Below are 57,671 nucleotides of genomic sequence, written 5' to 3'. Positions count from 1 at the left end.
GCTAAAAAAAGCGGAGTGAAGCAGTAATTCCATGTCGTAATACTAACCCGATAGGATTAGTACGTCTTACATTTATCCGCTATTAGGTAGTGCACCTATAAGCAATACATCCAACCCTTTACACTTATCTGATCTACCAATTATTGGTTTATAGGTTGTGGCATCACTAATGCCTTAATCATTTCCTGTACAATTTCTTCCTGCAAAATCTTATAGGTATAAAATCAATTGAATTTACATTTATACTTCTTTTCTGACACCTCAGGCAACCCGTAAGGCCTGACCCGCATCTTTAACCATATAGAAGAAAGCCGGTTTATATTTTAACTTAAAAAAGACGTACGCCAACTAAAAAGCCTGTGCAGCCAAGCTGGTTACAGCGTGTTTTAGTCGATAAGTATAAGCTATAAGTCGATAAACAGGCGTTGTAAGTATAAGATTTTTAAATAACCATCTATTGTATAGTACCTTGTATTGCAATATAGCGTAAACTATAGTTGCCTCACTCATAATCTCAGCGCCTATGATCAAGCTAAATAACATTCATAAATATTATGCGGTTGGCCATAACAAACTGCATGTGCTTAAAGGCATAGATATGCATGTGCGCGAAGGGGAGTTGGTATCTATTATGGGTTCGTCCGGCTCGGGCAAATCAACGCTGCTGAATATACTTGGTATCCTGGATGATTATGATGCTGGTGAGTATACTTTAGCAGGCACTTCTATTAAAAACCTGTCGGCTACAAAGGCTGCTTATTACCGCAATAAGTTTCTTGGTTTTGTATTCCAGTCGTTTAATCTGCTCTCTTTTAAAAACGCCATGGAAAACGTAGCACTGCCACTATACTACCAAAAGGTGGGCCGCAAGCAACGCAACAAACTGGCACTGGAATACCTGGATATGGTAGGGCTGAAAGACTGGGCAGAGCATGCGCCAAATGAGCTTTCAGGCGGGCAGAAACAGCGTGTAGCCATTGCCCGCGCACTTATTTCGCAACCCAAACTTATACTTGCCGATGAGCCTACAGGTGCCCTGGATACACAGACTTCCTATGAGGTAATGGACATATTTAAGGAAGTTAACCGCAAAGGCATGACCGTGGTAATTGTTACGCACGAAAACGACATAGCACAACAAACACACCGCGTTATCCGCCTGAAAGATGGCCTGATTGTGAATGATGACCAAGGCGTTTTGGAAGTTGCTGTTGCGGAGAGGGAAGTTCTGAATAAATAAATTTCGAATCAGTGAATGTACGAAGCCATGCTTCGTTTGCTAAAACCTCCATTCCAAAAGAATTCAGAAAGTATAAGAGTTATTAACAACCAGCAATATGTTTGATGTAGATAAATGGCAGGAAATACTGGCAACAATGCAGAAAAACAAGCTGCGCACTTTCCTGACAGCCTTTGGTGTGTTCTGGGGCATTTTTATGCTGGTGCTGTTGCTGGGTGCGGGCAAAGGCCTGGAGAATGGTGTGTATAACCGCTTTGGTGCCGGCGCCAAAAACAGTGTGTATGTTTTTACAGGCAAAACAGCTCTGGCTTACCGCGGTATGGTGCCCGGCCGCGAAATAAAATTTACCAATGCCGACCTGGGTGCTATACAAAGCGATGTTGATAACATAGATGTGCTGGCCCCCCGAAACCGCGTGATGGGTGAGTATACAATTAACTATAAAAAGCAGAATGGTTCTTTCCAGGTGTTTGGCGCAGAGCCCGGTTTCCTGAAACTGAATGGCGAGCTTCCGTTCCGTGGCCGCTTACTGAATGAGTATGATGAGCGCGAAAAACGCAAAGTGGTGATTATAGGCGAGCAGGCAAGCAAGATTATATTTGGTGAGGCGGACCCGGTTGGCGAATATGTTAACATCAGAGGCATCTACTTTAAAGTGGTAGGTACTTTTAAGATGAAGGGCAACAACGGCAGCCGACGCGAGGAGAGGGCTTACATACCTTTCTCTACGCTGCAAACTACTTTTAACCAGCCAAACCAGGTACAGATGATGGCGATGGTTGCGGAGCCCGGTGTTAGTGCCGAAACCATTGAAAACAGCGTCAGAGATTTGCTGGCCCAACGGCACCTGTTTTCTGCAGAAGATAAAATGGCCGTTGGCATCGAAAATACCGAAACAGAATACCTGAAGGTGATGGGCTTATTCAATGGCATCCGGATGTTTGTCTGGATTGTAGGCATCGGCACTTTAATAGCAGGCATAGTGGGAGTTAGTAATATCATGCTGATTATAGTGAAGGAACGCACCCGCGAAATAGGTGTTCGCAAAGCTCTGGGAGCAACGCCTTTTTCCATCATCAGTCTTATACTTCAGGAATCTATCGTTATCACTGCTTTTTCAGGTTACCTGGGCCTGCTAACAGCTACAGCTATACTTGCCGGGCTGGAATATATGATGGAATCGTCGGGAGGTGAGGCGCCGTTTTTTGCCAACCCGGAAGTGGACCCTGGCGTGGCCTTTTCGGCAACACTGGTGTTGGTGGTGGCAGGAGCTTTGGCAGGTTTAATGCCGGCACTTAAAGCAGCCAGTATTAAACCTATAGAAGCACTCAGGGCAGACTAAGTATAAATTGTTGGTTGTTAATTGCTGATTGTTGAAAATTTTCAATCGGGCAGTATGAGCAACCTTAGTAACTGATAAAGCAACAATAGCCGGTGTAGCATAAAACAATTAACAATAAGCGATCAGCAATTAAATGATAGACATCGATAAATGGACGGAGATTTATAAAACGGTGAAGAAGCACAAGCTTCGCACTGCGCTCACAGCCTTTGGTGTGTTCTGGGGCATTTTTATGCTGGTGTTGTTGCTGGGTGCAGGCAAAGGCCTGGAAACCGGTATTATGACTGAATTTAACATTGCAAAAAATGCCGTTTTCTTCTGGACACAGCGCACCAGCGTACCTTATATGGGGCTGAAAGCAGGGCGCTTTATTAAAATGACAAACGACGATATTGCAGCCATCCGTGCCAATGTGCCTGAAGTAGCGGTAATAGCGCCCAGTAACCAGTTGCAGGGCGATTTTGCAGTAACTTATGGTACAAAAAGCTCCTCTTTTACTGTAAACGGCGAAACTCCCGAAGTACTGCAGGTAAAACCAACCAAGATTAAAACAGGCCGCTTTATTAACCAGAAAGATATTGACGAAAGGCGCAAAGTAGCTGTTGTGGGGCCACGCATACTGGAGCTACTGTTCGAGAAAGAGAAAAACCCGCTGGGCAGGTATATCAACATAAAAGGCAATCATTTTATGGTTGTGGGCACTTTTGAGCCCGTTGGCAAAGACGAAGATGTGGTACAGGACGCCCAGACCATTTACATACCCAACACCACACTGCAGCAGACTTTTAACCAGGTTAACCAGGTTGGCTTTTTTGCCATGACGCCAAAGCCAGGTATACCTGCCGAAGTAGTGGAACAGAAAGTGAAAACCCTACTTATGAAACGCCACGATGTAGCACCCACCGACCTGAAAGCGTTTGGGTCGGCCAACGTGGAAAAAGAATATCAGGATGTGCAGGGCATGTTTGCAGGTATAGCCGGTTTTAGCTGGCTGGTAAGTATAGGCACCATAATAGCCGGAATTATCGGAGTAGGTAATATTATGCTGATTGTAGTAAAAGAGCGGACAAAAGAGATTGGGGTTCGCAAAGCTTTGGGCGCTACGCCAATTTCTATCATCAGCCTCATTATCCAGGAATCTATTGTGATAACCGGCCTGGCGGGCTACATTGGCTTGCTGGCAGGTACAGGGCTGGTGGCATTAATAGAAAGCCTGATGATCAAATTTGAGGTAAAGGCCGGCTTTTTTGGCCCTCCGGAAGTTAACCTGGGTATTGCCATTACGGCTACCCTGCTGCTGGTTTTTGCAGGCGCACTGGCCGGGCTTATACCCGCCACAAAAGCTGCACGGGTTAACCCGGTGGTAGCACTGCAGGAAGAATAATTTTAGAAAAGCATCCATAACATTTAACAGATCATACCACTATGAAAAAGGTTTTTATCGGGCTGTTCATACTTGCTTTCCTGGCCGCGTCGGGTTGGTTGGGCATGTATTTTTACAAAAAGTCTAACACCGATCCGGTTGTATATAAAACCGAAGCACCCATTACCACCGATATCGTGAAGAAAACGGTAGCTACAGGCTCTATTGTGCCGCGCAAAGAGGTGCAGGTAAAATCGCAGGTGTCAGGCATTATTGAAGAGCTTTATGTGGAGGCCGGGCAGATAGTGAAGAAAGGCCAATTGCTGGCTAAGGTAAAAATTGTGCCCAATATCGTAAACGTGAACAACGCCGAAAGCGAATTACAGACTGCCCGCATTAATTTTGATGAAGCCAAACGTGAACTGGCCCGCTACGAGCAACTATACCAGCAAAAAGTAGTGCCGGAGCAGGAATACCGCAAGTATAAAGCAGAATATAACCTTAACCGCCAGGCCCTGCAGTCGGCAGAGAACAACCTGCAACTGGTGCGCGAGGGCGCCTCTAAGCGCAGTGGGCAGGCATCCAACTTAATTTACTCTACCATTGATGGCATGCTGCTGGATGTGCCGGTTAAAGCAGGTACTTCTATTATTGAGCGCAATAACTTTAACGAAGGCACCACCATTGCATCGGTGGCCGATATGCGCAGCCTGGTTTTTGAAGGCGAAATAGACGAATCGGAAGTAGGTAAGCTAAAAGAGAACATGGATCTGCTGCTAACTATCGGTGCTATAGAAGGACGCGTATTTAATGCCAAACTCGAGTACATTGCACCGAAAGGCACCGAAGTAGAAGGCTCTATAAAATTCCCGATCAGGGCTAAAGTGTTGCTGGATGAGAAGGACTTTATCAGGGCGGGCTACAGCGCAAACGCTGATATTGTGTTGGATAAGCGCGAAAAGGTACTGGCTATAAAGGAAAGTATGCTGAAGTTCGAAAAGAACAAGCCATACATAGAAGTTGAGAAAGCACCTCAGATTTTCGAGAAGCGAGAGATAAAAACCGGTATTTCGGATGGTATAAACATAGAAGTGGTTTCCGGATTGAAGAGCTCGGAGAAAGTAAAAGTGCCGGATGCTGTTGCTATTGCGCAAAACAGCTAACGCAAGTATAAGATCAGTATAACCTAAGAGAGCGGCCATCAGCCGCTCTCTTAGGTTATACCTATACCAGTTGTCTGGCAAATTATACTATTATAAAACAGGGGTTTGTGTAAAGCCAATAGCAGCTCACGGAATAGTAGCCTTAACAGTTAACAACCGTTTGCACGGAATAGTAGGAATAAGTAATTGATTTAACTTTTTAATCTTACTGCTTATGAAAACTTATACTTATGCGCAAAACAAGCTTATTCTGTTATGCCTTCTGATTTTGTGTGCCCTGGCATCCGGATGCGGTGAAGACGATGACTCAGATAATCAGATATTCAAGGACATTAATTTCAACAACATTGAATTGTTAGGAATAAACGAGCGCCCGCCTATTAACACTACCGGTTATGGTATTATGGATGTCAAATTCAACGACGATAACAATACACTGGATTATACTATTAGCTGGAGCCTTGGCAACCAGAACGATCGTACAACAGACATGCATTTTCATGGGCCTGCCAATGCCAATTCAAGCGCCCTGCGGGTAATCGATATCACTGGTTTTGATACAGATAATAGCGGCACAGTTACCGGCAGCACCCGCGAGCTGACCCAGCAGGAAGAAGATGACCTGAGAGCCGGTTTATGGTATGTAAACATCCATAGCACTACGCACCCCGATGGCGAACTCAGAGGCCAGCTTGTAGATTAAATTTCGCAACTACTTTAATCCGAAGCACTGAAAGTATGGTGCAGGCTATTTGTTTGTAAGAGTGTTTGCCTTCGCGTAATTTTACGCCTTTCGCATTAAACACAACATGGCACAGCACTTCAATACTCCGTCTGCAATCCAGATCGTAGATTTTAACCCGTTTTACGCAAAAGCTTTTTACGACCTAAACCACGAGTGGATCTCGAAATATTTTGTGATGGAGGATGCCGATAATAAATCGCTCTCAGACCCGCAGGGGTATATTATCAGCAAAGGCGGCCATATTCTGATTGCGCTTTTTAATGGGGAGCCCGTAGGTACCTGTGCCTTAATAAACGATGGCGATGGCGTGTATGAACTTGCTAAGATGGCGGTTGCTCCTAAAATGCAGGGTATGAAGATTGGAAAAATGCTGGGCGAAGCTGCCTTGGACCGCGCCAAACGCGCAGGTGCGCATAAAGTATACCTGGTATCTAACAGGCGCTTAGAAACTGCCCTTAACCTGTATCGCCGCCTGGGTTTTGTAGAAGTGCCTATGCCACCCAGCATTTACGAGCGAGCCGATATTAAAATGGAGCTGGCGCTCTAAAGTGGAAATTACAGATAATAGCTCTGTGGTTCTGGTTGCATGCAGGCCACGCCTTCGGTCATCCAGCAGTCTTTGTAGGGGCCGCGTTTCTGTTTGGTAAGTATAAAAAGGTAAGCTGCCTGTTGCCCGTCCTGCCCTTTAATTACCACCATCTGGTAAGCTGAGTTATCGGCTATAACCATCTTTCCGGGTTTGTAAGATTTAAAGTTGAGTATAGTACTGTAAGCCGGGTCGCGCACCATCATCCTGAAATGGTTAAGTGGCCCAAGCCGTACCCGGTTTGCAGGCGATGAGAAATTGAAAACGGTAATGATGCCGCTGTCGCTTTTATCGTTTTGCTGCAGGGCTTTTAATTGTATGTGAATTACCTCGCGTGGCGATAAGGTTTTGTCAGGGCGCAGGTAAGTCCATTTAGAAGTAGAAGCTGTTTCGGCAGATGGCGAAGTATAAACTGCATAATGATGCACATCGCGCGAGGGAGCTGCCGGAATATGTACCCACAGCACAGCTAACAAAATTACCCCTACACCAAGCAGGAGCTTATCGTACATCTGCTCAAGCCGCCTCATAACTTTATGTACTTTGTTTAGGTAGCTGTAGTTGCCTGAAAACAAGAATAAAAGCATGCTGTCCGGCGTGATGATCAACATACTTATTTGTGTTTTAGCGTATAGGCAAAATACCTGAGCTGCACCTGACCGATTTTATGAAAAACATTCTGGCCTATAACATACAGGAACTATACTTATGGCTATCACGACTACCGGTTATACTTTGGCTGGGCAAGCGTTTTCCGCGCCTGACGGCTTTTATACTTAACCGCTTTAACACCGCTACATTTGTAGGCCTGCCACTTACCATGCTGTTGCTTGTGTTCTGGGTTAATGCCTCTATGCTGTCTGAGCTTACCGAAGAGATTATAGAATCGCGGGGAGTAGTGGCTTTGGACCTGGATTTTACACAAATGCTGTATGAGGCCCGCTCCAGCCAGCTTAGCCTGGTGCTGTATGTTTTTTCTTATCTGGGTACACGCGAGGCTGTATTTGTAGTAGGCGCGCTGGCTACTTTTATACTCCTGTACCATAAAAAGTATGTGGCTATTCTTGTTTTCTGGTTGGTAATGAGCGGGGTTGGGCTATCGGTGCAGTATGGTAAAAAGTACATCAGCCGCAACCGCCCCTCAGAGGTAGGCTATTACCAGGAACACAACCATTCTTTTCCGAGCGGGCATGCCACCACCAGTATGGCACTTTATGGTTTGCTCACTTACTTTTTAGCACGTCATTACACCAAACAAAAACAGCGGCTGGCACTTATCTGGCTGGCTGGGTTTATCATACTTATAGTTGGTTTCAGCAGGATATACTTGGGAGTGCATTTCCTGACGGATGTGCTGGCGGGTTTCCTTTTGGGCGCGCTCTGGATTTTAGTGGGCGTTAGCCTGGTAGAGATGATGAATTACCATCGTAACATGCGGCAATCACAGTAAATGCAGCCTTTATGCGTGTTAAACGTAAAGCAGGGCATGAACCCGAAAACCTACCGCAGTATTTTCTGCACCACCCTTGTTATACTTCTGTTTTTGCTGAAGGCCCCTGTAGCCTCGGCTTATGGTGTGCTTACGCACCAGGCAGTAGTTGATGCCTCCTGGCAGACATCCTTACAGCCACTGCTTAAAAAACGCTTTCCGAAAGCCACTGAACAAGAACTGCGCAAAGCCCACGCCCATGCATATGGCGGCTCTATTATGCAGGATATGGGCTATTACCCCTTTGGTAGTGTTTTTTTTACTGACCTGGTACATTATGTGCGTAGCGGCGATTTTGTCGAAAACCTGATAAAGAATTCTCAGACCTTGGATGAATATGCTTTTGCCCTTGGTGCACTGGCGCATTATAACGCTGATATTTACGGCCATCAGTTGGGGACTAACAAAGCAGTGGCGCTGGTATACCCAAAGGCAAAGCAAGAGCATGGTGCTGTTGTAACGTATGCCGAAGACCCTGTTTCGCATGTAAAAACAGAGTTCGGGTTTGATGTATTGCAGGTTGCCCGCGGTAACTATGCAACCGAGAATTACCAGGATTTTATTGGCTTTGAGGTATCAAAGGAGGTGCTGGAAAAAGCTTTTCTGCAAACCTATGGCTTAGAGCTTGGGGAAGTTTTTGTGAGTTTGCCGCTTGCAATTGGCAGCTACCGTTATACTATCCGCAATATTTTTCCGGACCTTACCAAGGCAGCCTGGCAGGCCAAAAAAAGCGATATTCGCAAAGCACGGCCAAGTATAACCCGCCGCCAGTTTATGTACCGTATGAGCAAAGCCAGCTTCCATAAGAACTATGGCCAGGAGTACGAAAAGCCGAATCTGATCGCTCAGTTCTTGGCCTGGGTTATGCGCATTGCGCCTAAAGTTGGCCCACTGCGGCCGCTTGCCTTTAAGCCACCTACACCAGAAGCCGAAAAGCTGTTTATGGAAAGCTTTAACACCACCCTGCTCAACTATAATGCGATGCTGCAGAAAATGCTACAACATAATGAGTTACAGCTACGCAACATGCAGCTTGATACAGGAAAGCCAACGCGCGCCGGCGACTATAAGCTGACCGATAAAACCTATTCTGAATTACTGGTAAAACTGGAGAAAAACGAATTCAAGCAAATGCCAACAGATCTGCAGCAAAATATTCTGCTCTTTTACAGGAACACAAAAGCCCCCAATGCCGCAAAACAGGATAATGAAGAATGGCAGCAAACTATTGCAGCTTTAGAAAAATTAAAAGCGATAAATCTGTAATTGTACTTAGAAAATCATTGCATTTAAAAAAGGCGTTTAATTATTTAGGTTTTGATAATCAGTTGTTTGTGTGAATGTAATAGGACCTGGATTGTAATATGATTTTTGTAAGAGATGTTTGTGAATAAGCGGAAATAAAGAAATAAACGAAACTATATACAGCATTTCGCGATAAAATAAGTCTGATGCTTCTGAAGCGAAAGGTAAAATACCCGGGCAGATATAAGTGAAGCATCTATTTAATTCAGACTTAATAATTTACATTACTATGGAAAACAAGGAGAATAGAACAACTCAGTCAAGTGTTAACCAGACACCACAAAGCAGAACACAAAGCAATACTTCAACTTCAGGCATCAGCAGCCAGTCGCAGTCTGGTACTTCCGGAATTGCCGGCCTGAATAATATTACAGATAAGCTACAGCAGTTTAGCAACACTACTTTAAATAAAGTAAGCTCGCTGAGCACTACACAAAAAGTTGTAGGCGGTAGCTTATTAGCGCTTGGTGCTGGCTGGGTAGCCATGAATTCTATGAAAAAAGGCAAAAACAAAACTGCTTCTAATAAGAACCAGAACAGAAGCTAAGTGTAGTTTCTTGTATTAAAGTATAAAGCCGGGCATTATTTGTCCGGCTTTTCTTATTTAGCGGAAGTATAAAATTATACCTGATGTACTTTCAGGTCAGGCTTTTTCAGCACACTAGAATTAGCAGCGGGCTTTATACTTTAGCAATGTCTCTTAAACGTTATTTATACTTGTAATTCAATTTATACTTCGCTTTGCCGCTTAAAACATCGATACAAAACTCAATGGAAAAGAAAGTTATACTTCAGTTTAACCCGGAACGCAGTTTAAACGCCGCAGATAAACACGTGCGCGATGGCCTGTCTACCGTGTTGCGCACCGGCGATAACCTGTGGCTGAGCTGCGACGAGCGCACCACTATAGAGCGCCTTACCCTTACCTCTGAAAATACTTTTGCCGATCATCATACTTTCTGCCTGACCGATTACCTGGAGCTGCCCGATAAGAATAAAAGCGAAATAGATATAGAAGGTATGGGCCTGTCTGAAAATTACCTTTGGATAATTGGTTCGCACAGCCTGAAGCGTAAAAAGCCACGCAAACACGATTCGCACCCGGATCAGATGAAACGTCTGGCAAAAATTAAAACCGATCCTAACCGTTACCTGCTCGCCCGCATTCCGGTACTACACGACAAAGAAACGGGACTTTACAAGCTGTGCAAAGAGTGCCCGGACCCTGATAACCCTGCTCATACGTTGCATGCTGCCCGCCTGCAAGGAGGTAAAGAAAGCAGTTTACTAACCGATGTTTTAAAGCATGATGAGCATCTTGGTCCTTTTCTGAGCATTCCGGGAAAAGACAATGGATTTGATATTGAAGGCTTGGCCATAAGCGGGAAGCGTATTTTTATTGGCTTGCGCGGGCCGGTTTTAAGAGGCTGGGCAATTGTGCTGGAAATTGAGGTAGAAGAGGATGAAAAAGGCTTTCTGAAGCTAAAACAACTCACAAAAAAGCGCCCGTACAAAAAGCACTTTCTGCAACTGAAAGGTAAAGGCATACGCGAATTACGCATACTCGGAGATGATATGTATATTCTGGCTGGCCCCACCATGGACCTAGATGGCGTTATTGCTATTTACCGCTGGCGCAATGCCATGCAGGAGCAAAACCAGGAAGTGATGGTGCATAACGATGAACTGGAGCGCTTATACGAAGTACCGCATGGCCACGGAAAGGAATCTGGTAAAGACAAAGCAGAAGGCTTAGCCATTTTTGATGAAAACAGTTTGCTGGTTGTATTTGACAGCCCTACAGATGCACGAAAGCAAGGCGAGGACAACGTAATAGCAGACCTTTTTCCGATTACCTGATACGCTTATACTTTAGCAAACTATAAACTGCCTTTGCGCCGTATACACACCACATACTATAACCTGAAAACTATGAAAGCAACAAATGCACTGACAGCCGGCCTGGCAGGAGCCTGTATTGTAACAGCCATGCACGAAACCCTGCGCCGCGTAGTACCTGATGCCCCTCGTATGGATTTACTGGGGATGCGTGCCATAGCCAAATTAATGCGTAAAGCTGGTGAAGAGCCACCCCAGGACGATGAACTGCATAACTGGGCCTTAGGCGGCGACATAGTATCGAATGCGTTATACTATAGCTTAGTAGGCACAGATAAAAATGCCTGGCTGCGTGGCGCTTTTTTAGGAGCCGTTGCCGGAATTGGAGGCGTTGTGTTACCCGGCCCTTTAGGTTTAGGCGAAGCACCAAGTAACCGTACTCCGCAAACCAAAGCCATGACTATAGGTTTATACTTCCTGGGTGGGTTGGCCGCAGCTGCAGTAGCCCGCATGCTAAAGAAGAAGTAATCCAAGTATAAGTTTTGTACCTGCAGCCATTTGTTTAAACTATTGGGTGGCGCAGGTGCAAAGCACTTCGCGGGTGGGTATGGCTACTTTATAGTCTGGCAAAGATGGCTCTTTCATATATATTACCTGCAGGTCTTTAATAGCTTGCTTCGGGTGTGCTTCGTTCCAGCGGCGCATGAGATAGTTGCAGTAATAAGGCCGCATGTAAGCATTGTGCACAAACAGGTAATTTTCAGAGTATTTCCGCCACCTGTCATTTTTAAACAGCGCTACCACTGAAGCTGGTTTTGTGTAGTCTGCCGCTTTGCCTTGCTGGTTCAGGTCTATTGCTGCTCCGTTAGTAGTTCTTCCTTCTAGTACATACCAGCCATCATCTTTAAAAACTACGGGCGCAAACATGCCCCAGTACTGGTCTATGCGTAGCAGGTGTCCAACCCAGCGGGCGTTATCTGCCAGGCGCGGTACTTTCAAACCTGTGTCGCTCAGGTTCCACCAGATACAGTATAACAACAAGGCTGAAACTGCAACCTCGCGCACTACTTTTTGCCAGCTTAAAGATAATGCAGGGCTATGCAGTTTGAACTTCACCTGTATAGAAGCCGGGCTTTTAAAGCCATTGAAAATGCGTTTGAACTGACCCGTAAACGGCCGCCGGAAAGAAGCCAGGAAACGGCGCTCGGCCCAGTCCATGGCGGCAGGTGGCAGCAGCCCAACTATAGAAGCAATGTTTATAAGGTAAAAAAGCCCCACAAATAACGTCAGGCTAATGCCGATGTGGAAGCCAAGTAATACACCTGCCACTACAAGCCGGAATACGCTGTTGTAAAATGGAATCAGCAGCAGGAAAGGGAGCAGCAGCTCTGTATAAAAAGTAGTTAAAGTAAGAAAGCGCAACAGCTCCGGGTAGGGGTAAATAAGTTTGCCTCCCGGCATCAGTATCTGGTCTAAGCTTAGTGCATAGTATAAGGCAGTGCCTTCGGTGCTCCACTCCGGCGAGTGCTTTAAAAGTGCAGTGGCAAAGTATACCAGGAAAATCTGCATGATATACGCTACCGTGGCAGCACTGAAGTAGGTAGTAGTTTGGGGTATCGAAGAAGGTTTTATTTTGGCAGCATCATAGGAATAGAATTTGCCCCACGGCAGAAAAATGGCCCAGAACAAAAGCATGCGCAGCAGGTCATCGCCTCCCTGCGATATAAGCGTATTACGGTTTTGCAACGATAGCAGCAGCAGCCAGCTGGCTACAGTAACAAAGCGGGTCTGGTAACCTACCAGCAAACAGACAGCAAGAACTGCCTGCACTACAAACAGCATTGCCTCAAACTGCCATAATCCGCTCAGGGTATGAAACGAAAAGTGATACGGGTTCCAGGCATATTGGAAGAGCACATGCAAAGGCAACACGCCCATGTTTGAATAATGTGCTTCCAGATCAGTTGCCCGAATAGCCAGATCGGTAAGTATGATGCCAGCTACCCAGATGCGCATAACAGCCAGCGCCCGCAGGTCTACTGTAAAAACGTCACGAAGATAGCGCTCCAGGTAAGTCATGGTATAGATTGTTGCTGTTATCTGAAGTATAAAACAAAAAGGCAAAAACCTGTTGGTGCTTGCCTTTTTGTGTGGTGTATGTTACGTGCTTTACGTTATCTGCCGGAAGTTGTAGTGCCCGATGTGGTTGTTCCTGTAGTTGTTCCGGTTGTGGTGCCAGAAGTAGTGCCACTTGTGGTTCCAGAAGTAGTACCAGTTGTCGTGCCAGTAGTGGTTGTACCGGTTGTGGTTCCTGAGGTAGTTCCCATTGTTGTTGTTCCGGTAGTAGTGCCGGTAGTTGTAGTACCGGTTGTGGTTCCTGTGGTAGTACCGCTGGTTGTGCCCATTGTAGTGGTTCCGGTTGTTGTACCTGTTGTAGTGCCAGTTGTAGTTCCCATTGTTGTTGTTCCGGTAGTGGTACCCATAGTATCACCTTCGGTTGTAGTATCCGGTGTGTCGCTTTCCGTGCCGGTGGTGCTGTTAGAAGAGCATGCCGACATGATCGAGGCTGCGAAAAAAGTTGATGCCAATAAAGTTACATAAGTTCGTTTCATAGTTTTTGAATAATTAAACAGTAATTGATTTAAACTCCAGTATCTCTTTTACGGCACATTCAAAAAATAGATGAAAAGTTTAGTGCAAGTAGTCTAAACAAATTCATACCCAGAGGATTTTTATTAGCATATTTTAAGATTTGTATTGCTTTGATAACCATATTTTTAAGCGGATTATGTTGTGTAGGTTTTTGTGTTTAAAGACGTTGGCTGGAGAGCGATGGAGTGGTTTAAGTCCTATTGCAGGCGCCGCCGGGCTATCTGAAAGTATGTTTGGCAGGTAGTGTTGCCCGCTAAAAAGAACATCCTTAAACTATAGCTTTCCATGTGGTTTGCGCTAGTTTAAGGATGTTGATAATGGCTGGTGCAGTTATTTATCTTGCCAGCACCACCTTGCTGTTAACAGTTGCTGAGCCTGTAATAACCCTGCCAAAGTAAATGCCATTTGGTAAGGCTCGCGTATCTGCTTCAAAAGTATAGTGCTGCCCTTTCACAACCTTGCCACTGTACACCTGCCGAACAACCGCCCCGGTGTTGTTATAAAGTATAAACTGAGCAGTACCCGATTCTTTTGCTAAATAATCTATATGCAGCTTGTCCTGGAATGGGTTAGGGTATAGCAAAAGCGATTTTTCTTCAGGGGTTTGCAGGCCAGTGATAGCGGCGTTGGAAGTAGCTGTTTGCTCATAAGGAGAAATTCTGTTCCCGCCAATAGGTCTTTCCAGGGTTCCGTTTGGCATTCGCCAGCCTACAGCTACATGGTCGCCGCCGGTTGCTTCCTTGTGCAGCACTTCGATGTAGTAGCGCTTGTTTGCCTCCAGGGCCACCAAACCCGACTGCTGCTCGGGGTATTTGGTCCATTCGCGGCTGAGCGTGGAGCCTGTAAAAGCAATGATGCGGCGCTTGTTGGCCGGGCTGGCATCGGTGCTGATCCATACTTCCACGGTATTATCGCCGGCAGCCCAGAAAGTATAATTGCCTGTGGCCGGGGCACATAAATACCCCCGCATGCGGCTGCCATAGTTATCGCCCACGTGCAGCGGCGAGGCCAGTGAGGTCAGTTCCAGGGTGCTGTTTGGCGCAGAATTAACCGGGATAGACGATATGCTGGAGCCTGAAATACCCGTCCATATTTCGCGTACGATGGTGCCGGAGGCTGTGCAATTGTCTGTTGGTGGTGGCGTGCTGCCTGCATTCCATACTTCTATACCTGATAAGTTGGCCGTGCCACCTGAAGTAGTTACGTTAATGCTGCCATTGCTTATAGTTGTAGTCCAGGGGCCTAGTTTTTTCCAGGTGCCGGCCGCGCCACTGTTGTAATTACTTTGTACCACACTGCCGTTTAAAGAGACGCTGAAAGTCTGTGCATTATTATCTTCCCATACATACAGGTATACATTGTAAGTGCCGTTTGGTACCGAGGTAAGTGTAACGCGGGCGCTGGAACTATAAATGCTGGAACGGATCATGGTAGCACGGTTTGCATCGGTAGTTGGGTTAAGCGTTACGGCCTGGTTACTGAATGAATTACCATTGAAAGTATAATTTGCTGATGTGCTGCCTCCCCAGGAATTATTATCAATGGTGATGGCGCTGCCATTCAGGTTAATAGCCCTGTAGAAAGTGCCGGGCGTAGTAGTGCCGGTTTGTACAGTTACACCAATGGTTGCAGAAGTGGTGGTAGCGCCAGAGTTGTCGGTGGCACGGGCTGTAAGGCTTACATTTCCGGAAGTACCCGGCGTCCAGGAGATGCTGTAAGGGCTGGTAACATCTTCGCCTAATTTGCTGCCGTTGGCAAAAAACTCCACCTTGCTTACAGTGCCATCCGGGTCAGAGGCTGTAGCGCTTATAGTAGTGGCCGAGCCTTGCGTGAGCGTGGCCCCTGCAGTTGGTGCCGTTATACTTACGGTTGGCGCTTTGTTCGTAGTTCCGGATTCAACTTTCCATACTTCTATACCGGATAAATTGGCCATACCTCCAGTTGTAGTTACGCTAATACTACCTCCCGTGCCCACGGTTGTATTCCATGGGCCAAGCTTTTTCCAGGTTCCTGCCGAGCCGCTGTTATAGTTGTCCAGTACCTGCTGCCCGTTTAGCGCTATACTATAGGTTTCGGGGTTGTTATCCTCCCATACATACAAGTATACCTGGTACTGCGCCTGTGGCACGGCTGTTAACGTAACGCGTGCAGAGCGGCTGTAGATGAACGAGCGAATCATGGCTGTCCGGTCTGCATCGGTGGTTGGGGTAAGCGTGGTGGTGGTATTTACAGCACTGGAGCCGCTGAAAGTATAATTAGTAGCAGCCTTGCCTCCCCATTGTTTGCCGTCAAGTAAAACCGGGTCGCCGTTCAGGTTTATGGCTCTGTAAAATGAGGTTGAGGAAGCAGCGCAATCTGGGTAAACATCGACATACGATGTGTTGGCAAGCCCAAGCGCATCTGTAACTGTCAGGTGTATGCGTGCCCAATACGTTTCGCCATCGTTGCAATCTCCTTCCGGGGCAACAGTAACGGTAGTTTCCCTGGCATAAACAGGCTCTTCGGGATGTGTGTGCGTGTTATGGTGCATCACTACCTGCCATTTATACTCAAGTTCCGAATCGGCGTGTTCCTTGTCGGTAACGGTTGCTTTCAGGCCAATGGTAGTATTGCCTGCTGTAGAGTATCTGAAATCGGCAGAAGGGCTGGTTATGTTAATGGACGGCGGTGTGTTGTTTACATAAATGGGCAACGTTGTAGTACCGGTCGCGCCTTTGTTATCTTTTACTGTCAGTTTTACATCGTAACGTTTGGGTACTCCTGTTGTGCCTGCAAAAGTATGGGATGGGTTGGCCGCCGTGCTTGCGGTGGAGCCATCTCCAAAATTCCAGCTATAGGTAATGGCGCCTCCTTCGGGGTCTTTAGAGCCGCTACTTGAAAAAGTAACTGCCAGTGGCGACGGACCATAAGTTTTATTAGATGATGCTACTGCAACCGGAGGCTGGTTTCCGCCATAAGTTATGCGCCTGATCTGCGCTGCGTAGTTTATGTAATACAGGCTGCCATCAGTAGGGTGCATCTCAAAGTGCACTACAATGGCATCGTTGTTTATAAAGTTTCGCACCTCCTTCATTTTATGATTGCTGTCCAGCACAAAGTTCTTTATCCAGCCCTGGCCGTAATCGCCATGGAAATACGTGTTCTGATAAGCAGCCGGGAACATAGTACCGGTATACCAGACGCCGCCTGTAGAAGAATTACCCCGGAAAGGTGTGCCTGTTACTCCCGATTCAGGTGTGCCAATGGTAGCAACTGTGGCTGTTGTACCCGAATAAGTGCCCACGCGCGCAATGCCGCCGTCTGCATCCTGCCAGTCAATAGTGGGGCGCACATGCACAAAGGTAGGGATGCTGGAAGGTATGGTTTGCGACGTATTGCAGGGGTTTTGTAGGGTTGGGTTGGTTACGAGGGTAGCTTGTCTTATTAGGTCTGTAAAGTAGAAATATTGCTGAGTACAGCCTCCTGAGTTATAAAGTGGGTTGGGCGCATCGCGGTTTGCAATCTTTTTAGTGCTGTAAAGAGTCTGCGCTTCCATGCCTTCAAAAACGGGCCAGCCAAAGTTCATTCTGGGGCCGGTAATTACATCGAGCTCTTCCCATGTATTCCATCCCACGTCGCCAATATAGATAGTGCCGGGGCGGCCATCGGCAGGGTTGGTGCTGCCTGTTCCTGGTTTAACTGAAAACCGGAAACCGTTTCTGAAACCAAGCGCCCATACTCTCGATTTGGGAGCCCGTGGGTTGTTGGCATCGTAATACGGATTGCTGGGCACGCCATTGCCCGTTGCGGGGTCAAGGCGCAGAAGTTTGCCGTTCAGGCAGTCTACGAGTTGTGCCCGGTAAGCTCCCACATTTTCCTTGGGCTTAAGTATGCCATCGTTTAATGCCTGCTGGTAATAACTGATGCTCAGGCTGCCCACGTCTGTTGAGGAGTTTACGGCACCATCGCCGGTAGATACGAGCAGCGTGCCATCTGAGGCAAAGGCAAGCGTACCCACACCATGGCCACCGGCTGTAATGGCCACACCGGTAGAAGGGCTTTCGCCAAGCAAAATTTTACGACTAGCAGGGTCTACGCTTGTAAAGTTGTCGCCGGATCGGGCTGTGTAGCGGGTAAGTCGGCCTATGGTAGCTGCAAAATATTCATCTGTGGTTGCGCTGTAGCTACTCTTTCCAAAGTTCATTAAATGGTGCCTGTCTACGATGTATAGCAAGTATAAATAGCCGTTCTGCTCAAAGTTAGGGTGCAACGCAAAGCCTACCAAGCCATGGTCTTTCCAGTCGCCCACCTCGGGGCTAATATCGAGCAGAAGTTTTTTAGTGCCGTTTTCAACGATCCATACTTTGCCTGCTTTTTCCCATACATACATGCGTTTGCCATCTTTAGAGAAAGTCAGGCCAACGGCTGCGTTCCAGTCAGAACCTACCTGCTGGTCAGAGAATCCGGCAGGCGGCTGGGCATACACCAGCGGCGAAAAAAGTAAACAGCTTAACCAGAATAGAAGCAAGTATAAAGTATAAGCTTTAGGTAATATAACGTAGTGGCTTCTTCCGGAATGGCATGCAGGTGAAGAAGGGTGGGCGTTGTATTGTTCTATTAAAGTATAGACAGATGATTCTCCAAAATGTCGCGCGTAAAAGTTTGTTTTCATATAACTCCGTTTCTAGTTGAGGATTGAATTGAGAAGGGATTTATATAAATACAATTTTATAAGTAGCTTTGTTCTGTATTGTGTTATATAATTAGTAAAAATAATTATAATTTAGGATAAAGAAATTATATGAATTGGTAGACGGAGGTTTTTTAAGGGTGAATGAATATTAACTGCTCAGGTGCTAAACTTACTTTGGGCCGAAGTATAAGTATAATCCTGTTTGGCGCGCTCTAGCTCTTCCAAAATATCCTCCCGTTGCTGTTTAAGGCTGTTTAGGAGGTGTTGGCGTTTAAAAAATAGCTGCAAATAGCTAAGCCGGCCTTTGGTATGATGAAGTGTATTCCAGTATTGTAAGGTGAAATATCCGGTTACAGGCAGGCTGACCAAGTATAGTACCAACCCGACTGCCGAATGGGTAAAATGCCAGAAAACCATAGCCTGAGCTGTGTAAAATAAAGGGAAAGAGAAAATGCCCACACTCAGCATGATTGGTGCCCGGAACTCTGCTTCTTCGGTAAGGCGGTCAGCAACTTTAGAAGGTATTATGTACGGAATGTAGTTATTAAGCAGGCCATACAAGTAAACAGGAAAGCCGATCAGCAAGTATAAAATAGCTCCTATACTTTGCAACAACAGTTGCCGGTTACCCTTGCCAAGTATAGCATCGTGCAAGTGCAGGCGTTTTAGTTGTACCATGTATTCATTGAGCTTCACTTTAATCGTGTTTATCCGCTCTGGTTGTGTCTGGTTAAAATAGTGCAGGCTTTTAATAATCGCTTTGGTCATCAGAAAATCCAGTTCGTGCTTTTGCGTGGCGTTGGAAATTTCGGGGGAGAGTTTTTGCCTGTAAACCGTGCTGATCTGCTGGGCAAGTTCGTCTTCTTCCTGTGTATCAGTTGTTATGATCAGTTTTTCGAGGCGCAGGCGAATTTCGTCGGTCAGGCTGTAAACTAGGGTAGTGGCATCCTGGCTGTAGGCTTGCCTGAAATCTTTTACCTCTATTAATTTACCAATGTTTACAAATACGTTGCTTCTGAAGCGTGTGGGAGCAGAGTAGTTAAGCCCGATAGGTAAGATTTTAACATCTGGTGCCGGAGTAGTATGCGTAGCGCCAAGTGCCATGCGGGCCGCACCTGTTTTTATCTTGCGCAGCCTGCGCTCGTTAAAGCTGTTGCCCTCCGGAAATATTAAAAGTGTTTTGCCTTCCTGTAACGCTTTGTAAGTTGCCTCAAAAGCTTCGTCGTTGTTTATGGTAGTTTGCTCTGCTGTTGCATCTTCGCGGCGGTTAATCGGGATCAGGTTCATGCGGCGCAGCAGCCACTTTTTAAAAGGCGAACTGAACACCGTGCTTTTAGCTATAAAGTATACCGGCTGCCGGAATAGCGACGCAATTACAACCGGATCCATAAAGGTGTTGGGGTGGTTGGCTACAATCAGTAGCGGCCCCTGCTGTGGCAGATTAGATCGGTTACGTACATCAAACTTCCGGAAAAACACCCAGAGCCCCACACGGAAAATGAGTTTCAGTACAAAGTATAGCATAAGGCAAGATAGGTATTATACCCATAGTTTTGCAAGCTGCCTAGCACCCAGAAACAAAATGGCAGAGGCAGTAACAAACAAAGTATACTATACCCGGCGATGATGTTGGTTATTAAGCTGTGATCCAGTTATAGGCCGAGGTAAGGTCCTCAAAAGAGCGGCTCTCAAAAGGGAACGGGTGGCCGTTGTTTTGGTATAACTGTTGGAACTGGCTTTCGGCAACTGGGTCAAATGATCTGATTATTGCCAGTCGCTCCAGCGGAAGATTAATAAAAGCATTTATGAAGTGTGTTTGCATCCACTCCATATCTTCGGCAGTTAACGCCTGCTGCAGCCGCCTGTCGGTAACGGCCAGGCGCAGGTTCAGGTCTTTGCAGATGCGCAGGTATTGTATAAGCGACTGCCTGTACTGGAGGCTGCTGCACTTGCCATGCCATTGCGACATCAAAACGCCTGTGGTGGCATAATACTCCACATAAAAATAGTCGGTGTACAGGTATACCATGGCTTTACAGGATTACGATGGCCCTAGTAATGTTAAGCATTTTAACTTGAGAATCAAAGCGTTTTGTTATATTTTAAGTTAAAATAATATAGATTTAACATTGGCAATTGTACAACTATACTTTGCTGTAAAATAAATCTGCCGCACTAATAGATTAGTGCGGCAGATTTATTTTTTACCAGAGGCAGGTACCTATTTAGTGCGCAGGTTATTGGCATTGCTGCCATCCAGCTCGCGGGTATCTTTTTCGTCTTTGGCGGCCACGTTTCCGCCTTCTTCTTTTCCTTCAGGTTCAGCTTCCAGTATATCTTCCGTTTTAGCAGTTTTTATTTCTACTTCCTCTTTCTTCACACCTTCCAGCGGCTCTGGGTTTTCATCTGGCAGGCGCTTGCTTTCATCAGCGTTGGTTATGATATCGTCTTCTTTCGGTGTGCTCATCAGTTTATACTTTAAATTATTTACCCCTGTTTATACGTGCCAGTAAGCTAAAAATGATTTGTAAATCTATACTTCAAGACTATCGTGAACGCCTGAATACTAGCTGCTACAGTAAAAAATAATTTAAAAATCGGTGCTGTATGCATTTTCCTTTTGCCAGCACCAACATTTTGCGCTAACTTTGGGCAATTTATACTTACCATACCATGCCTAGAGACACCAGCATTAAATCAGTTCTGATTATAGGTTCCGGACCTATCGTTATCGGCCAGGCCTGCGAATTTGACTATTCCGGCTCTCAAGCCTCCCGTTCGCTTCGTGAAGAAGGAATTGAGGTAACGCTTATTAACTCCAACCCGGCTACTATCATGACGGATAGTATAACGGCGGATAACGTTTACCTGAAGCCACTGGAGAAGAAGTATATTGTTGAGATTCTGGAAAAGCATAAAATAGATGCTGTACTGCCAACTATGGGTGGCCAGACAGCTCTTAACTTAGCTATTGAGTGCGAAAAAGCGGGTATCTGGAAAAAATACGGTGTCAGGATAATTGGTGTTGATATCAAAGCCATCGAGACTACTGAAGACCGCGAATTGTTCCGACTGAAAATGCTGGAGCTCGATGTTAATGTGTGTAAAGGGAAAACGGCCACCTCTTTCCTCGAGGGTAAAGAAATTGCCCAGGAGATCGGGTTCCCGCTTGTAATTCGCCCTTCGTTTACGCTGGGTGGTACAGGTGGTGGTTTTGTGAACACGCCTGCAGAATTTGATGCTGCGCTTACCCGTGGTTTGCACGCTTCGCCAACACACGAAGTGCTGGTAGAGCAAAGTATACTTGGCTGGAAAGAGTATGAGCTGGAGTTGCTGCGCGATAACGTTGGCAATATCATTATCATCTGCTCTATCGAGAACTTCGACCCGATGGGCATCCATACCGGCGACTCTATTACTGTTGCGCCTGCCATGACGCTGCCAGATACGGTTTACCAGAAAATGCGCGACCTGGCCATCAAAATGATGAACGGCATCGGGCAGTTTGCAGGTGGCTGTAACGTACAGTTTTCTGTTAACCCGAACGACGATACCATTATCGCGATCGAGATCAACCCACGCGTTTCCCGTTCATCGGCACTGGCATCTAAAGCTACCGGTTATCCTATTGCCAAAATTGCGGCTAAACTTGCTATTGGCTATAACCTGGATGAGCTGAAAAACGCCATCACTAAAACTACATCGGCATACTTTGAGCCGGCCCTGGACTACGTAATCGTAAAAATACCGCGCTGGAACTTCGATAAATTCCCGGGAGCTGACCGCAGACTTGGCCTGCAAATGAAATCGGTGGGTGAGGTGATGGGCATTGGCCGTACTTTCCAGGAGGCATTGCAGAAAGCCTGCCAGAGCTTAGAGATTAAGCGCAATGGCCTGGGCGCTGACGGAAAAGAAAAATCAGACTATAACTTCCTGATCGATAGCCTGCAAAACCCAAGCTGGAACCGCCTGTTCAGTGTAAAAGATGCGATGCGCATTGGTATTCCTACCAACACCATCCAGAAGCTGACCAAGATAGACCCATGGTTCCTGGCGCAGATTGAAGAGCTGGATATGATGGAGAAGGAAATAGAAAAATACCGTCTCGATACCATTCCGGCCGAGCTGCTGCGCGAAGCCAAAGTAAAAGGCTACGCCGACCGCCAGATTGCACACCTGCTGCGTTGCAAAGAAAGCGAAGTACACGCTGTACGCATGGAGCTGGGTATTAAGCGCGTGTTTAAAATGGTAGATACTTGCGCCGCTGAATTCGAAGCCAAGACCCCATACTACTACAGTACCTTCGATGGCGAGAACGAAAGTATAGTTTCTGACAAGAAGAAAATTGTGGTGCTAGGTTCAGGCCCGAACCGCATTGGCCAGGGTATTGAATTCGACTATAGCTGCGTGCATGGCGTGTTGGCTGCAAAAGAGTGCGGCTACGAAACCATCATGATCAACTGTAACCCTGAAACCGTAAGTACCGACTTTGATATTGCCGATAAGTTATACTTTGAGCCGGTATTCTGGGAGCATATTTACGACATTATACTGCACGAAAAACCGGAAGGCGTAATTGTGCAGCTGGGCGGGCAAACTGCCTTGAAACTGGCCGAGAAACTGGACCGTTATGGCATAAAAGTAATGGGCACAAGCTACAAAGCGCTTGACCTTGCCGAAGACCGTGGTTCTTTCTCAGCCTTGCTCCGCGACCTGAACATTCCATACCCTCCGTTTGCCGTAATCGAAACAGCTGAGGAAGCACTGGAACTATGCCGCGAGCTGAAATTCCCGCTGCTGGTGCGCCCAAGCTACGTACTGGGTGGGCAAAACATGAAAATCGTTATAAACGAGAAAGAGCTGGAAGCACACGTAATCGATTTGCTGAAAGACCACCCGGGTAACAAAGTCCTGCTAGACCACTTCCTGGACCATGCTATTGAGGCTGAGGCTGATGCGATCTGCGACGGTGAAGACGTTTACATCTGTGGTATAATGGAGCACATTGAGCCGGCTGGTATCCACTCCGGCGACTCGTATGCAGTGCTTCCTCCGTTTGACCTGAGCGAAAACGTAATGCGCCAGATAGAGGAGCATACCAAAAAGATTGCCGTTGCCCTGAATACGGTTGGTGTGATTAACATCCAGTTCGCGATCAAGAATGAAGTGGTTTATATTATCGAGGCCAACCCGCGTGCTTCGCGTACTTTCCCGTTCATTGCCAAAGCATACCGCGAGCCATACATCAACTATGCAACCAAGATCATGCTGGGCGCGAAGAAAGTGAAAGACTTCGACTTTAGCCCATACAAGCATGGTTATGCTATTAAGGTGCCTGTTTTCTCCTACAATAAATTCCCGGAGGTGAACAAAGAACTCGGTCCGGAAATGAAGTCGACGGGTGAGGCTATTTACTTTATTGATGATCTGGATGACGATTATTTCACCAAAGTATACTCGGAGCGAAATTTATACCTGAGTAAATAAACTTACCGAAACCCCTCCTGCAAACAGGAGGGGTTTTTTTATGCACTTTATAGTTGGCAGCACGGCACGAACTTTGCGTATAGATGCTTCGGCACGTTTTGCCTTCTTGCAGTTTCTTAATTCTCGTTAGCTTTGTAGGTTTCAATTTTACACTGGTATACTATGCGCTCATATTTTACATTTTTTCGAAGCAGCTTTGTTCTGTTGCTGATAGGTTTGGCGGCAGGCTGTACGGCGCCGCGTGCAGTTATAAATTCTGGTAAGGTAACAGCGCCGGGCAAATTTAAGGCAGGGGTTAACTTTGGCGGCAACCTGGCCACAGAGCCCATTGCCCAGTTAGACGATATTACCAAAGCTGCTGTAGATGCGTTATCAAAAAAAGACTCAGTGTACTACGACGAGCAGATAGACGCTGCTACAAAAGGATTGCTGGCATACGCACTGGACCCAGTAGGCCCGACCTTCGATTTTTACCTGCGTTATGGTTTGATGGAGCGCATAGATGTTGGTTATAAGTATGCGTCTGGTGTTCATGTTTTCGATACGCAGTTTCAGTTCCTGGGCCCAACCGGAACGCCTGAAAACCCGGGCCAGGGCGACTGGTACGGAAGTATAGGGTTGCAGTATGCTGGCCAAAGCTCAGGTATAGTGGATAAGCTCTTTCTGGATAAGTTACAGCCGCTGTTGCAGTTTACAGCTAAGCGCCGCGATGTAACCATACCACTTATTTTTAGCCGCTCTATTGGCGTAGAAGAGGAGAACGGAAGCATTGCTTTTGGTGCTGTGTTTAACCATACAACTATAAAGTATGGCTTTGAGCCCGGCAGGTTATTTAAAAAGTATGGCGACGAAATAGTGGAGGTAGAATCGGTGATGGCTAAAAATACCTTTCCTTCTTTTGGATTGTTCGTGAATGCGAAGTTCGGCTTTAAGTATATCTACATTTTGCCTGCGCTTACCATGTACTACCAGGATTATGGCAAGTATGAGCTGCTCGACAACAAAGCCTACAGCTTCTCAGGTATGACATTTATACCATCTATAGGCTTACAAGCCAACTTTGGCGGCGGAAGAGCAAGGCGATAGTTTAGTTTATGTATTTGATTCAGGATCTCCGCTCCTACGAGTCGAAGATCCCGGACTTGTTCCGGGGCGTCTTGCTACGAAGCAATGGTATTGGCAAAGATGCTCCGAGGACCTTCGGACGCTCGGAGGTCTTTTGAGTAAAGGCTATAGTTTTCGTAATCCAGCCACCCCAACCCCTCCTTGTCTAAGGCGGGGAGTTTATACAGGCTTTGCTATAGTTTGAAGTATAGTTTCATAGTTAGCGTTAAACATCCCCCTTTACCCCCTTCAAGGGCACTTTCTGCCTTCGCTTTAGTTTACTTAATAGTTCTATAGTTTCAGACCTGTCCTACAACTGGTTCTAGTTCCATAGCTGCCAGCGAAGAAGTGTCACTCCCAGTCCTTGGGTTGAGCGCCTTGTGAGATCCGGTGCCCGTTTAGGGCAGCCGCAGCGTAGCGAAGGCAGGAGGGAACACAGCGCGATGCCAAAGGACGAGGCCGCCCGGCCTGAGGGCACCAAAGTATAAATGAAACGATAGGTAAGTAAAGCTCCCAGGATGGAAGCACAATTGAAAGTATTGCCTACTAACCAATTACTAAACCCCCAACTATAAACCTATACCAGCTACTTTTACCATCATTACAAATAACAATAAGTACATATCAAACCGGAACTATACTTTTCTGCAAACACTTTATAAACTATAGCCTTATCTTTGCAGTAGAAACAAGCTCCGCCTAAATGGCAGATAACAAAATTCTGGCAAGGGAGTTGTATACTTAGAAACAGACATTTTAGCCGGCTTATAAACAAAGCTATACTTTAGAACCAAAACATGATCAAGTTCATATTCACTACCATTCTCATTATCTTCTTCATTCGCATGGTGGCACCTGTGCTGCTAAGATGGGTATTAGGAGCTTTTGTGAAGAAGAGCATGCGCAATGGCACGTTCTTTTACCCAAACCAGCAACAACAGCAACGCCAGTACCAGGAACGGCCAAACGGACAAAGCAAAACTACCGGAAACGTTAAAATAGAATACATACCCGAGCAGCAGGATCGCAAGGATTTCAACGGCGGGCAGTATGTAGATTATGAAGAAGTAAAATAAATCTCCTATCTTTCAAGCTCTATTTTGTGGTTTTTGAAAGATATGATAGCTTCTCTCAACTTCAGGCGTGATGTGCTGCCGCACATTATCGCAATCCTGATTTTCCTGGTTCTGACGGCGGTGTACTTTGCCCCCGTATTGTTCGAAGACAAAGGCCTTGCTCAGCACGATATACTGCAGTTTAAGGGCGGCGCCAAAGAAATACAAGACTTCCGCGAGGCAACCGGCGAAGAAACCCTCTGGACGAACTCCATGTTCGGCGGCATGCCGTCTTACCTCATCAACACCCGCTATCCCGGCGATTTTTCAGGTATAATCCATTCTATACTTACTTTCAAGCTGCCGGCACTGGCAGGCAACATCTTTATTACGCTGCTCTGTGGCTATATTCTGATGGTGCTGCTGGGGCTTAATACCTGGCTGGCTGTAGTAGGCGCAATTGCCTTTGCATTTACTTCTTATAACCTCATTATACTGGAAGCCGGGCACAACACAAAATCCCTGACCATTGCTTATATACCAATGGTGCTGGGCGGTTTGCTATATGCATTGCGCCGGAATCTTTGGATTGGAGCTGCCATTTTTGCACTTGGCCTTACGCTTAACCTGCACTTCAACCACCTGCAGATGACCTATTACATGCTGCTGATGATATTGGTTTTTGCTGTAGTGGAGATCATCTATGCTATTAAAGAAGGAACAATAGCCGAGCTACTAAAGCGTGGAATGGTGCTGGCTGTTGCGGCTATACTTGCCGTTGGCGTAAACTTTGGAAGACTGTATACAGTGGCTGAGTATAGCAAGCATAGCATCCGGGGCAAATCTGAATTAACGGTAGCTAACAGTGGCAACAAAACATCCAGCGGGCTCGATCGTGAATATGCGTTTAACTGGAGTTACGGCGTAGGCGAGAGCATGACGCTGCTTATACCTAACTTCTATGGCGGAAGCAGCAATGCCACCCTCGATACAGATTCGGAAACTTACAAGGCCTTTACCAGCATGGGCGCTCCGCCTGCACAGGCCGAGCAGATCATCCAGTCGTTGCCTATGTACTGGGGCGACCAGCCGATGACAACCGGGCCGGTTTACGTAGGGGCAATTATCTGCTTCCTGTTTGTGCTGGGGCTGTTTATAGTGGATAAGCGCACACGCATCTGGTTGCTGGCAGCCACTATTCTTTCGCTGATGCTGGCATGGGGCAAAAACTTCGAGGCCTTCAACTATTTCATGTTCGATTACTTCCCGGGTTACAACAAGTTCAGGGCAGTATCTTCGGCGTTGGTGATAGCACAAATAACCATTCCGTTGCTGGCTATGCTGGCGCTTTACAGGCTGATCGCCGATAAAGGAGTAGTGAAAGAACTTGATAAAAAATTACTTTACGCAGGTGGTATTACGGCAGGTATCTGTGCGCTGATCTGGCTATTTGCAGGCTCGTTTAGCTTCGCTTCTGCCACCGACCAGCAACTGATACAAGCGCAATACCCGATCGATGCCATTCGTGCTGACCGTGAAAGCCTGATGCGTTCCGATGCCTTCCGCTCGCTTATTTTTATAGTGCTGGCGGCTGCTGCCTTGTACTTCTACCTGAAAAACAAATTATCTGCAACTATGGCTATTGCTGCTGTAGGCCTGCTGGTTTTAATTGACCTTTGGGGTGTTGATAAGCGATACCTGAATGATGGCGACTTTAAGAAAAACGTAGATTCCAGCCACTTCCAGCAAACGCAGGCAGACCAGGCAATCCTTCGCGATAAAGACCCAAGTTACCGTGTGCTGTACCTGCCAAATCCGTTTAACGATGCCCGTACTTCATACTTCCATAAATCGGTGGGTGGGTACCATGGTGCCAAATTGCGCCGCTACCAGGATGTGGTGGATAGCGTAATGGGCTTCGAAATTCAATCGTTGATAAACACATTCCAGAATAACCCGACGCAGGAAAGTGTAACAGCGGCGCTCTCGCAGCTGAGCACACTGAACATGCTGAACACACGCTACATTATTTACAGCGATCAGGCTGCTCCGCTTGCTAACACGGCGGCGTTAGGCAATGCGTGGTTTGTAGAAGAAGTAAAACAGGTTAACTCTCCGGATGAGGAACTGGCTGCATTAAGAAACTTGAATGCCCGTACAACAGCTGTTGTAGATGCCTCTAAATTTAAGGTGCCTGCACAGCGTTATACTACAGCCGGCTCAAGTATAAAACTGACGGAATACAAGCCAAACTATCTGAAGTATGAAGCTACGGCTGCACAGGCTGGCCTGGTGGTTTTCTCGGAAGTATATTATGCTGATGGCTGGCAGGCTTTACTGGATGGCAAACCCGTAGATCATATCCGTGCCGACTATATTTTAAGAGCGATGCAGGTGCCGGCAGGCAAGCATACGATCGAGTTTAAGTTCGAGCCGAAATCTTATGATACAGGTAATCTGATATCAATGGTATCGTCGGTGTTGCTGCTGCTGGTAATAGTTGGCGCAGCAATGTATGGCTTGAAAAAGAAAGAGCGGGAAGAGCAAGTATAGATTTTAATTACAGGAAATACCGGAGCCTCAGCCTCAAAAGCTGGGGCTTCGTTTTTATAAGTATAAACTGCTATGGAAGCACCTCTGCAAAAAATCTCAGACCCGGTTTTGCAACAGCATGGGGTAGAACTATGGCTGAAGCGAGAAGATTTACTGCACCCGACTATATCAGGCAATAAATGGCGCAAGCTCAAGTATAACTTACAACAAGCAAGACAACTTGCGAAAGATACTTTGCTGACTTTTGGCGGTGCTTACTCTAACCACATTGCCGCAACTGCTGCTGCCGGCGCTGAGTTTGGTTTTAAAACCATCGGCATTATCCGCGGCGAAGAGCATCTGCCGCTAAACCCAACACTTAGCTTTGCCACTTTCTGCGGCATGCAACTGCAATACGTCTCGCGCGAAGATTACAGGAAAAAGCAGGAACCTGAATTTTTAGCGGAGCTTTCAGCTAAGTATAACCAGCCATACCTTATACCTGAAGGTGGTACCAATGCACTGGCTGTAAAAGGCTGTACCGAAATAATTTCTGATATCGCCATAGATTATGACTACATCTGCTGTGCCAGCGGAACCGGCGGCACTATAGCCGGTATTATTGCAGGTTTACAAGGCCAAAAACAGGTGCTGGGGTTTCCGGCACTGAAAGGCGGCGAATTCCTGCAGCAGGAAATAGAACAGCTTATACTTGCTTACAACGGCAAACAGTATAGCAATTGGCAACTTATCACGGATTACCATTTTGGAGGTTATGCCAAAGTAAAACCGGAGCTGCTTGCTTTTATTAAACAGTTTCAGGAACAACACCACATTCCGCTGGAGCCGGTTTATACCGGCAAAATGCTGTTTGGTATTTATGATCTGATCAGGCAGGGGTATTTTCCGGAAGGAAGCCGTGTTATAGCCATCCATACTGGAGGCTTGCAGGGTAACGCAGGATTTAAAGAGCGGCTGGGGTTGGAGGTATAAACTATACTTGTTGCATTGCTTTATACTTTCGTTTTAACCGCCATTTTTCTGCTTGCCAGCTAAGTTCGGTAGCGCCAAAAATAAACACCAGCCAAATTACGCTCATCAGGAAACGTCCGTTCCAGTCTTCGCTTGTTACGGTGGTTATAAAAGCCTGCTGCCACAAAAGCAAAGCGGCATAAACACTTAGCGGAAGCGGTATTCTTTTATTCATCATCGCTTTTGAAGTGAAGAAGTATAGCGGATAAATAACAGCTGCAATAACTGCATTATGCAAGAGCGAGTAAAAAGGCTTCATGTTACCCCAGAACAGCAAAAAGCGGTAAGCCGACATCCTGAAAAAGTAAGATGCATTCTCCTGAATAAAAAGTATAAGTTTGGTTAAAGGCGAAGCGTCGGCCGGAGGCATAAGTACAGGTTTATCTGTGTGCACAATAAGGCCATCATACATAAAAATCAGCTTGCCTTGCTGGTAGGTCTCTACAATTGAAAAGGACTGTAACAGGTACTGGTCTACCACCACTACGGCTGCTACCGGCACGGCCGTAACAAGTATAATAAGCGCGGTTTTATACTTTATACCTGGTGCAGAAGTATAGGCAATGGTAAATAAGTAACCAAAGTACGCCACCAACGCAATAAAACCGTTCGGCCTGATAAGAGCAATGTAAAACAGCAGCGGCAACACCCATAGAGATTGCCTCACTGTTCGTGCCCGCACCAGCACATAGAAAGCAAATACCAGCAGGCTGATGTACAGGCTTTCTGTTAAAATAAAACCGTTGTAAAACTGCAGATCGTACCAGCCAATAAAAAGCAGGGTAGCCAGTATAGGCGCTATGCTGTTGCCGGCCAGTTGCTTTGTGGTTTTATACAGCGCAATGGCAGCCAGCCCGGATAATAGTGTCTGGCATATAATTACCCCTTTCAAATTAAAACCAAGCTTATAAAGTATGGCCAGGAATACAGGATAACCTACATACTTTAACTGGTAGTTATTGGCAAAATAAAAATTATCGGTAATGTTGCGGGCGTAGGTAATGTAGTCCTCGGTATCGCCCATTACGCGTACGCCATGTTTCCAGATAAAAAAAGTCTGCAGTACCAGCCAAAGAATAGCCAGCGCCAATGGCAGGTTTTTTTTCTGGAGTAAGTTGGAAGCTGTATTATCTCTCATGGTCAACTTTCTTTTTAAGATAAAGCGTAACACCGGCAGCACCCAGCACCATGAAAACAGGCAGAAAAGGAATGATAAACCTGGAATCCCAATCTTCGGAGGTGGCCGCAACAATTAAAGCCTGCAATAAAAAAGCAGTTAAAGCAAATGGCTTTAAAACATGGTATCTCCCTTTAACAATGTACCATCCCGTAAAAAAATAGAGCAGATAAATGATGGCAAAAATATGGGACGATTCCAATCTTCGCTTGTTACTGGGAGTAAAAAGATACTTTAAACAGATATTGATAAAGTCTAAATTAAGTCTATTTGGTTGCAATGTTTCTCCAAAATTTCATTTGCCAATGTTTGATGTCGCGACCAATCGAATGCAATGTTTCTTGGTTATTATATATTGGTTTTGGGCTAGGCGATGATAGAAGAATTCTTTTCTTGTGCCAGTATTTTGTTGGAGCGCTATTTATAGGTAAATCTCGTTCTTCTAACTTAGCTGTCAAGTCATAAATGTACAAGCTTCTAGGCATATCAGTTAATGGTTTAACTACACAAATCTTACAATTAGATTGATTCAAGAAAACATATCTCTTGTTAAGCTCATTATTATGTCTTGCTGCTTTGCCTGATATCAAGTCCAGATAAGCTGTACTTATATTATTATTTATATCAAGTACTAACCTAATAAAAAGAACTATTATTGATACTGTGAATAGAGGATTAGGAGCTATCTGTATGGTTGTTGGAAGCTTGTTAAGTATTACATGTAGATTGAAAAACCAGCCTAATAAGAAGTAAAAATATATTACATTTTCCACATTAGGTTTCGGTACGCCCCCTACTGACCAGGTGTAGGCAAAGTTCATCAAGAAAAGCGTTGTGAAAAAGCATGTTAATGAAAGCCAAATAGGTATTTCAAATATCATACTTCGATGTCTTAAATTAAGCACAGAGCGATTATTCCATATAAGAATATACATTATAGAGGCAACTATCATTACTGTGCCCCATTTATAGAGGTATGTAATTATGAGTATACTGGAAGCCATAAAGGCCCAAAGAAACTTCTTTGAATCATTAGGATTTAAATCCATCCTTACATAATTACCAGGAGCTAGTATCATTATTAAACTCGCTATTAAGCTTATAATGCAAACAAGCAGCAAGAAGTTAAATAGTTTATGCTTTCTGAGCCATAGTTGATATGATAGTAAAAACAAGGACGTCATTATGTAAACAAGCGATAGCTCAAGGGTACCTATTATTGCTATACACACTATTATGATACCTGTTTTATATGATACTATATTCCAGTTCTTATTGGAATTGAAAAGCATGATCAATAATATAGCTAGAAGAATAGTTAGGATATTCGGAAGCTGATATACAAGGTAATGTGTCATATAGTAAAAGCCTCGTGAAATGTCCGGCATTTGCGAAATGTAAATTATAGAGAAGAAGGCAGTTAAAGATAGTAGATGCTTGTCTTTCAAGTGTTTGAATGATTGTGAAAGGAACAGGTGGAGGGCTGATAGGAACGTTAAGATAAGTATAAAAGATGCTGTTTTGTATCCAATAAATGCTCCAAATCTAATAGGATTTATACGTGAAATTGCGGTTGAAAAGTAACGGCCAGACCAATTAAAGTATGTGTCAGCTTGAGCACTTAGAAAGCTAGAAGTGTTATCCCTAACAGCATATTCAAAATCATCTACAGATGGTTGATTGAAGACACAAAGAATTAAAAAAGGGAGTATTGTATAAAGTCCAGTAATTATCAAGCTAATATAATAGCGATTTTGTGTCGGTGCTGAGTTTAGAAACATAGACATAGATCAGTTCCTGAAGTTGAAATAGATATGTAAGCTTGATATTTAAGTTGGATAAATAAGTACGCGGAAGCTTTTAATCATTAAAGATAAATAATTTATAAAGAAGTTAATCTTCAATGTTATTTTAGAATATGATGATAAAAAGTAATCCTTATGTTTGAGTAAATGCTTTTTAATGAGTTCAAAGGCTCAGTTAAAGTTGTAATATCAGTGATAATTACTTAAGCTTATCTCTTAACTAGTTTGTGTAATTACAAAACATAAGTAATAAAGATAAATACCTGTTATTAGATGGTTTTCAATACTTTAATATTAAATTAGGTAGAAAAGCAGTGTGTATAATCTTAATCTGAAGAAGTGGGTACTTTATTAATTAAATGCTAGACTTCCAAAATCTTATTTGAGGTGATAAAAGTTTAGAAATATTAAAACATTAAAAAGTTTAAAACCAAGTAATAATAAAAGATGCCCATACTTCGCCTTATTATCCGTTTGCTCCCTTTAATTTTGGTTTTCGCAGTTGGCCTTTTTCTGTGGCGCAGCTGTAAAGAATTTTTGCCGGGTTCAGATGAAAAAAAGCAGCCTGAAGTTATTGTAAACCACAACACCATACTTACCAAAGTAGAAGAACTGGGGCGAATGGAGCTGGTGCGTTACAATTTTAAGGATGTGGTGGAGTATGAAAAAAATATCTCGAAGTGGGTGCCTAACTCTAAGATCGTGCTGATTGTTACCGGCGAAGCGGTGGGCTGTGTGGATTTTACAAAATTAAATGCCGAGGACATTGTTTTCGAGGGCGACTCTGTTGTTCAGGTAGCTTTGCCCGAACCCCAGATCTGCTATTATAAAATTGACCACGGTAAAACGAAAGTATTCTCGAAGGAAAATACCTATTTCCAGGATGCAGACCTGGTGCAGGAAAGCTACCGCTATGCCGAGGCTAATGTGAAAAAAGCTGCGCTTAATTCAGGTATACTTCGCCAGACGCAAGTAAATGCCGAGAAGGTGCTGAAACCTATTTTAGAGGAAATTACCGGCCGACGCGTGGTGCTGGTGCCGCAGCACCGCATGCAAAATCCTAAAGTTCCTGCTAAGCGTTAAGTAATTAGTTGATGATTGTTGGTGCCAACGCAAGGATTTATACTTTAGCAAACCCATCATTTTTCATTTTCCAAACCCTTCAAAGCATCCTGTACAAGGTCGTTTTCATACCCTTTGCTGAGCAGAAAGTATGATAGTTTCTGGCGGCGGGTAAACGGGTTCTTTTCTTTCTCAGTGAGGTTTTTCTTTTCAAGCAGGTTCAGCAGGTTTTGTTCGTATACTTCCGGGTCAATTTCTTTCAGGCCTTGTTTGATGCAGTAATCCGAAATGCCTTTTGCTTTTAAGCCTTGCGTTATTTTGCGGCGGCCCCACTTTTTCAGGCTGTACTTGCCGCGCACATAAGCCTGCGCATAACGCTCTTCGTCCAGCATTTTTTCCTGGCTCAGGCGCACAATCAGTTCTTCCACATCGTCCGGCTCCAGGCCATATGAGAAAAGTTTGGTACGCACTTCCTGCTGGGTGCGCTCCTGGTAAGCACAGTAAGCAGCCGCCTTTATGAGCGCCTCTTTCGGGGTATAAAATTTCTGTTTTTTCTGTCGGTCCAACGGTTTTGGGCTTTGTTTATGGTAAGTATAGAACACTTAAAAAGGGCCTGGAGTTGCGATTTGCAGCAGTTAAAGGTATTTTCTTTTTTGAAGTTTCGGAAATGCTGCCTGCAATTTAACCCTACCTTTGCAACCGCAACAAAACTATAAACTATGCAGCTCTCGAAGGGGGTGAGGTACATGCTGATGGCCACGTTTTTCTTTTCGCTCATGAACGTGTGTGTAAAGCTGGTGAGCCATTTGCCTGCCGTAGAAGTCATCTTTTTCAGGTCGGTGGTTTCGCTGATGATGAGCTATGTAGCCATCCGGCGCCATAACCTGAACATCTGGGGGAATAACCCGAAAACATTGGTATTACGGGGCACAGCCGGGGCTGGCGCACTTATACTTTTCTTTATAACGCTGCACAACATGCCGCTTGCAACCGCAGTCACGGTGCAATACCTGTCGCCAATATTCACAACTATACTGGGTGTGTTTATAGTGAAGGAGCGCGTGAAGCCGTGGCAGTGGGTGTTTTTTGTGCTATCGTTTGCAGGCGTGCTGGTGGTAGAAGGCGTAGATACGCGCGTGTCGCCGTTATACCTGGGCATTGGCGTGGTTAGTGCTTTACTTTCGGGGCTGGCCTACAACTTTATCCGGAAACTGAATACGCAGGAGCACCCGTTGGTAATTGTGTTTTATTTTCCATTCATCACGCTGCCAATTGCGCTTTTATACTCTGTTTTTGATTGGGTGCAACCTGTTGGGTGGGACTGGGCTATACTTTTGCTGGTGGGTGTGCTAACGCAGTTGGCGCAGTATTACATGACCATGTCGTACCAGGCCGAAGAGCTGTCTAAAGTGGCTAACCTGAACTACATAGGCATAATTTACGCTATTGTATTTGGCTTTATACTTTTCGATGAGACATTTGAGGTTGGCGCTTACCTGGGCATGGCGCTTGTGCTGGCAGGCGTGGTGCTGAATATCCGGTACAAGTCAAAAATAACGAAACAGCAACAGCAGGTAGTAACACTAGGCGAAAAATAAGAAGAAGTATAAACGTGTAAGTGGAATTTATACGTTAGGTATTTTATCTTGCACTTTCTAACGCCCTATAGCTACCAAACCCTGAAGCGCATGCGCAATACCTGGCTGACCCTGCTGCTGTTTATACTTCTTCCGGCCATTGCCGATGCCGGCATTTTGCGTGGCCGCGTAACCGATGAGAACGGAAAGGGCCTGCCATTTGCCAGCATCTATATAAAAGAAACCACCAGCGGGACCGCCTCTAACGACCAGGGCTATTACCAACTACAGTTAGAGCCCGGCACTTATACGTTGGAGTTTAAGTATGTAGGTTACAAAGCCAGAACCGAAACCATTACTATAGCCGATGCTGCCCGGGAGCTAAATGTGCAGCTGGTTCCGGAGGTGCTTAACCTGAAAGAAGTTGTGGTGCGCGCCGCCGACGAAGATCCTGCCTATGCCATTATGCGCAATGCTATCCGGCTGCGTAAATACCATCAGAACGAGGCCAATGCTTGGAGTACCCGCGTGTACATGAAAGGCGTGTACCGCCTGGATAAAGTGCCGAGTAAAGTACTCGGTATAAAGATGGTAGATGTTGATACTGGCATCGTTTACTTATCTGAGTCGGTGTCGGAGCTGCATTACAAAAAGCCGAACAAAGTACGCGAGCGCATTATTTCTTCTAAAGTGAGCGGGCAGAAAAAAGGCTTCAGTTTTAACCAGGCCTCGGAAATGCAGATCAGCTTTTACGAAAACCTGTTGCGGGTAGAAGGGTTAAGCGAAAGAGGGTTTGTATCGCCGCTGGCCAATAATGCGCTGTTTTACTATAAGTTCGAGTACCTGGGGGCTTTTCAGGAGGATGGCCACACCATCAATAAAATTAAAGTAACCCCGCGCCGCCGCAACGATCCAGTTTTCCAGGGCAATATTTACATTGTAGATGGCAGCTGGCGCATCCACAGCACCGACCTCAAACTAACTAAAAATGCTGGTATCGAGTTTGTTGATTTTATTCGTGTGAGGCAGGTTTATGCGCCGGTGCATGAGCAAGTCTGGATGCCTGTATCGCAGCGCTTTACGTTTGAAGCTGCCGGATTAGGCTTTAAAGGCGGCGGTTATGTAACAGGTGTTTACTCTAAGTATAAAGTGCAGCCGGCCTACGGTAAGCCACCGGTAATTCAGGAAGCAGAGCCGGAACCAACTGCCGAAGTAGCAACCGTAACCCGCAAACCTAGGATAAAAGTAATCGAGCCCGAAAAGATTAAACCACAGGAGCAGGTTGCTATTCATGATGAGAAACTTTTTAGCAAGGAAATACTGGTAGTAGAGCGCGAAGCCAATAAGCGCGACTCGGCTTACTGGGCCGATATAAGACCAGTGCCGCTTACAAACGAGGAAGTGCAGGATTACAAAAAGAAGGATAGCCTGGAAGTAATTAAAAATTCGCAACCGTACCAGGATTCCGTAGACCGCATCCGTAATAAGCCTTCTTTTGGCAACTTCTTTTTAGGAGGCTATACTTACGCTAACTCGTACCGCAAAATCTCTTACCGCTTCGATCCGGTGCTGAACCTGACAGGCGGGCCAAGTATACTGCAGTATAACACTGTAGAGGGCGCTGTGGCCAATGTGGGAGTGGAGTTTGTGCGTAGTTTCGAAGACCGCCGCCGTTACGAAATAGAACCTACTGTGCGTTATGGTTTCTCCAATGAAAAGCTGAATGCCAAACTACGCCTTAGCTATACTTACAATCCGGTGAAGCGAAGTATGGTTACTGCAGAAGGAGGGCGCTTTGTGGAACAGATCAACAGTTTAAGCCCGATTTCGCCATTCGTGAACACGGTTTATACTTTGCTGCAACACGAAAATTACATGAAGCTTTACCAACGTGATTTTGCCCGACTGAACTACCGTTCCGAGCTCGTAAATGGCCTTGGGTTTTATACTTACCTGGATTACGCCACCCGCAGGCCGCTGCAAAACACAACAGATTATACTTTGCGTGAGCGCTCCGAAACCGGTTTTACATCCAACACACCAGTTAATGCCGAACTACAGGATGCTTCTTTCAAGGAGCATCAGGCGCTCACGATTTCAGCAACGTTAAGCTACCGGCCGGGGCAAAAGTACATCACACGTCCTGACCAGAAAATTAACCTGGGCTCCAAATATCCTATTATCTCGCTGGGCTACCGTGCAGGTATAAAAGCATTGGGCGGCGATGTGAGCTACCAGACGGCAGCACTTCGGATTTACGATAACCTGAGCCTAGGCCTGCTGGGCCGCACCACCTATAGTTTTACTGCGGGCACTTTCTGGAACAACGCGAACATGCTGCTGCTCGATTACAAACACTTTAACGGTAACCAAACCATATTTGCCGGCACCTACGAGGGTTTTCAGTTACTGGATTACTACCGCTACAGCACAAACAACCGCTACCTGGAGGGACACTTTGAGCATCATTTCAATGGCTTTATTTTTAACAAGATTCCGCTGTTCCGGAAGTTAAAATGGCAGGAGGTGGCAGGTTTGCATTACCTGCACACACAAGAGTCGAATGATTACCTGGAACTGGGCCTGGGCATAGAACATATCTTTAAAGTAATTCGGGTAGATTTTGTAACCTCTTTTCAGGCTCGGGAGCGTGCGCAAACTGGTATCCGAATCGGGCTTGGGTTTTAAAGTATAGCCGCACTGCCAATTGTAACCAGATCCGGGAGTATAGTTTTAAGGCGGTTATACTTTACAGAAATTGCACTGCAAACAACCAAATCATTTCCGGGGCCGTTAAAAAAGACCTAAGGTTTAACAAATTACGGAAATGAAAAAGACACTGAATATATTTAAAACGGGTGTGGCCGTAGCCATTGCAGGTACTATGGGTTTTGCCTGCTCCCAGGACAGGCCAGCCTCTAACCCCACAGACGATACCAGTACCTCCGAAGCTATTGTAGAAGAAAGCCCATCGGCGGCAAACCTGAACAACCCGCGTCCGGCACCTATTGGCGATACATCGGTAAATGCCAGCCAGGCCGATCAGTTTGGTGAAATGGCACCTAACCAGGACTCTGCTGCCAGGGCTTTGCACGAGCAGGATATCCAGAAGCAAAAGCAGGACAACCCGAACCAGCGACCAAAGATCACAACCCCGCCAAACCGCCGCATTGACGGTAACCAATAACGGGTTTATACTTAACCAAAAGGCCTCAGCAGTATACCATGCTGAGGCCTTTTGGTTTTATTTAACTACGGCAGTTGTACCCACCGGTGGAATCACCAGGCCATCGCCCTTCTTTTTTCGCCCTTTCAGGTTAATGTTGTAGATGATCACCGAGATGAAAATGACAATGTAAGCCGCCACTTTTGTGAATGATGTTTGCTCGTTAAAGTATAAAAACGCCATCACAAAGTTGAGGATCGGGTTAATGTACATCAGGATGCCAATCGTGCCCGATGTGAGTTCTTTCAGCGCATACAGATTCAGGAAAAGTGGGAGCACCGTAAACACTACGCTTAGCAATGCCACCTGCAGGAAAAAATGGGCATCCAGCACTACCGGCTCCGTACCCGCAAAGAAACTATAAAACGGCCCGATCAGGGCAAAAGCCAGCAGCAACTGCAACGTGAGCAGCACAATTTTATCGTATACTTTAAGTATGCGCTGCGTGATAAGGTAGAAGGCGTAGCTGAGAGCAATAAGCAAACTGAACAGCAGGCTGGTAATTTCGCCGGTGCCAATTAAAACGCAACTCAGGGCGCTTAACCCGATGGCCAGCCACTGGTTTTTCCGGAGCGGTTCTTTAAGCAAAGCCCAGCCGAGCACGGCCGTAAGTATAGGGCATAGCAAGTATGAGAATGAGCCCGTCTGGATATCGATGTGGTTGATAACGTAGATGAATGTGAGCCAGTTGGTGGTAAGCAACATGCCGCCCAGCAAAGTATAAAGTATAAACCTGCGGCGCTCGCCTGGCTCAGCTTCTTTCACTAACATTAGTGTGCTGCGCAAAGTCTGCCGCCTGAACAGCAAAGAAATAACCAGCAACAGCGTTATGGATAACCCTACCCGAAAGTATAAGATCAGCCCGCTGGGATAATCGGCAAGAGCTTTTAGCGGGAAAGGTATAAACCCCCAGATTACGAAGGCAGCAATGCCGGCAGCATAATAAGGGTTGGCTTTTAATGTTTTCATAGGTAATTGTAAGAATCTGCAAAAGTACGGGTTTGCAGGTCCGGTTTAGGTGGCATTAGCTAAAATTTTCTGTGCCTTGCTTAAAAGGGTGAAACGCTAAAAATGTGAATTAATTTCGGAACATAAGTATAGCAGTATGGTAGCAGGTGGTTTAGTATCTTTGGCTCGAATTAAGGCAACACCTATGCTCACGTTTCAGCAACTCGCTACCGTTACCAAAGGCCATGTGGTGCAATTTGTGCAGCCGCTACCAATCCTGAATCTGCTCACAGATAGCCGCAAACTTTCACAGCCGGCCGGCTCCTTGTTCTTCGCTATCAAAGGCAAGTATAACAACGGGCACAAGTACCTGCAGCAGCTTTATAGTATTGGGGTTAGGCAATTTGTGGTAGAGGAAGAAAGTATAGATGCATCTCAGCTTCAGCAACTATACCCGGAGGCTAACATTCTGCAGGTGCAAAATAGCCTGGAAGCGCTGCAAACGCTGGCAGCCTGGCACCGCGTGCAGTTTCAGATTCCGGTAATAGGCGTAACCGGCAGCAACGGAAAAACCATTGTAAAAGAGTGGCTTGCAGCTTTGCTGAGCCCGGATGAGCAGGTAGTAAAAAGCCCGCGAAGCTACAACTCGCAGTTAGGGGTTCCGCTTTCGGTGTGGCAACTGAATGCAAACCATACGCTGGGTATTTTTGAAGCCGGTATTTCGCAGCCCGGCGAGATGGAAAACCTGCAACCCATTATTCAGCCTACGCTGGGGATATTTACCAATATCGGCAGCGCCCACGACGAAGGTTTTACTTCGCGGCAGCAAAAAGTAGACGAGAAGCTGAAGCTGTTTAAAAGCGTTGAACTGCTGTTCTATTGTGCCGATTATGAGCTGATAGACGAAGCAGTACGTCAGCAAAGTATAAAGTCTTTTACCTGGGCGCGCAGGCAGGCAGCGGATGTAACTATAACTGCGGTAACTACGGCAGGGCATCGCTCCACCATCGTTTATACTTACCAGGGTCAGAAGCAACGAATTTCTGTTCCGTTTACCGATGAAGCTTCGGTAGAAAATGTGCTGCATTGCCTGGCCATACTTTTGTACCGCAACCTGCCACTCGATGAAATCCAGGACCGCTTGGATCGCTTGCAGCCGGTTGCCATGCGTCTCGAAATGAAAGAGGCCATAAATGGTTGCTACCTCATAGATGATACGTACAACAACGACCTGGCAGGCCTTGCCATCGCGCTGGATCTGCTGGCAAGTCAGCCACGGCGCAGCAAACACACACTTATACTTTCCGATCTGTTGGAATCCGGCCTTCCGGAAGAAAAACTATACTCGCAGGTAGCTGAGTTGGTGCAGGCGCATGGCGTGGAAAGGCTGATCGGCATTGGCGAAACTATAAAAGCCCACGCAGCTAAGTTTGGCAGCGGCAGCATATTCTACAGCAGCACCCAAGCGTTTCTGGATGATTTTCAGGCTGCCAGCTTCCGGAACGAGGTAGTGCTGGTAAAGGGCGCGCGCGTGTTTGAATTTGAAAAGATTGTGCATGCCTTTCAGCAGAAAGTACACGGCACAGTGCTGGAAGTGAACCTGGATGCTTTGGTGCATAACCTTAACTTTTATCGCTCCAAGCTGCAGCCCGAAACAAAACTGATGGTAATGGTGAAAGCCTTTGCCTACGGTAGCGGAAGTTTCGAGGTAGCCAATCTGCTGCAGTTCCACCGTGTGGATTACCTGGCCGTAGCCTATGCCGATGAAGGCGTTATGCTACGCGAACACGGTATAACGCTGCCGGTTATGGTTATGAATCCATCGCCGGATAGTTTTGGCAAGTTGCAGCAGTATAACCTGGAGCCTGAGATTTATTCGCTTGAGTTGCTGGAGGCTTATTTGTCATCTCTGGAGGCTGGCAGGAAGTATAAAATGCACCTGAAACTGGATACAGGCATGCACCGCCTCGGCTTTACCCCGGAAGATTTCGATGCGCTTTTCAAAATGCTGCAGCAACATCCGGAATTAAAGGTAGAAAGTGCCTTCAGCCACCTGGCAGGTGCCGACGAAGCGTTGCATAACGACTTTTCCGGCCAGCAGATCGCTAATTTCAGAAGTATGGCAGCTGAGGTGGAAGAACGGCTGGGGTATAAGGTGATCAAACATATTCTGAACTCAGCAGGCATTGTGCGTTTTCCGGAGCACCAGCTGGATATGGTACGCCTGGGCATCGGGCTTTACGGCGTAGAAGCCACCGGCTCAGAGCAGGAAGCACTACGCTCGGTAAGTATACTTAAAACTACTATTTCGCAGGTTAAAAGTATAAAACAGGGCGAAACAGTAGGGTACAGCCGCAAAGGTATAGCCAGCTCTGATAAAACAATTGCCACCATTGCCATTGGTTATGCCGATGGCTACGACCGGCGCTTCAGCAACGGCGTGGGGCAGGTGCTTATACATGGCAAACGCGCCCCGCTTATTGGTAACGTGTGCATGGATATGTGCATGGTTGACGTAACAGGCATGCAGGTAAAAGCCGGCGACGAAGCCATTATTTTTGGGCCGCAACTTACATTAGTAGAGCTGGCCGAAAAGATCGGAACTATACCTTATGAGCTGCTTACCAATGTCAGCACCCGGGTAAAGCGCGTGTTTTATGCCGAGTAAAGTATAATGTAACTGTGCCCGGTTCGTGTCTGCAACACATGGATAAGGTATGCATTATTCCTCTTTTGGTAGGAGCAAACCATCGCTTTCATATCTTTCACTTTGTAAATCTTCAAATTCCGCTCATTCTTTTGCTAAAAAGGTGAACACCTTGTAACTTGCAGTTGTTTATAAACAGTCTAAATAAAAACAAACGAGCGGTGCGAAACAGGGTAGAAGAGCATAAGGAACAGAAAAGCGTGCGCGACCTTAAATTAGGTGAGCGCGGCGTCATTTGTTGTCTTCAGGATGCGGAAATGGCGCTTAAGCTTTTAGAGATGGGCTGCATTCCGGGTACAGAAGTAAAACTCAACAGCCGGGCCCCTTTCGGTGATCCGATCACTATCATTGTGAATGATTATACGCTCTCGCTGCGCCTTGACGAAGCAGAAACCATACTGCTGAAGAAATAAATACCGCATGACCGTGACAACTCAGCCTGAAGTATTGCAGCCTGAAAAGCTTACCCCGCAACAAACGGTGGCTAAAATTGCTTTGATTGGTAACCCGAACTCAGGTAAATCTTCTTTGTTTAACCAGCTTACCGGTCTTAACCAGAAAGTAGGCAACTTTCCGGGAGTTACGGTTGACAAAAAAACAGGTATAAGCCAGATTACGCCTAACCTGAAAGCCCAGATCATTGACCTGCCTGGCACCTATAGTTTATATCCCAAATCGCTGGATGAGCGCGTAATCATTGACCTGCTCTACGATCCGAATTCTACGCATTACCCTGACCTTGTTATAGTTACTGCCGATGCCTCAAACCTGAAGCGTAACCTGTTGCTGTTTACCCAGTTAGCCGACCTGCACATTCCGGCCATACTTGCCCTGAACATGATGGACGTGGCCGAAACGGAGGGCGTGAAGATAGATGTGGAAGCGCTGCAGCAGGAGCTGGGTGTGCCGGTAATCCCGATGAATGCCCGAAAGGGTGTTGGTATAGCTGCCCTGAAAATTGTTATGTCGCAGCAGCTGGCGCCAAGCCCGGTATCTTTTTATACTATACCCACAGAGCTTAAACCGCTGGTGCGAAGTATAAAAGAAAGCTTTGGCCTCAGAAACGATTACCTAGCGCTGCATTATGCGCATCAGTATAAAAGCCTGAAATTTGTTTCTGAAGAGAAAGCCGAATGGATGGCCGCTTTGCTGGAGGCGGAAGGCTTTAATTCCAATACGCTGCAAGCCAACGAAACTATTGCACGTTATGCCCGCATCAGCGAAATACTGCTGGATGTAATGCGTGTAGAAAAAGTAACCAAAGACGAGAAATTCAGCAACCGCCTCGATCAGATACTTACCCATAAAGTATTTGGCTACCTGATTTTCCTGGCTATACTTTTTACGGTGTTCCAGGCTATTTTTACCTGGGCCAGCTACCCGATGGATCTTATTGACCTGGGGGTTGCCAACCTGAACGGCCTGATACAGGATAACTTTAGCGGCCCACTGGTAAACCTGCTAACCGAAGGCATTATTGCCGGGCTTGGAGGCGTGCTGGTGTTTGTGCCGCAAATTGCCATACTTTTTGCGTTTATCGCCATACTGGAAGAAACCGGCTACATGGCCCGTGTTACGTTTATGATGGATAAGATCATGCGCAAGTTTGGCCTGAATGGTAAGAGTGTGGTGCCTTTAATTTCAGGGGTTGCCTGCGCAGTGCCTGCAGTTATGTCGGCGCGTACTATTGAGAACTGGAAAGACCGCATGATCACTATTTTTGTGACGCCACTTATGAGCTGCTCGGCCCGTATTCCGGTTTATACTGTACTTATTGCGCTTGTAGTACCCGAAACTTACTACCTGGGTTTCCTGAACCTGCAGGGCCTGGTGCTGATGGGCTTATACCTGACCGGTTTTCTGACAGCTATAGTTTCAGCGTGGGTACTGAAAAAAGTGCTTAAAGCCCGCGAGCGCAGCTACTTTATCATGGAGTTTCCGGTATATAAAATGCCCCGCTGGAAAAACGTAGGTATAACTATAGTAGAGAAATCAAAAGCGTTTGTGCTGGAGGCCGGTAAAGTGATCGTGGCTATTTCGGTTATACTTTGGGTGCTGGCTTCGTACGGCCCCGGTAACAGTTTTGAGGTAGCTGAACAAAAGGCACGCCAGCAGGCTGTTGCCAGAAACTATACCGAAACCGAACTCCAGAATCATATTGCTTCAGCACAGCTCGAATCTTCTTACGCGGGTATTGTTGGCCGCGCCATGGAGCCGGCCATACGGCCATTAGGCTACGACTGGAAAATAGGTATAGCACTGTTAACTTCTTTTGCCGCCCGCGAGGTATTTGTAGGAACCATGTCTACCATTTATAGTATAGGTGAGGAAGAAAATGTAAGTACCATTAAGAGCAAACTAATGGCCGAGAAAGATGAGAACGGGCAACCGTTCTTTACACCGGCACGTGCGTTTTCGCTGTTGGTGTTTTATATGTTTGCCATGCAATGTGTAAGCACGCTGGCCGTTGTTCGCCGCGAAACCAAAAGCTGGACCTGGCCGCTTGCTCAGTTTATTTATATGAGTGGCCTTGCCTACATTGCCGCTTTTATCACATTCCAGATTTTTAAGTAAATCATTTTCAAGGGCCTGCATCAGGCCTATACTACAGCATATTCTTAAGCCTGGGATTTAACATCTCAGGCTTTTTTATGCAAAATAGCCATGCAGTAGATTGTATAAATTCTGTATAGTATCAGGTTGTAGGTAAGCTATCAGGTACAGAATATGTATTTTGTGACTATTTATATGTTTGTTAGTAACTTAATAAGTGAACAATTACTTAAATATTAAGTATAACTATAGAATTGATTATATTTTAAATTGCTATAGCAATATTGAAACAGCTATAAGCCAATTCTGAAATCAAAACTCCACGTTAACAGGTTTTCTCGTCTGTAGCCTGTTTTCAATTGCCTCTATTCTGAACAGTTGCCGCCTGGCACTGGTGTTAATTCTCCTCTCTGAACGGCCCAATTGGTGCCGGCATACTTTTGCCTGCCGATGAACAGCGCGTATGGCGCTGGCGTTAACTGCGATTTCTCTGAACGGTCCAACTCTGAAAGACCGGGATTTGTGCTTGGCTATCTTCAGCCACAATTAAATACACTCGCTTTAATCGAACAGCAAATGAAAAGACTTCTAATACTTAGTTTCTTTCTGGTGTTTGCCCTGCTGCAACAAACTGTGGCCCAGGTCAGGGCAATTACCGGTAAGGTAACAGACGCAGCTACAAACCAACCTTTACCAGGAGTTTCTGTGCTGGTAAAAGGTACTACTACGGGTACTGCAACTGGTGCCGACGGATCATACTCCCTTAATGTACCTGAGGGAAGTAACACCCTGGAGTTCCGTTTTATCGGTTACCAGACAATTGAGCGCCCTATTGGCAACGCAACAACTATAAATGTGAGCCTCCCATTAGCTACAAAAGAGCTTGGTGAGGTTGTAGTTACTGCGTTAGGTATACAACGTACTAAAAATGAGTTGCCCTATGCTGCACAGTCAGTTCAGGGCGATGCAGTAACAACTACAAGAGAGGCAAACTTTGTAAATGCACTGTCAGGTAAAGTTTCCGGTGTAAACATACAGCGGAATAATACCTTAGGTGGCTCTACAAACGTGGTAATACGCGGTAGTAAATCTCTGTTTGGTAATAACCAAGCCTTGTTTGTAGTGGATGGCGTGCCCATTGATAACTCTAATACCAACACAGCCGACCAGACAACAGGCCGTGGGGGTTACGATTATGGTAATGCCGCCGCTGATATTAACCCCGATGACATTGAATCTATAAACGTGTTGAAAGGTGCCGCTGCAACAGCCCTTTATGGTACACGTGCTGCTAACGGTGCTATTATTATTACTACCAAAAAAGGAAGCAAGGAAAGACAAGGTATAGGTGTAACTATAAACTCAAGCGTTAACGTTGGCTTTATAGATAAATCTACTTTCACTGATTTTCAGGACCAGTATGGTGCCGGTTACGGAGCCTATTACGAAGACCCATCCGGTTTTTTCCTGTTCAGGGATATTGATGGCGATGGTGTGGAAGACCTGGTAGTGCCAACCAGCGAGGATGCCTCTTATGGCGCTAAGTATGATCCTAACCTGCTGGTATACCAATGGAACGCATTTGACCCATCTTCTCCATCCTTTGGCAAGAAAACACCTTGGGTAGCTGCAAAGAACGATCCTTCTGAGTTTTTTAAAGATGCCGTAGGTACTGCCAACAACATTACGCTGGATGGCGGCGGCGACAAGGGATACTTTAAACTGGGCTATACACGAAACAGCGACAAAGGAATTCTGCCTAACAGTAAGATACTTAAGAACTTCGTGAACTTTGCTGCTTCTTATGATATAACAGAAAAACTGAATGCCTCTGCTTCTGTTAACTATTCTGTAGTGGAAGGAAAAGGCAGGTATGGCACAGGCTACGATGATAAGAACGTAGCAACCAACTTCAGGCAATGGTGGCAAACCAACGTTGATGTTAAGGAGCTGGAAGATGCTTATGACAGAACAGGCAAAAACGTAACCTGGAACTGGGCCGACCCTGACGCCCTGGTACCTATTTACTGGGATAACCCTTACTGGACCCGTTATGAGAACTACCAGAACGATAACAGGGACAGATATTTCGGTAACGTAAGGCTTGATTATAAGCTAACCGATTGGCTGGACATTATGGGTAGGATCTCATTGGATACTTATAATGAACTCCAGGAAGAAAGATATGCCGTAGGTTCGCTATCTCCGTCTAAATACCAGCGCTTCAACCGCAAGTTTATGGAGCGTAACTATGACCTGATGGCTAATTTAAACAGAGACCTTTCTGAAGTATTTAACCTAAAAGCCACTATTGGTACAAACATCCGCAAAACAGAAACAGAATCTGTTTTTGCCGAAACCAACGGGGGGCTGGTTGTGCCAAGATTCTATGCGTTAACTAACTCGCTTAACCCGCTTGAGCCTCCTCTGGAGCAGGATACAGAGCTACAGGTAAACGGTTATTTTGCCAGCACAACCCTCGGATATAAAGACATGGCCTTTGTAGACCTGGCCTACCGCGTCGATCAGGCATCAACGTTGCCATCCGATAACAATACCTTTAGTTATGGATCTGTTTCCGGCAGCTTTGTATTTACAGAATTAATGGAGCCGCGTATGTGGCTTACAAATGGTAAAGTCAGGTTAAATTATGCTGAAGTTGGTCTTTTAGCGCCAGTGTATTATGTAAATGATATATACGCCAAACCAACTCCGTTCGGAACCATTCCTTTATTCTCTGTATCAGGCGATAAGAGAAATCCGGATCTGAAACCAGAGCGCACCAAGAGCTGGGAGGCCGGTCTGGAAATGTCGTTCCTGGATGGACGTACAGGCTTTGACTTTACATACTTTAAATCAAAATCTGTAGATCAGATTGTACCGGCCTCTGTATCACGCACAACAGGTTACAACAATAAGATTACAAACCTAGGCGAGATTGAGAACAGAGGCGTGGAACTGTCGCTGTATGGCACTCCTGTTAAAACCAACGATTTCTCCTGGACGATCAATGCCAACTGGACCAGGCTCAGAAATGAAGTGGTAGACCTGGGTGAGTTTGATAACTTCCAGCTCGGCGCCTTCCAGGGTGGTGTATCCATTAACGCAGCTGTCGGCGAGCCTTACGGTACCATCAGGGGCTCAAACTTTGTGTTCAATGATAATGGAGACCGCGTGGTGGATGAAGATGGTTATTACCTGATTTCGCCAACCTCGAACGAAGTTATTGGTAACGTGAATCCGGACTGGATTGCCGGTATATCAAATACAGTAAAGTATAAAGGTCTGTCCTTAGGCTTCCTGATCGATATGAAACACGGCGGCGATGTATTCTCGCTTGACCAGTACTATGGCCTGGCTACCGGCGTAAGCAAAGCCACTACATTTACCAACGACTTGGGCAACCCGGTTCGCAACCCGCTGGACGAAGGAGGTGGCGTTATACTTAAAGGTGTTAAAGAAGACGGAACCCCTAACGATGTAAGGGTTTCAGCTTCAGACTATGGCCTGTTTGGTTATGCCTATAACCCGGCGGCAGCCTTTGTATACGATGCCAGCTATGTTAAATTAAGGGAAGTAACGCTGGGGTTTGCATTACCTGATGCACTGATATCTAACATTGGGTTTATAAAAGGAATTGAGCTCTCAGCTTATGGCAGAAACCTCTGGATCATCCATAAAAATCTCCCTGATGCGGATCCGGAAGATGGTATAAGCTCCGGTAACCTGTCCGGCGGATACCAGGTGGGTAGCTACCCAACAACCAGGAATATTGGTATAAATGTTAAGGCAAGATTCTAATTACAGAGATATGAAAAAGCTAATTTCAGTTTTTATACTTGTGCTTTCGGTAGCTGCCTGTACGGACGATTTCGAGGAAATGAATACCGATCCGAAGAATGCAAGCGAAAATGTACCGGCGGCAACACTGTTTTCTAACGGGCAAAAAGCCCTGGCAGATGTGGTGTCGAGCTCCAACGTGAACCTGAATGTGTTCAGGTTACTCTCCCAGTACTGGACAGAAACCACCTATACTGATGAAAGCCGCTATGACCTGAGTACCCGCAATATTCCCCAGAACTTCTGGAACGTAATTTACAGAGATGTGCTGCGGGATTTAAGAGAGGCGAGAACTATAACGGCTGCCGACACAGAACTTGACGAGGTAACAAAGGCAAATCAGATTGCTCAGATCGAGATTACCGAAGTATATGCGTGGTCAATTTTAGTGAATGTGTATGGAGATATTCCTTACAACGAGGCATTGGATATTGAAAATGTGAACCCGGTATATGATGATGATGCAGCCATTTACAATGATCTGCTTACCAGGTTAGATAATGCTTTAACCTCTATGGATGCTACCGCTGAAGGCTTCGGAAGCGCTGACCTTATCTATGGTGGTGATATTACACAGTGGATAAAATTCGGTAATTCGCTGAAGCTAAGGCTCGGCATGACCATAGCAGATGTAGACCCTGGTAAAGCCAGAACAGCAGTTGAAGCAGCTGCTCCAAATGTTTTTGGATCCAATGACGACAATGCTACATTCCAGTATCTGGCAACTCCTCCAAACACCAATCCGATCTGGGTAGACCTGGTGCAGAGCGGCAGAAGGGACTATGTGGCAGCTAATACATTGGTAGATGTTATGGAAGCGTTGCAAGACCCGCGCCGCGATCCTTACTTTACCATGGTGGCTGTAGTTCCCGACGATCCTAACACGCCGGCAGATGAAACAGTTATGGGATTCAGGGGTGGCCTTTATGGCAGAAGCAACAGCTACAGCCGTTTCTCAAAACCTGATGAGACAATAACAGCCCCTACTTTCAGAGGCGTGCTGATGGATTACGCAGAAGTACAGTTTTACCTGGCTGAAGCCGCAGTAAGAGGGTTTGTTGTACCAAACACGGCTGTGCAATATTATAACAATGCCATACAGGCCTCTATGGAAGATTGGGGAGTAGGTGATGCCGCTGCGGCTTATCTTCTCCGGCCAGACGTGCAGTTTACTACTGGTAATGCTTTTGAAAGGATTGGTACCCAAAAATGGATTGCCTTATACAACAGAGGTATAGAAGGATGGACAGAATGGAGACGGTTGGACTACCCTAAATTGTTGCCTCCACCAAATGCTGTTCTGCCTGCCATTCCGGTTCGTTTCCCTTATCCTGTGCAGGAGCAAAACCTAAATACAGCCAGCTACAATGCTGCTGCAGGTGCTATTGGCGGCGATGTAACCACAACAAAAGTGTTCTGGGATGTTAAATAAACATTGTTGCAACATCAACATTGACAAGTAATTAGGTAGTAGTCTTCTTTAAAAGAAAAGGCCTCCGGTTTCCGGGGCCTTTTCTTTTTTTAGGCGTTTTGTGGATAAAAAAACAAAAGTTCGCCTGATACTTTTTTGTTTTATCAAGTGCTTTTATATCAGATAGTTAAGTTTTGTGTGGCGCGATTTTATATGAGGTTAATATCTTTTAATTGAAATAAAGTATACTTTAATGTTTGTGTTTGAAGAATAAAATATCTAAAATTGGTTTATATCTCACCTTAAACTAGTTTATAATGAAAAACGAATTCTACTTTAATAGTTGCTTCGTCTCCACTTCTTTACCAAAATCAACGCTTCTCTTAGGTGGCGTTTCAAGCATAATCACTTTTTAAATTAACTCCCTTCTGGCCAGAAGTCTTTTCTGGTAAAAGGAAGGTAACGGCATTACGGATCAGTGATGCACCTTTATAGTAATCAATAAAATATAATTGATAGTATTCAGGAATTGAGAAAAAAACCAACCATCGCAAAGTGCAGACTTTGTGGGTTGGATAAATCCGGTGATAAACGAAAGTGTTTGTTTAAACATAAATATCGCAAAGGCTTCCTGAATAATTTAAAGCTTAAATAGAATGTTTGTGTAGTCATTTAAAGAGAAGGAGGTGAACAAAGAGAAGTAGATTCTACACAATGAAAATTCGGATCATAATCTACAGACCATGATATTGACCAAGTGGTCCTGAAAAAAATTACCTTAATACACTTATACTAATTTTAAAAAACAGCTAAATGAAAAAAGTTTTAATGTTATGCTTTTTGCTGGTGTCGGCCCTGCTGCAGCAGGCCATGGCCCAGGTAAAAGCAATCACCGGTAAGGTGACTGACGCAACCACCAACCAACCGTTGCCAGGGGTAACAGTTTTGGTTAAAGGAACAACTGCGGGTACTGCAACAGGTGCAGATGGTTCTTACTCTATTAATGTGCCCGCAAATGGCAACACGTTAGTATTCCGTTTTATCGGTTATTTATCTACAGAGCGTGCCATTGGTAACGCTTCTACTGTTAACGTTGCTTTACCGCTTGATACAAAGCAGTTAAGCGAAGTTGTAGTAACAGCTCTTGGTATCGAAAGACAGAAAAAAGAGATTGGTTACGCAACAGCTACAGTAAGCCAGGAAGTGGTAACACGTGCAAACCCGGTTAACATTGCCAATGGTTTACAAGGTAAGGTTGCTGGTTTGAACATTACATCTACTAACAACGGTGTATTTGAGAACGTTAAGATCAACCTGCGTGGTATCCGCTCTATTACTGGTAATAACAACCCATTACTGGTTTTGGATGGCGTACCTGCAAACATTAACTACCTGTCTTCTATTAACCCGAACGACATTGAAAACGTGTCTGTTTTGAAGGGATCTTCTGCGGCTGCTATTTATGGCCCGGATGCTCGTAACGGTGTTATTATAGTTACAACTAAAAAAGGCTCAATTGATGAAAAACCAACTGTAACAGTTGGTCATTCAACACAATTACAGCAAATCTCTTTCTTCCCTAAGTTCCAGACTCAGTTTGGTAGCGGTGGTTACGGAGAGTATATCCCTTACGAAAACTGGTCTTGGGGCCCTGCTTTCGATGGTTCTGAAGTTGAAATAGGCCATGTATTGCCTGATGGTTCTGTACAGAAAGTAAAGTATAGCCCAACTAACGACAGAAAAGAATTCTTCAAAACTGGTATCACTACTCAAAACGACATCTCATTTGGTGCTAAAGATTTTTATATCAGCTTCCAGGATGCGATGATCAAAGGTATTGTACCGGATGATGAGAACCGCAGAACTGGTTTGAGATTAAACACAGGCCGTGAGTACGGTAAATTCAAAGTTGGTTTAAACACAAACTACATCCAGCAGAACTACAACGTATTTGATGATCTTGCAATGGAAGATTACCACATTGCAAACAACGTGGGTCTGAACGGTGGTTTGATGAACCTTATCTTCAACACACCTGCTCATATTCCGATCAACAATTACAAAGACTTCAAAAACGATCCTTTTGCAGAATATAACGGTTTCTTTAACGACTATGGTCTGAACCCTTACTTTGCAATTGACAACTGGCGTAAAGAAGGTAAGAGAGAAGATTTATTAACAAATCTTGATCTGAACTTCAAAGCTACAGACTGGTTAAACCTGACTTACAGAGCCGGTTTAACTAACCAGAATATTACTGAGAGAAGAACTTCTAAAGGCGAAATACCTACTCCTTATGGTATCGACAGAGGTTTCTCTTCTATCCCAGGCGCTGTTCAGGAAAGAGCTTATAAGTATTCACGCTTATCTTCTGAGGCATTTGCCAGCTTAAACAAAGAAATCAGCGAGAGCTTTAAAGTAACAGGTATTGTTGGTACATATGTGCGCCAGACTGATACCCGTGATACAAGAGTTGGTGCAGGTAGCCTTGTTGTTCCTGAGTTATTCAACATTGAAAACTTAACAGGTCAGTTAACTGGTTCTTCTCCGGGCACACGTTCAAGATTGTTCTCTACTTATGCAAGTGCTGGTTTAAGCTACAAAGGCTGGGCTAACGTGGAAATAACAGGTCGTAACGACTGGACTTCTGTACTGGCAATAGGTAACCACTCTTTCTTCTACCCAGGTGTTAACGCATCGTTGGTATTATCTGATGCAATCAGTGGCTTAGCTAACAGCAATGTATTATCTTACCTGAAACTGAGAGGTTCTTGGAGCAAAACCGGTAACGCTGAAATTAGCCCTTATTTGCTTGCTGCTACTTTCAGCCAGGCTAATGGTTTCCCTTACGGTGGCTTGCCAGGTTATACAGCTGGAAATACTACTTATGATAAGAACCTGGAGCCTGAATTCATTGAAAGTAAGGAATTTGGTTTCGAGTCTGGTTTCATGGGTGGTAAAATTAACTTAGAAGCTACTTACTACCAGCAAAATAACGATAACCAGATCATCCCGATCAGTGTTTCATCTGCAACTGGTTATACACAAAATAACATCAACGCGGCATCTTTCATCAACCAGGGTGTTGAAATGGACCTGCGTTTAACTCCACTTGTAAACCTTGGTGGTGTAAAACTTGATTTCAGAGCTAACGCTACTTACAGCGACAGCGAAATTAAGAGCATCTATTCTGGTCTTGATGAGTTATTTATCGGTGGTTTTGCTGCTGCAGGTAACTTTGCAATTGTTGGCCAGCCGGCTTTCGTTATCAAAGCTACAGACTACCTGAGAGATCCTCAGGGCCGTGTTATAGTTGATGCTGTAACAGGTTACCCAAGTGCAGATCCTAACCTGAAGACATTTGGCCGTACATTGCCAAAATGGATCGTAGGTCTTAACCCATCTGCCAGCTGGAAAGGCTTTAACCTTTCTGCTTTAGCTGAATACAAAGGTGGCCACTATGCTTACAATGACATAGGAAGTGCAATGGCATGGACTGGTGTATCTGCTGCTTCAGCACGTAACAACCGTGAGAAATTTGTATTCCCTAACTCTTCTATCTTAGGTCCTGATGGTACTTATGTTGAGAACACTAACGTAACAGTTAGCAACGTGAATGACTTCTACACTGGTGTATTCAGAAGCGTACGTTCTAACTTCATTACAAGTGCATCTCACTGGAGATTGCGTGAAGTAGCCTTGAGCTATGAACTTCCTACTTCATTCCTTTCAAGACAGAATGTTGTTAAAGGCGCTACAGTAGCACTTACAGGAAGAAACCTTGTATTATGGTTGCCTGAGTCTAACGAATTCCAGGATCCGGACTTTAACTTCTCACAGGGTAACGCTGCAGGTATAACTACTTCTCAGATCAACCCTCCAACGCGCACTTTCGGTGCTAACGTTACTCTGAGATTCTAAGAATTTAGACATTAATTATTTTAAATTACGAAAATGAAGAAAATCATATATCCTGCTTTAGCCCTGGTGATGCTGTTTTCAGCAGGTTGCGAAAAGGAATTTTTTGATATAAACGAGAACCCGAATGCTCCTACAGAGCAGTCTATCACGTCTCAGTTACTTTTGCCAAGATCGCTGCATGCAACTGCTGCAAGAATGGCTACATCTTACGACTATTCAGCGCATTGGATGGGTTACTGGGCACGTTCTGGTACTTACGGACCAAGCACTGAGCAGGAGTCTTACAACATTACACAGGCTTACCAGCAGGATGAGTGGTCAGGCTGGTACGACATCCTGTTTGATGTTAACCTGATGGAGAAAAAGGCTGAAGCTAGCGGCCAGACATATTATGCAGGTGCTGCCAAAGTTCTGAAGTCAATAGGCTTTATGTACCTGGTAGACCAGTATGGTAACGTTCCTTACACAAAGGCATTTGATATCACAAATAACATTTTGCCTGCTTACGACAAAGGAGATGCTATCTATGCTGACCTACTTGTTCAGCTAGATGAGGCTGCAAAATTATTTGCAGAAGCAGAAGTTACTCCGGAGATCGAGACAGCTGATATCTTGTTCCACGGTGATGCAACTATGTGGAGAAAGCTTATTAACACGCAGCGTCTGAAGTTGCTTCTTCGTCAGTCGCAGGTTAATGCAAACCCTACAGCAGAATTGGCAAAGATCAATGCTGATGGAAGTGGTTTCTTAATGGCCGGCGAAACTGCAGAAGTACAGCCAGGTTATGCTATTGTTGATGGCCAGCAGAACCCGTTCTATGACACTTACAAAAAGTCATTTTCAGGTGCCCTGGATCAGTATAACAGAGCTAACAACTATGTGCTTAAGAAAATGCAGAATAGCAACGATATCCGCTATCAGTATTTCTTCAGCAAGGCTGCTACACCACTTAATAATAACACTTACTATGGTTATAACTTTGGTGAGGTAATTCCTAACAGCGACCCTAAGGCTGCTAACTCATCTGACGTAGCTGGTCCTGGTCTTGCTAAAAGCGCTACTCAGCCACAGTGGTTATTCACTTCTGTAGAGAGTTTGTTCCTGCAGGCAGAAGCAACTCAAAGAGGTTGGATTGCCGGTGATGCTAAAGCAGCATTTGAAGCAGCAGTAGAAGAGTCATTCGTTTGGTTAGATGTTGAAGACGCTGAAGCTGAAGCTGCTGACTACCTGGCTCAGGAAAATGCGTTGGTTAATTATGACGCAGCTTCTGACAAAATCAGATTTATCGTAATGCAGAAATACCTTGCACTTGTTGGTGTAAACAATTTCGAAGCATGGGTAGACTACAGAAGACTTGGTGTTCCAACTGATCTTCCATTATCTCTTGCGCCAAGCAGAGGCACTAATGGTATACCAAAGCGCTTGCTTTACCCACAAAGCGAGTATAGCTACAACGCTGCTAACGTTGCAGCCGAAGGTTCAATCAGTGCTCAGACATCAACTGTATTCTGGGATAAATAATTAATTTATAGTATTTAAAAAACGAAAATGAAGACGTTCACTAAATTATATGCCCTGGCATTTTTAGCAATCGGGCTTACGTCTTGCTTAGACGATAAGGAGATTGAAGATCAGAAGTACGGAATGATTAATCTTGATGCGAAACAGATTATCGAAATTCCTGCTCGCTCTAAGGCTGTATCTCTTGATATTAAAGATGCAACCGTTACGCTTGACTTTGTAACTATCCACTTAGCTGCTAACGAAGTAGCGAAGGAAGATATCAAGGTAACTTTGAGCATCGATAAGACTCAGGCAATGGTAAGCAAGTATAACACTGATAATAAGGCAACTGTTGCCGTATTACCATCAAACTTATACTCTTTCCCGGAAGGCCTTACAGTTACAATCCCTAAAGGTAGCAGAGATGGTGTGCTTAAATTAGCAACCAACTCCAGCAAGCTTGATGCTTCTAACCCTTATGGTATTGCTTTCAATATTGTAAGTGTAGATAAGCCTGGTTATACTATCAGCGGTAACTACAATGGTCTGTTAGCAAGGATAGCAGTTAAGAATGCTTACCATGCTAAGTATGCCGCTACAGGTTTCTTCACACACCCAGTTGCTTCTGCATCAAGAGAAATTCACCATGATAAAGATATGACTACTGTAAACGGTAACACATCTAGAGTAGAGCTTGGTGACCTTGGAGGCGCTGGTTACTTTATGTACGTGCGTGTAAATGCTGATAACTCAGTAGACGTATTAGCAGATCCAACTGCAGTTGCTGGTGCTCAGGATGTATTTGAAACAGGTGAAAACTCTTATGACCCTGCTACAAAAACGTTCACGCTGAACTACGCTTATAACGTAGCTGCGCCACGTAAAATCTCTGAAAAACTTGTGCGTAAATAGCATTAAGCTTTCGAAGTTAGACTTCAAGTATATTAAATGAAGCAAATGCATAAACTGGGAAACTAGTTTTTTACTTTCTTCAACTTATAAAGGCCCCTGGAAACCAGGGGCCTTTTATTTTGTGAACCATACCTGAGAGGCCGCAGCTGACTGTTAGTTGCGGCCTTTTATACTTTAAGGTATGTAGCAAAGTATAAAATCGATGTTTTAACATTATATATAAATAAGAAAATTTTTGAATATTTCTTTGCGCGTGAATAAAAATAATCTTATAATTAGGTATCTGTAAGAGGTATCATCAAGTGATAATCGGTTAACAGATACTTTCTTTGATCTGCTACAGCTGGAATTTTATAGTTTGGATAATTCATGAATGTATAGTTTCCAGGTAAAGCTGAAATGAATTATCTGCCGGAATAAGCTTTGCAGGCAGAGAATAATATGAAAACCTGGCTTTGGATTTTCAAAGAAACAAGAGGGTAGGTTAAGGAGGGACGGAATAATTTTTATTGCATTTTAATAGAGGCGAGCACTTTACCAAATGTCTAGGTTGGCTCATAAGGATGGTTTAGCGCTTTATAGTTTATACTATAATAAAAGCAGGTAACCGGTAGGCGTTTGGTTAAACAAAGGGATCAGGAAAATGACCGAAGTATAACTCCTGCTTACAACTGAAGTGATTACTAATTATAATTTATATCTCACCTTAAACACAAAGCGCAATGAAAAAACTATTACTGTTATGCTTTTGCATGGTGTCGGTACTGCTGCAGCAGGCCATGGCCCAGGTAAGAGCTATCACCGGTAAGGTGACTGATGCTTCTACTAACCAACCGCTGCCGGGTGTAGCCGTGTTGGTAAAAGGAACTACAACAGGCACGGCCACCGGAGCTGATGGCTCTTATTCACTGAATGTACCCGAAGGCGGTACTACTCTTGTATTCCGTTTTATCGGTTATACAACTACAGAGCGTGCTATAGGCAATGCTTCAACTGTTAACATCAGCCTTCCTGTTGATACAAAGCAGCTGAGCGAAGTTGTAGTTACAGCCCTTGGTTACCAGCGCGAAAAGGAAACACTACCTTACTCGGTTGGTGCTGTAAGCAACGAAAACCTTACGTATGCCAAATCCAATGACGTAAGTTCAGCGCTAGTTGGTAAAGTTTCAGGTATACAGCTGCAAGGTTCGCCAAGCTCTAACTTCGATAACGCCAACATCGTTATTCGTGGCGCTAACAGCCTTAACACTTCTCAGCCTCCGCTTTATGTTGTAGATGGTACTATCACAGACCAGAACAGCGTAATTATGGATAACGTTGAGAGCATTTCGGTGCTGAAAGGTGCGGCAGCAACTGCCCTTTACGGCCAGCGTGCTGCTAACGGTGTGGTTATGATCACGAGCAAAAAAGGAACAAGAGGTAC

General features: G+C 45.2%; 42 protein-coding genes (1 of these 42 only partly in view). 29 read left to right on the top strand and 13 right to left on the bottom strand.

What is annotated here, in order from left to right; all coding sequences use genetic code 11:
- The first annotated feature begins 523 nt into the window (after nt 1-523).
- The 6 genes from LWP20_RS17825 (at nt 524) to LWP20_RS17800 (ending at nt 6,400) form a co-directional block, all read left to right on the top strand.
- Nucleotides 524-1,240, top strand: a complete 717-nt coding sequence (locus LWP20_RS17825) for an ABC transporter ATP-binding protein (RefSeq protein ID WP_242929537.1) — start codon at nt 524-526, stop codon at nt 1,238-1,240.
- A 97-nt stretch (nt 1,241-1,337) separates the two neighbouring features.
- Nucleotides 1,338-2,582: an ABC transporter permease gene (locus LWP20_RS17820; protein WP_242929536.1), complete on the top strand. Its 1,245-nt coding sequence runs from the start codon at nt 1,338-1,340 to the stop codon at nt 2,580-2,582.
- Between the two features lie 133 nt (nt 2,583-2,715).
- Nucleotides 2,716-3,966, top strand: a complete 1,251-nt coding sequence (locus LWP20_RS17815) for an ABC transporter permease (RefSeq protein ID WP_242929535.1) — start codon at nt 2,716-2,718, stop codon at nt 3,964-3,966.
- Nucleotides 3,967-4,007: 41 nt separating this feature from the next.
- Entirely contained in the window at nt 4,008-5,108 is a 1,101-nt protein-coding gene (locus LWP20_RS17810; RefSeq protein ID WP_242929534.1) for an efflux RND transporter periplasmic adaptor subunit, read from the top strand.
- 214 nt (nt 5,109-5,322) lie between these two features.
- Entirely contained in the window at nt 5,323-5,811 is a 489-nt protein-coding gene (locus LWP20_RS17805) for a CHRD domain-containing protein (protein ID WP_242929533.1), read from the top strand.
- A 106-nt stretch (nt 5,812-5,917) separates the two neighbouring features.
- Nucleotides 5,918-6,400, top strand: a complete 483-nt coding sequence (locus LWP20_RS17800; RefSeq protein ID WP_242929532.1) for a GNAT family N-acetyltransferase — start codon at nt 5,918-5,920, stop codon at nt 6,398-6,400.
- Between the two features lie 8 nt (nt 6,401-6,408).
- Here the strand turns inward: LWP20_RS17800 and LWP20_RS17795 are convergent, their stop codons facing one another.
- Nucleotides 6,409-6,969 (bottom strand): DUF4864 domain-containing protein, encoded by a 561-nt coding sequence (locus LWP20_RS17795; RefSeq protein ID WP_242929531.1) that lies wholly within the window; start codon nt 6,967-6,969, stop codon nt 6,409-6,411.
- Nucleotides 6,970-7,106: 137 nt separating this feature from the next.
- On the opposite strand from LWP20_RS17795, the gene LWP20_RS17790 reads away from it, so the two are divergent.
- The 5 genes from LWP20_RS17790 (at nt 7,107) to LWP20_RS17770 (ending at nt 11,600) form a co-directional block, all read left to right on the top strand.
- Nucleotides 7,107-7,889, top strand: a complete 783-nt coding sequence (locus LWP20_RS17790; protein WP_242929530.1) for a phosphatase PAP2 family protein — start codon at nt 7,107-7,109, stop codon at nt 7,887-7,889.
- 36 nt (nt 7,890-7,925) lie between these two features.
- Nucleotides 7,926-9,194, top strand: a complete 1,269-nt coding sequence (locus tag LWP20_RS17785; RefSeq protein ID WP_242929529.1) for a zinc dependent phospholipase C family protein — start codon at nt 7,926-7,928, stop codon at nt 9,192-9,194.
- 268 nt (nt 9,195-9,462) lie between these two features.
- Entirely contained in the window at nt 9,463-9,780 is a 318-nt protein-coding gene (locus LWP20_RS17780) for a hypothetical protein (protein WP_242929528.1), read from the top strand.
- A 224-nt stretch (nt 9,781-10,004) separates the two neighbouring features.
- Complete coding sequence (locus LWP20_RS17775; RefSeq protein WP_242929527.1) at nt 10,005-11,093, top strand: DUF3616 domain-containing protein; 1,089 nt, start codon at nt 10,005-10,007, stop codon at nt 11,091-11,093.
- Between the two features lie 72 nt (nt 11,094-11,165).
- Nucleotides 11,166-11,600, top strand: a complete 435-nt coding sequence (locus LWP20_RS17770; protein WP_242929526.1) for a hypothetical protein — start codon at nt 11,166-11,168, stop codon at nt 11,598-11,600.
- A 39-nt stretch (nt 11,601-11,639) separates the two neighbouring features.
- Here LWP20_RS17770 and LWP20_RS17765 read toward each other — a convergent pair whose 3' ends face one another.
- The 6 genes from LWP20_RS17765 to LWP20_RS17730 form a co-directional block, all read right to left on the bottom strand.
- Nucleotides 11,640-13,151: an HTTM domain-containing protein gene (locus LWP20_RS17765; RefSeq protein WP_242929525.1), complete on the bottom strand. Its 1,512-nt coding sequence runs from the start codon at nt 13,149-13,151 to the stop codon at nt 11,640-11,642.
- 95 nt (nt 13,152-13,246) lie between these two features.
- Complete coding sequence (locus LWP20_RS17760; protein WP_242929524.1) at nt 13,247-13,684, bottom strand: hypothetical protein; 438 nt, start codon at nt 13,682-13,684, stop codon at nt 13,247-13,249.
- Nucleotides 13,685-14,058: 374 nt separating this feature from the next.
- On the bottom strand, nt 14,059-18,375 hold the full coding sequence (locus tag LWP20_RS18310; protein ID WP_302467604.1) for an Ig-like domain-containing protein: 4,317 nt from the start codon (nt 18,373-18,375) through the stop codon (nt 14,059-14,061).
- Between the two features lie 177 nt (nt 18,376-18,552).
- Nucleotides 18,553-19,920, bottom strand: a complete 1,368-nt coding sequence (locus LWP20_RS17740) for a lysophospholipid acyltransferase family protein (RefSeq protein ID WP_242929523.1) — start codon at nt 19,918-19,920, stop codon at nt 18,553-18,555.
- 112 nt (nt 19,921-20,032) lie between these two features.
- The gene (locus LWP20_RS17735) at nt 20,033-20,425 is read right to left on the bottom strand and encodes a hypothetical protein (protein WP_242929522.1); all 393 of its coding nucleotides are present in this window, start codon (nt 20,423-20,425) and stop codon (nt 20,033-20,035) included.
- A 192-nt stretch (nt 20,426-20,617) separates the two neighbouring features.
- On the bottom strand, nt 20,618-20,863 hold the full coding sequence (locus tag LWP20_RS17730) for a hypothetical protein (RefSeq protein ID WP_242929521.1): 246 nt from the start codon (nt 20,861-20,863) through the stop codon (nt 20,618-20,620).
- Nucleotides 20,864-21,069: 206 nt separating this feature from the next.
- Between LWP20_RS17730 and carB the strand changes: the two genes are divergently transcribed.
- The 5 genes from carB (at nt 21,070) to LWP20_RS17705 (ending at nt 29,567) form a co-directional block, all read left to right on the top strand.
- The gene (gene carB / locus LWP20_RS17725) at nt 21,070-23,883 is read left to right on the top strand and encodes a carbamoyl-phosphate synthase large subunit (protein ID WP_242929520.1); all 2,814 of its coding nucleotides are present in this window, start codon (nt 21,070-21,072) and stop codon (nt 23,881-23,883) included.
- Nucleotides 23,884-24,045: 162 nt separating this feature from the next.
- Nucleotides 24,046-24,969, top strand: coding sequence for a hypothetical protein (locus tag LWP20_RS17720; RefSeq protein ID WP_242929519.1), 924 nt, complete (start codon nt 24,046-24,048; stop codon nt 24,967-24,969).
- 815 nt (nt 24,970-25,784) lie between these two features.
- Nucleotides 25,785-26,063: a DUF4834 family protein gene (locus LWP20_RS17715; RefSeq protein WP_242929518.1), complete on the top strand. Its 279-nt coding sequence runs from the start codon at nt 25,785-25,787 to the stop codon at nt 26,061-26,063.
- A gap of 42 nt (nt 26,064-26,105) precedes the next feature.
- On the top strand, nt 26,106-28,595 hold the full coding sequence (locus LWP20_RS17710) for a YfhO family protein (protein WP_242929517.1): 2,490 nt from the start codon (nt 26,106-26,108) through the stop codon (nt 28,593-28,595).
- A gap of 72 nt (nt 28,596-28,667) precedes the next feature.
- Nucleotides 28,668-29,567 (top strand): 1-aminocyclopropane-1-carboxylate deaminase/D-cysteine desulfhydrase, encoded by a 900-nt coding sequence (locus LWP20_RS17705; RefSeq protein WP_242929516.1) that lies wholly within the window; start codon nt 28,668-28,670, stop codon nt 29,565-29,567.
- Between the two features lies 1 nt (nt 29,568).
- Here LWP20_RS17705 and LWP20_RS17700 read toward each other — a convergent pair whose 3' ends face one another.
- From LWP20_RS17700 to LWP20_RS18430, 3 genes are all read right to left on the bottom strand, one after another.
- Nucleotides 29,569-30,744 carry a hypothetical protein gene (locus tag LWP20_RS17700; RefSeq protein ID WP_242929515.1) on the bottom strand — a complete coding sequence of 392 codons (1,176 nt, stop codon included), beginning with the start codon at nt 30,742-30,744 and terminating at the stop codon, nt 29,569-29,571.
- Nucleotides 30,734-30,871: a hypothetical protein gene (locus LWP20_RS17695; protein WP_242929514.1), complete on the bottom strand. Its 138-nt coding sequence runs from the start codon at nt 30,869-30,871 to the stop codon at nt 30,734-30,736. Before LWP20_RS17695 ends, LWP20_RS17700 begins: the two co-directional genes overlap by 11 nt.
- 178 nt (nt 30,872-31,049) lie before the next feature.
- Nucleotides 31,050-32,564 (bottom strand): DUF6056 family protein, encoded by a 1,515-nt coding sequence (locus LWP20_RS18430; RefSeq protein WP_367615757.1) that lies wholly within the window; start codon nt 32,562-32,564, stop codon nt 31,050-31,052.
- 471 nt (nt 32,565-33,035) lie between these two features.
- On the opposite strand from LWP20_RS18430, the gene LWP20_RS17685 reads away from it, so the two are divergent.
- The gene (locus tag LWP20_RS17685; protein WP_242929512.1) at nt 33,036-33,671 is read left to right on the top strand and encodes a DUF4230 domain-containing protein; all 636 of its coding nucleotides are present in this window, start codon (nt 33,036-33,038) and stop codon (nt 33,669-33,671) included.
- A gap of 56 nt (nt 33,672-33,727) precedes the next feature.
- On the opposite strand, the gene LWP20_RS17680 is transcribed toward LWP20_RS17685, so the two are convergent.
- The gene (locus tag LWP20_RS17680) at nt 33,728-34,216 is read right to left on the bottom strand and encodes a regulatory protein RecX (protein ID WP_242929511.1); all 489 of its coding nucleotides are present in this window, start codon (nt 34,214-34,216) and stop codon (nt 33,728-33,730) included.
- 153 nt (nt 34,217-34,369) lie between these two features.
- On the opposite strand from LWP20_RS17680, the gene LWP20_RS17675 reads away from it, so the two are divergent.
- The 3 genes from LWP20_RS17675 to LWP20_RS17665 all read left to right on the top strand — a co-directional run bounded on the left by LWP20_RS17675 (nt 34,370) and on the right by LWP20_RS17665 (nt 38,414).
- A complete protein-coding gene (locus tag LWP20_RS17675; protein WP_242929510.1) occupies nt 34,370-35,248 on the top strand; it encodes a DMT family transporter in 879 nt (292 codons plus the stop codon).
- A gap of 90 nt (nt 35,249-35,338) precedes the next feature.
- The gene (locus tag LWP20_RS17670) at nt 35,339-37,915 is read left to right on the top strand and encodes a DUF5686 and carboxypeptidase regulatory-like domain-containing protein (RefSeq protein ID WP_242929509.1); all 2,577 of its coding nucleotides are present in this window, start codon (nt 35,339-35,341) and stop codon (nt 37,913-37,915) included.
- Between the two features lie 139 nt (nt 37,916-38,054).
- On the top strand, nt 38,055-38,414 hold the full coding sequence (locus LWP20_RS17665) for a hypothetical protein (RefSeq protein ID WP_242929508.1): 360 nt from the start codon (nt 38,055-38,057) through the stop codon (nt 38,412-38,414).
- Nucleotides 38,415-38,471: 57 nt separating this feature from the next.
- Here the strand turns inward: LWP20_RS17665 and LWP20_RS17660 are convergent, their stop codons facing one another.
- A complete protein-coding gene (locus LWP20_RS17660; RefSeq protein WP_242929507.1) occupies nt 38,472-39,422 on the bottom strand; it encodes an EamA family transporter in 951 nt (316 codons plus the stop codon).
- A gap of 184 nt (nt 39,423-39,606) precedes the next feature.
- Between LWP20_RS17660 and LWP20_RS17655 the strand changes: the two genes are divergently transcribed.
- The 3 genes from LWP20_RS17655 to feoB all read left to right on the top strand — a co-directional run bounded on the left by LWP20_RS17655 (nt 39,607) and on the right by feoB (nt 44,682).
- Entirely contained in the window at nt 39,607-42,069 is a 2,463-nt protein-coding gene (locus LWP20_RS17655) for a bifunctional UDP-N-acetylmuramoyl-tripeptide:D-alanyl-D-alanine ligase/alanine racemase (protein ID WP_242929506.1), read from the top strand.
- 200 nt (nt 42,070-42,269) lie between these two features.
- Nucleotides 42,270-42,521, top strand: a complete 252-nt coding sequence (locus tag LWP20_RS17650) for a FeoA family protein (protein WP_242929505.1) — start codon at nt 42,270-42,272, stop codon at nt 42,519-42,521.
- Nucleotides 42,522-42,528: 7 nt separating this feature from the next.
- Nucleotides 42,529-44,682 (top strand): ferrous iron transport protein B, encoded by a 2,154-nt coding sequence (gene feoB / locus LWP20_RS17645; RefSeq protein ID WP_242929504.1) that lies wholly within the window; start codon nt 42,529-42,531, stop codon nt 44,680-44,682.
- Between the two features lie 291 nt (nt 44,683-44,973).
- Here the strand turns inward: feoB and LWP20_RS17640 are convergent, their stop codons facing one another.
- Nucleotides 44,974-45,207: a hypothetical protein gene (locus tag LWP20_RS17640; protein WP_242929503.1), complete on the bottom strand. Its 234-nt coding sequence runs from the start codon at nt 45,205-45,207 to the stop codon at nt 44,974-44,976.
- A 30-nt stretch (nt 45,208-45,237) separates the two neighbouring features.
- On the opposite strand from LWP20_RS17640, the gene LWP20_RS17635 reads away from it, so the two are divergent.
- From LWP20_RS17635 to LWP20_RS17610, 6 genes are all read left to right on the top strand, one after another.
- The gene (locus tag LWP20_RS17635; protein WP_242929502.1) at nt 45,238-48,462 is read left to right on the top strand and encodes a SusC/RagA family TonB-linked outer membrane protein; all 3,225 of its coding nucleotides are present in this window, start codon (nt 45,238-45,240) and stop codon (nt 48,460-48,462) included.
- 10 nt (nt 48,463-48,472) lie between these two features.
- Nucleotides 48,473-49,933, top strand: a complete 1,461-nt coding sequence (locus LWP20_RS17630) for a SusD/RagB family nutrient-binding outer membrane lipoprotein (RefSeq protein WP_242929501.1) — start codon at nt 48,473-48,475, stop codon at nt 49,931-49,933.
- Between the two features lie 792 nt (nt 49,934-50,725).
- Complete coding sequence (locus LWP20_RS17625) at nt 50,726-53,833, top strand: SusC/RagA family TonB-linked outer membrane protein (RefSeq protein WP_242929500.1); 3,108 nt, start codon at nt 50,726-50,728, stop codon at nt 53,831-53,833.
- Between the two features lie 33 nt (nt 53,834-53,866).
- Complete coding sequence (locus tag LWP20_RS17620; protein WP_242929499.1) at nt 53,867-55,354, top strand: SusD/RagB family nutrient-binding outer membrane lipoprotein; 1,488 nt, start codon at nt 53,867-53,869, stop codon at nt 55,352-55,354.
- Between the two features lie 27 nt (nt 55,355-55,381).
- Nucleotides 55,382-56,248, top strand: a complete 867-nt coding sequence (locus LWP20_RS17615; protein ID WP_242929498.1) for a BT_3044 domain-containing protein — start codon at nt 55,382-55,384, stop codon at nt 56,246-56,248.
- 722 nt (nt 56,249-56,970) lie between these two features.
- A protein-coding gene (locus tag LWP20_RS17610; protein WP_242929497.1) for a SusC/RagA family TonB-linked outer membrane protein crosses the window boundary here: on the top strand, nt 56,971-57,671 show its start. The gene runs 2,491 nt beyond the window's last position; 701 of the gene's 3,192 nt are visible here — the first part of the coding sequence; the start codon lies at nt 56,971-56,973; the stop codon falls past the right edge of the window.

Source organism: Pontibacter vulgaris (genome assembly GCF_022758145.1).
In the GTDB taxonomy this organism is placed as follows: domain Bacteria; phylum Bacteroidota; class Bacteroidia; order Cytophagales; family Hymenobacteraceae; genus Pontibacter; species Pontibacter vulgaris.
Note: the sequence above shows the minus strand (reverse complement) of the source record. Positions and strands in the feature narration are given on the sequence as shown.

Bases quoted from the DNA above. Each gene is read 5' to 3' on its own strand.
- LWP20_RS17825 (WP_242929537.1), top strand. From the start codon at position 524: ATGATCAAGCTAAATAACATTCATAAATATTATGCGGTTGGCCATAAC.
- LWP20_RS17820 (WP_242929536.1), top strand. From the start codon at position 1,338: ATGTTTGATGTAGATAAATGGCAGGAAATACTGGCAACAATGCAGAAA.
- LWP20_RS17815 (WP_242929535.1), top strand. From the start codon at position 2,716: ATGATAGACATCGATAAATGGACGGAGATTTATAAAACGGTGAAGAAG.
- LWP20_RS17810 (WP_242929534.1), top strand. From the start codon at position 4,008: ATGAAAAAGGTTTTTATCGGGCTGTTCATACTTGCTTTCCTGGCCGCG.
- LWP20_RS17805 (WP_242929533.1), top strand. From the start codon at position 5,323: ATGAAAACTTATACTTATGCGCAAAACAAGCTTATTCTGTTATGCCTT.
- LWP20_RS17800 (WP_242929532.1), top strand. From the start codon at position 5,918: ATGGCACAGCACTTCAATACTCCGTCTGCAATCCAGATCGTAGATTTT.
- LWP20_RS17795 (WP_242929531.1), bottom strand. From the start codon at position 6,969: ATGAGGCGGCTTGAGCAGATGTACGATAAGCTCCTGCTTGGTGTAGGG.
- LWP20_RS17790 (WP_242929530.1), top strand. From the start codon at position 7,107: ATGAAAAACATTCTGGCCTATAACATACAGGAACTATACTTATGGCTA.
- LWP20_RS17785 (WP_242929529.1), top strand. From the start codon at position 7,926: ATGAACCCGAAAACCTACCGCAGTATTTTCTGCACCACCCTTGTTATA.
- LWP20_RS17780 (WP_242929528.1), top strand. From the start codon at position 9,463: ATGGAAAACAAGGAGAATAGAACAACTCAGTCAAGTGTTAACCAGACA.
- LWP20_RS17775 (WP_242929527.1), top strand. From the start codon at position 10,005: ATGGAAAAGAAAGTTATACTTCAGTTTAACCCGGAACGCAGTTTAAAC.
- LWP20_RS17770 (WP_242929526.1), top strand. From the start codon at position 11,166: ATGAAAGCAACAAATGCACTGACAGCCGGCCTGGCAGGAGCCTGTATT.
- LWP20_RS17765 (WP_242929525.1), bottom strand. From the start codon at position 13,151: ATGACTTACCTGGAGCGCTATCTTCGTGACGTTTTTACAGTAGACCTG.
- LWP20_RS17760 (WP_242929524.1), bottom strand. From the start codon at position 13,684: ATGAAACGAACTTATGTAACTTTATTGGCATCAACTTTTTTCGCAGCC.
- LWP20_RS18310 (WP_302467604.1), bottom strand. From the start codon at position 18,375: ATGAAAACAAACTTTTACGCGCGACATTTTGGAGAATCATCTGTCTAT.
- LWP20_RS17740 (WP_242929523.1), bottom strand. From the start codon at position 19,920: ATGCTATACTTTGTACTGAAACTCATTTTCCGTGTGGGGCTCTGGGTG.
- LWP20_RS17735 (WP_242929522.1), bottom strand. From the start codon at position 20,425: ATGGTATACCTGTACACCGACTATTTTTATGTGGAGTATTATGCCACC.
- LWP20_RS17730 (WP_242929521.1), bottom strand. From the start codon at position 20,863: ATGAGCACACCGAAAGAAGACGATATCATAACCAACGCTGATGAAAGC.
- carB (WP_242929520.1), top strand. From the start codon at position 21,070: ATGCCTAGAGACACCAGCATTAAATCAGTTCTGATTATAGGTTCCGGA.
- LWP20_RS17720 (WP_242929519.1), top strand. From the start codon at position 24,046: ATGCGCTCATATTTTACATTTTTTCGAAGCAGCTTTGTTCTGTTGCTG.
- LWP20_RS17715 (WP_242929518.1), top strand. From the start codon at position 25,785: ATGATCAAGTTCATATTCACTACCATTCTCATTATCTTCTTCATTCGC.
- LWP20_RS17710 (WP_242929517.1), top strand. From the start codon at position 26,106: ATGATAGCTTCTCTCAACTTCAGGCGTGATGTGCTGCCGCACATTATC.
- LWP20_RS17705 (WP_242929516.1), top strand. From the start codon at position 28,668: ATGGAAGCACCTCTGCAAAAAATCTCAGACCCGGTTTTGCAACAGCAT.
- LWP20_RS17700 (WP_242929515.1), bottom strand. From the start codon at position 30,744: ATGAGAGATAATACAGCTTCCAACTTACTCCAGAAAAAAAACCTGCCA.
- LWP20_RS18430 (WP_367615757.1), bottom strand. From the start codon at position 32,564: ATGTTTCTAAACTCAGCACCGACACAAAATCGCTATTATATTAGCTTG.
- LWP20_RS17685 (WP_242929512.1), top strand. From the start codon at position 33,036: ATGCCCATACTTCGCCTTATTATCCGTTTGCTCCCTTTAATTTTGGTT.
- LWP20_RS17675 (WP_242929510.1), top strand. From the start codon at position 34,370: ATGCAGCTCTCGAAGGGGGTGAGGTACATGCTGATGGCCACGTTTTTC.
- LWP20_RS17670 (WP_242929509.1), top strand. From the start codon at position 35,339: ATGCGCAATACCTGGCTGACCCTGCTGCTGTTTATACTTCTTCCGGCC.
- LWP20_RS17665 (WP_242929508.1), top strand. From the start codon at position 38,055: ATGAAAAAGACACTGAATATATTTAAAACGGGTGTGGCCGTAGCCATT.
- LWP20_RS17660 (WP_242929507.1), bottom strand. From the start codon at position 39,422: ATGAAAACATTAAAAGCCAACCCTTATTATGCTGCCGGCATTGCTGCC.
- LWP20_RS17655 (WP_242929506.1), top strand. From the start codon at position 39,607: ATGCTCACGTTTCAGCAACTCGCTACCGTTACCAAAGGCCATGTGGTG.
- feoB (WP_242929504.1), top strand. From the start codon at position 42,529: ATGACCGTGACAACTCAGCCTGAAGTATTGCAGCCTGAAAAGCTTACC.
- LWP20_RS17635 (WP_242929502.1), top strand. From the start codon at position 45,238: ATGAAAAGACTTCTAATACTTAGTTTCTTTCTGGTGTTTGCCCTGCTG.
- LWP20_RS17630 (WP_242929501.1), top strand. From the start codon at position 48,473: ATGAAAAAGCTAATTTCAGTTTTTATACTTGTGCTTTCGGTAGCTGCC.
- LWP20_RS17625 (WP_242929500.1), top strand. From the start codon at position 50,726: ATGAAAAAAGTTTTAATGTTATGCTTTTTGCTGGTGTCGGCCCTGCTG.
- LWP20_RS17620 (WP_242929499.1), top strand. From the start codon at position 53,867: ATGAAGAAAATCATATATCCTGCTTTAGCCCTGGTGATGCTGTTTTCA.
- LWP20_RS17615 (WP_242929498.1), top strand. From the start codon at position 55,382: ATGAAGACGTTCACTAAATTATATGCCCTGGCATTTTTAGCAATCGGG.